53 protein-coding genes (2 of these 53 only partly in view) are annotated in these 55,970 nt (G+C 73.1%); 28 read left to right on the forward strand and 25 right to left on the reverse strand.

Annotation, left to right across the window (positions count from 1 at the left end; translation table 11 throughout):
- The 4 genes from DVR05_RS08565 to DVR05_RS08580 form a co-directional block, all read right to left on the reverse strand.
- On the reverse strand, positions 1 to 490 hold the 5' portion of the coding sequence (locus DVR05_RS08565; protein WP_116245276.1) for a hypothetical protein. The gene continues 125 nt to the left of window position 1, outside the view; only the first 490 of its 615 coding nucleotides appear in the window; its start codon is at positions 488 to 490; the stop codon falls past the left edge of the window.
- A gap of 121 nt (positions 491 to 611) precedes the next feature.
- The gene (locus tag DVR05_RS08570; RefSeq protein WP_116245277.1) at positions 612 to 1,397 is read right to left on the reverse strand and encodes an SDR family oxidoreductase; all 786 of its coding nucleotides are present in this window, start codon (positions 1,395 to 1,397) and stop codon (positions 612 to 614) included.
- Positions 1,398 to 1,473: 76 nt separating this feature from the next.
- Positions 1,474 to 2,376, reverse strand: a complete 903-nt coding sequence (locus DVR05_RS08575; protein ID WP_116245278.1) for a pyridoxamine 5'-phosphate oxidase family protein — start codon at positions 2,374 to 2,376, stop codon at positions 1,474 to 1,476.
- 68 nt (positions 2,377 to 2,444) lie between these two features.
- Positions 2,445 to 2,897 carry a VOC family protein gene (locus DVR05_RS08580; protein ID WP_198659091.1) on the reverse strand — a complete coding sequence of 151 codons (453 nt, stop codon included), beginning with the start codon at positions 2,895 to 2,897 and terminating at the stop codon, positions 2,445 to 2,447.
- 175 nt (positions 2,898 to 3,072) lie between these two features.
- Between DVR05_RS08580 and DVR05_RS08585 the strand changes: the two genes are divergently transcribed.
- Entirely contained in the window at positions 3,073 to 3,621 is a 549-nt protein-coding gene (locus DVR05_RS08585; protein ID WP_116245279.1) for a CGNR zinc finger domain-containing protein, read from the forward strand.
- Between the two features lie 16 nt (positions 3,622 to 3,637).
- Here DVR05_RS08585 and DVR05_RS08590 read toward each other — a convergent pair whose 3' ends face one another.
- Positions 3,638 to 3,904 (reverse strand): hypothetical protein, encoded by a 267-nt coding sequence (locus tag DVR05_RS08590; protein ID WP_116245280.1) that lies wholly within the window; start codon positions 3,902 to 3,904, stop codon positions 3,638 to 3,640.
- A gap of 88 nt (positions 3,905 to 3,992) precedes the next feature.
- On the reverse strand, positions 3,993 to 4,991 hold the full coding sequence (locus DVR05_RS08595) for an aldo/keto reductase (protein WP_116245281.1): 999 nt from the start codon (positions 4,989 to 4,991) through the stop codon (positions 3,993 to 3,995).
- A 228-nt stretch (positions 4,992 to 5,219) separates the two neighbouring features.
- Between DVR05_RS08595 and DVR05_RS26970 the strand changes: the two genes are divergently transcribed.
- Positions 5,220 to 5,384: a hypothetical protein gene (locus DVR05_RS26970; protein WP_198659092.1), complete on the forward strand. Its 165-nt coding sequence runs from the start codon at positions 5,220 to 5,222 to the stop codon at positions 5,382 to 5,384.
- Between the two features lie 25 nt (positions 5,385 to 5,409).
- Here the strand turns inward: DVR05_RS26970 and DVR05_RS08600 are convergent, their stop codons facing one another.
- The gene (locus tag DVR05_RS08600) at positions 5,410 to 6,360 is read right to left on the reverse strand and encodes an aldo/keto reductase (protein WP_116245282.1); all 951 of its coding nucleotides are present in this window, start codon (positions 6,358 to 6,360) and stop codon (positions 5,410 to 5,412) included.
- A 216-nt stretch (positions 6,361 to 6,576) separates the two neighbouring features.
- Between DVR05_RS08600 and DVR05_RS08605 the strand changes: the two genes are divergently transcribed.
- On the forward strand, positions 6,577 to 8,775 hold the full coding sequence (locus DVR05_RS08605; protein ID WP_116245283.1) for a tetratricopeptide repeat protein: 2,199 nt from the start codon (positions 6,577 to 6,579) through the stop codon (positions 8,773 to 8,775).
- Here DVR05_RS08605 and DVR05_RS26540 read toward each other — a convergent pair.
- Positions 8,772 to 10,505, reverse strand: a complete 1,734-nt coding sequence (locus DVR05_RS26540; protein ID WP_157982409.1) for a hypothetical protein — start codon at positions 10,503 to 10,505, stop codon at positions 8,772 to 8,774. The two genes, DVR05_RS08605 and DVR05_RS26540, sit on opposite strands and share 4 nt — an antisense overlap.
- Before the next feature lie 292 nt (positions 10,506 to 10,797).
- On the opposite strand from DVR05_RS26540, the gene DVR05_RS08615 reads away from it, so the two are divergent.
- From DVR05_RS08615 to DVR05_RS08630, 4 genes are all read left to right on the forward strand, one after another.
- Positions 10,798 to 11,679: a MetQ/NlpA family ABC transporter substrate-binding protein gene (locus tag DVR05_RS08615; RefSeq protein ID WP_116245284.1), complete on the forward strand. Its 882-nt coding sequence runs from the start codon at positions 10,798 to 10,800 to the stop codon at positions 11,677 to 11,679.
- A 412-nt stretch (positions 11,680 to 12,091) separates the two neighbouring features.
- Positions 12,092 to 13,141 carry an ABC transporter substrate-binding protein gene (locus tag DVR05_RS08620; protein WP_116245285.1) on the forward strand — a complete coding sequence of 350 codons (1,050 nt, stop codon included), beginning with the start codon at positions 12,092 to 12,094 and terminating at the stop codon, positions 13,139 to 13,141.
- Positions 13,142 to 13,149: 8 nt separating this feature from the next.
- On the forward strand, positions 13,150 to 13,920 hold the full coding sequence (locus DVR05_RS08625; protein ID WP_116245286.1) for an ABC transporter ATP-binding protein: 771 nt from the start codon (positions 13,150 to 13,152) through the stop codon (positions 13,918 to 13,920).
- Positions 13,913 to 14,782: an ABC transporter permease gene (locus DVR05_RS08630; RefSeq protein ID WP_116245287.1), complete on the forward strand. Its 870-nt coding sequence runs from the start codon at positions 13,913 to 13,915 to the stop codon at positions 14,780 to 14,782. Before DVR05_RS08625 ends, DVR05_RS08630 begins: the two co-directional genes overlap by 8 nt.
- 126 nt (positions 14,783 to 14,908) lie before the next feature.
- Here the strand turns inward: DVR05_RS08630 and DVR05_RS08635 are convergent, their stop codons facing one another.
- Both DVR05_RS08635 and DVR05_RS08640 read right to left on the reverse strand, forming a co-directional pair.
- A complete protein-coding gene (locus DVR05_RS08635) occupies positions 14,909 to 15,361 on the reverse strand; it encodes a heme-binding protein (RefSeq protein WP_116245288.1) in 453 nt (150 codons plus the stop codon).
- A gap of 269 nt (positions 15,362 to 15,630) precedes the next feature.
- Complete coding sequence (locus DVR05_RS08640; protein ID WP_232832036.1) at positions 15,631 to 16,047, reverse strand: helix-turn-helix domain-containing protein; 417 nt, start codon at positions 16,045 to 16,047, stop codon at positions 15,631 to 15,633.
- A gap of 66 nt (positions 16,048 to 16,113) precedes the next feature.
- On the opposite strand from DVR05_RS08640, the gene DVR05_RS08645 reads away from it, so the two are divergent.
- Positions 16,114 to 17,058: an NADP-dependent oxidoreductase gene (locus tag DVR05_RS08645; RefSeq protein ID WP_116245289.1), complete on the forward strand. Its 945-nt coding sequence runs from the start codon at positions 16,114 to 16,116 to the stop codon at positions 17,056 to 17,058.
- Positions 17,059 to 17,148: 90 nt separating this feature from the next.
- On the opposite strand, the gene DVR05_RS08650 is transcribed toward DVR05_RS08645, so the two are convergent.
- The 3 genes from DVR05_RS08650 to DVR05_RS08660 form a co-directional block, all read right to left on the reverse strand.
- Positions 17,149 to 17,742, reverse strand: a complete 594-nt coding sequence (locus tag DVR05_RS08650; RefSeq protein ID WP_116245290.1) for a Dps family protein — start codon at positions 17,740 to 17,742, stop codon at positions 17,149 to 17,151.
- Between the two features lie 134 nt (positions 17,743 to 17,876).
- Positions 17,877 to 19,088 carry a cytochrome P450 gene (locus DVR05_RS08655; RefSeq protein WP_116245291.1) on the reverse strand — a complete coding sequence of 404 codons (1,212 nt, stop codon included), beginning with the start codon at positions 19,086 to 19,088 and terminating at the stop codon, positions 17,877 to 17,879.
- A gap of 68 nt (positions 19,089 to 19,156) precedes the next feature.
- Positions 19,157 to 20,329, reverse strand: coding sequence for a CdaR family transcriptional regulator (locus DVR05_RS08660; protein ID WP_116245292.1), 1,173 nt, complete (start codon positions 20,327 to 20,329; stop codon positions 19,157 to 19,159).
- A gap of 152 nt (positions 20,330 to 20,481) precedes the next feature.
- Here DVR05_RS08660 and DVR05_RS08665 point away from each other — a divergent pair, with 152 nt between their 5' ends.
- Positions 20,482 to 21,309 (forward strand): aldo/keto reductase, encoded by an 828-nt coding sequence (locus DVR05_RS08665; protein WP_116245293.1) that lies wholly within the window; start codon positions 20,482 to 20,484, stop codon positions 21,307 to 21,309.
- Between the two features lie 31 nt (positions 21,310 to 21,340).
- Here DVR05_RS08665 and DVR05_RS26975 read toward each other — a convergent pair whose 3' ends face one another.
- Positions 21,341 to 21,505, reverse strand: coding sequence for a hypothetical protein (locus DVR05_RS26975; protein ID WP_198659093.1), 165 nt, complete (start codon positions 21,503 to 21,505; stop codon positions 21,341 to 21,343).
- A 101-nt stretch (positions 21,506 to 21,606) separates the two neighbouring features.
- Here DVR05_RS26975 and DVR05_RS08670 point away from each other — a divergent pair, with 101 nt between their 5' ends.
- Positions 21,607 to 22,119 carry a RidA family protein gene (locus DVR05_RS08670; RefSeq protein ID WP_116245294.1) on the forward strand — a complete coding sequence of 171 codons (513 nt, stop codon included), beginning with the start codon at positions 21,607 to 21,609 and terminating at the stop codon, positions 22,117 to 22,119.
- A 28-nt stretch (positions 22,120 to 22,147) separates the two neighbouring features.
- On the opposite strand, the gene DVR05_RS08675 is transcribed toward DVR05_RS08670, so the two are convergent.
- The gene (locus DVR05_RS08675; protein WP_116245295.1) at positions 22,148 to 23,083 is read right to left on the reverse strand and encodes a DMT family transporter; all 936 of its coding nucleotides are present in this window, start codon (positions 23,081 to 23,083) and stop codon (positions 22,148 to 22,150) included.
- 79 nt (positions 23,084 to 23,162) lie between these two features.
- Between DVR05_RS08675 and DVR05_RS08680 the strand changes: the two genes are divergently transcribed.
- Positions 23,163 to 23,777 (forward strand): TetR/AcrR family transcriptional regulator, encoded by a 615-nt coding sequence (locus DVR05_RS08680; RefSeq protein WP_116245296.1) that lies wholly within the window; start codon positions 23,163 to 23,165, stop codon positions 23,775 to 23,777.
- Here DVR05_RS08680 and DVR05_RS08685 read toward each other — a convergent pair.
- A complete protein-coding gene (locus DVR05_RS08685) occupies positions 23,768 to 24,652 on the reverse strand; it encodes a sulfotransferase (protein WP_116245297.1) in 885 nt (294 codons plus the stop codon). The two genes, DVR05_RS08680 and DVR05_RS08685, sit on opposite strands and share 10 nt — an antisense overlap.
- 165 nt (positions 24,653 to 24,817) lie before the next feature.
- Here DVR05_RS08685 and DVR05_RS08690 point away from each other — a divergent pair, with 165 nt between their 5' ends.
- A complete protein-coding gene (locus tag DVR05_RS08690) occupies positions 24,818 to 25,624 on the forward strand; it encodes a Sir2 family NAD-dependent protein deacetylase (RefSeq protein WP_116245298.1) in 807 nt (268 codons plus the stop codon).
- Here the strand turns inward: DVR05_RS08690 and DVR05_RS08695 are convergent.
- Both DVR05_RS08695 and DVR05_RS08700 read right to left on the reverse strand, forming a co-directional pair.
- On the reverse strand, positions 25,578 to 28,949 hold the full coding sequence (locus tag DVR05_RS08695; protein ID WP_116245299.1) for an NACHT domain-containing NTPase: 3,372 nt from the start codon (positions 28,947 to 28,949) through the stop codon (positions 25,578 to 25,580). The two genes, DVR05_RS08690 and DVR05_RS08695, sit on opposite strands and share 47 nt — an antisense overlap.
- Positions 28,950 to 29,076: 127 nt before the next feature.
- The gene (locus DVR05_RS08700; protein WP_116245300.1) at positions 29,077 to 29,751 is read right to left on the reverse strand and encodes a uracil-DNA glycosylase; all 675 of its coding nucleotides are present in this window, start codon (positions 29,749 to 29,751) and stop codon (positions 29,077 to 29,079) included.
- Positions 29,752 to 30,380: 629 nt separating this feature from the next.
- On the opposite strand from DVR05_RS08700, the gene DVR05_RS08705 reads away from it, so the two are divergent.
- Genes DVR05_RS08705 through DVR05_RS27325 form a run of 3 tightly spaced genes read left to right on the forward strand, consistent with a single transcriptional unit; the run spans position 30,381 to position 32,780 of the window.
- Positions 30,381 to 31,091 (forward strand): tRNA-dependent cyclodipeptide synthase, encoded by a 711-nt coding sequence (locus DVR05_RS08705; protein WP_116245301.1) that lies wholly within the window; start codon positions 30,381 to 30,383, stop codon positions 31,089 to 31,091.
- Positions 31,088 to 32,254, forward strand: a complete 1,167-nt coding sequence (locus DVR05_RS08710; protein WP_116245302.1) for a cytochrome P450 — start codon at positions 31,088 to 31,090, stop codon at positions 32,252 to 32,254. The genes DVR05_RS08705 and DVR05_RS08710 overlap by 4 nt, the downstream gene beginning before the upstream one ends.
- A gap of 7 nt (positions 32,255 to 32,261) precedes the next feature.
- Positions 32,262 to 32,780 carry an NPCBM/NEW2 domain-containing protein gene (locus DVR05_RS27325; protein WP_232832037.1) on the forward strand — a complete coding sequence of 173 codons (519 nt, stop codon included), beginning with the start codon at positions 32,262 to 32,264 and terminating at the stop codon, positions 32,778 to 32,780.
- A 52-nt stretch (positions 32,781 to 32,832) separates the two neighbouring features.
- Here the strand turns inward: DVR05_RS27325 and DVR05_RS08720 are convergent, their stop codons facing one another.
- Both DVR05_RS08720 and DVR05_RS08725 read right to left on the reverse strand, forming a co-directional pair.
- Positions 32,833 to 34,638 carry a glycoside hydrolase family 15 protein gene (locus tag DVR05_RS08720; RefSeq protein ID WP_232832038.1) on the reverse strand — a complete coding sequence of 602 codons (1,806 nt, stop codon included), beginning with the start codon at positions 34,636 to 34,638 and terminating at the stop codon, positions 32,833 to 32,835.
- A gap of 432 nt (positions 34,639 to 35,070) precedes the next feature.
- A complete protein-coding gene (locus DVR05_RS08725) occupies positions 35,071 to 35,760 on the reverse strand; it encodes a YitT family protein (RefSeq protein ID WP_116245303.1) in 690 nt (229 codons plus the stop codon).
- A gap of 154 nt (positions 35,761 to 35,914) precedes the next feature.
- On the opposite strand from DVR05_RS08725, the gene DVR05_RS08730 reads away from it, so the two are divergent.
- Positions 35,915 to 37,387 carry a PLP-dependent aminotransferase family protein gene (locus tag DVR05_RS08730; protein WP_116245304.1) on the forward strand — a complete coding sequence of 491 codons (1,473 nt, stop codon included), beginning with the start codon at positions 35,915 to 35,917 and terminating at the stop codon, positions 37,385 to 37,387.
- A gap of 46 nt (positions 37,388 to 37,433) precedes the next feature.
- Here DVR05_RS08730 and DVR05_RS08735 read toward each other — a convergent pair whose 3' ends face one another.
- Positions 37,434 to 38,267, reverse strand: a complete 834-nt coding sequence (locus DVR05_RS08735; RefSeq protein ID WP_116245305.1) for an alpha/beta hydrolase — start codon at positions 38,265 to 38,267, stop codon at positions 37,434 to 37,436.
- Positions 38,268 to 38,612: 345 nt separating this feature from the next.
- On the opposite strand from DVR05_RS08735, the gene moaA reads away from it, so the two are divergent.
- The 8 genes from moaA (at position 38,613) to DVR05_RS08775 (ending at position 48,608) form a co-directional block, all read left to right on the forward strand.
- Positions 38,613 to 39,620: a GTP 3',8-cyclase MoaA gene (moaA, locus tag DVR05_RS08740; protein WP_116245360.1), complete on the forward strand. Its 1,008-nt coding sequence runs from the start codon at positions 38,613 to 38,615 to the stop codon at positions 39,618 to 39,620.
- An 81-nt stretch (positions 39,621 to 39,701) separates the two neighbouring features.
- Positions 39,702 to 40,124 (forward strand): archease, encoded by a 423-nt coding sequence (locus DVR05_RS08745; protein ID WP_116245361.1) that lies wholly within the window; start codon positions 39,702 to 39,704, stop codon positions 40,122 to 40,124.
- Positions 40,125 to 40,187: 63 nt separating this feature from the next.
- On the forward strand, positions 40,188 to 41,606 hold the full coding sequence (locus DVR05_RS08750) for an RtcB family protein (protein WP_116245306.1): 1,419 nt from the start codon (positions 40,188 to 40,190) through the stop codon (positions 41,604 to 41,606).
- A 173-nt stretch (positions 41,607 to 41,779) separates the two neighbouring features.
- On the forward strand, positions 41,780 to 42,967 hold the full coding sequence (locus DVR05_RS08755) for an RtcB family protein (protein WP_116245307.1): 1,188 nt from the start codon (positions 41,780 to 41,782) through the stop codon (positions 42,965 to 42,967).
- 177 nt (positions 42,968 to 43,144) lie between these two features.
- Positions 43,145 to 43,753 carry a phosphatase PAP2 family protein gene (locus tag DVR05_RS08760; RefSeq protein ID WP_116245308.1) on the forward strand — a complete coding sequence of 203 codons (609 nt, stop codon included), beginning with the start codon at positions 43,145 to 43,147 and terminating at the stop codon, positions 43,751 to 43,753.
- A gap of 41 nt (positions 43,754 to 43,794) precedes the next feature.
- Positions 43,795 to 44,397 carry a molybdenum cofactor guanylyltransferase gene (locus DVR05_RS08765; RefSeq protein WP_255423018.1) on the forward strand — a complete coding sequence of 201 codons (603 nt, stop codon included), beginning with the start codon at positions 43,795 to 43,797 and terminating at the stop codon, positions 44,395 to 44,397.
- 265 nt (positions 44,398 to 44,662) lie between these two features.
- On the forward strand, positions 44,663 to 44,863 hold the full coding sequence (locus DVR05_RS08770; protein ID WP_116245310.1) for a hypothetical protein: 201 nt from the start codon (positions 44,663 to 44,665) through the stop codon (positions 44,861 to 44,863).
- A gap of 211 nt (positions 44,864 to 45,074) precedes the next feature.
- Entirely contained in the window at positions 45,075 to 48,608 is a 3,534-nt protein-coding gene (locus DVR05_RS08775) for a hypothetical protein (protein ID WP_116245311.1), read from the forward strand.
- A 51-nt stretch (positions 48,609 to 48,659) separates the two neighbouring features.
- Here the strand turns inward: DVR05_RS08775 and DVR05_RS08780 are convergent, their stop codons facing one another.
- On the reverse strand, positions 48,660 to 48,860 hold the full coding sequence (locus DVR05_RS08780; protein WP_232832039.1) for a hypothetical protein: 201 nt from the start codon (positions 48,858 to 48,860) through the stop codon (positions 48,660 to 48,662).
- A gap of 553 nt (positions 48,861 to 49,413) precedes the next feature.
- Between DVR05_RS08780 and DVR05_RS08785 the strand changes: the two genes are divergently transcribed.
- The gene (locus DVR05_RS08785; RefSeq protein ID WP_116245313.1) at positions 49,414 to 49,623 is read left to right on the forward strand and encodes a dodecin; all 210 of its coding nucleotides are present in this window, start codon (positions 49,414 to 49,416) and stop codon (positions 49,621 to 49,623) included.
- Between the two features lie 285 nt (positions 49,624 to 49,908).
- Here DVR05_RS08785 and DVR05_RS08790 read toward each other — a convergent pair whose 3' ends face one another.
- Together DVR05_RS08790 and DVR05_RS08795 are read right to left on the reverse strand one after the other, a co-directional pair.
- Positions 49,909 to 50,694, reverse strand: a complete 786-nt coding sequence (locus DVR05_RS08790; RefSeq protein WP_116245314.1) for a hypothetical protein — start codon at positions 50,692 to 50,694, stop codon at positions 49,909 to 49,911.
- 248 nt (positions 50,695 to 50,942) lie between these two features.
- Positions 50,943 to 52,466: an LCP family protein gene (locus DVR05_RS08795; RefSeq protein ID WP_116245315.1), complete on the reverse strand. Its 1,524-nt coding sequence runs from the start codon at positions 52,464 to 52,466 to the stop codon at positions 50,943 to 50,945.
- A gap of 493 nt (positions 52,467 to 52,959) precedes the next feature.
- Here DVR05_RS08795 and DVR05_RS08800 point away from each other — a divergent pair, with 493 nt between their 5' ends.
- Entirely contained in the window at positions 52,960 to 53,868 is a 909-nt protein-coding gene (locus DVR05_RS08800; RefSeq protein WP_116245362.1) for an Lrp/AsnC family transcriptional regulator, read from the forward strand.
- A 230-nt stretch (positions 53,869 to 54,098) separates the two neighbouring features.
- Complete coding sequence (locus tag DVR05_RS08805) at positions 54,099 to 54,866, forward strand: RraA family protein (RefSeq protein ID WP_116245316.1); 768 nt, start codon at positions 54,099 to 54,101, stop codon at positions 54,864 to 54,866.
- Between the two features lie 65 nt (positions 54,867 to 54,931).
- Here the strand turns inward: DVR05_RS08805 and DVR05_RS08810 are convergent, their stop codons facing one another.
- On the reverse strand, positions 54,932 to 55,633 hold the full coding sequence (locus DVR05_RS08810; protein ID WP_116245317.1) for a FadR/GntR family transcriptional regulator: 702 nt from the start codon (positions 55,631 to 55,633) through the stop codon (positions 54,932 to 54,934).
- A 166-nt stretch (positions 55,634 to 55,799) separates the two neighbouring features.
- Between DVR05_RS08810 and DVR05_RS08815 the strand changes: the two genes are divergently transcribed.
- On the forward strand, positions 55,800 to 55,970 hold the start of the coding sequence (locus tag DVR05_RS08815; protein ID WP_232832040.1) for an MFS transporter. It continues 1,152 nt past the right edge of the window; 171 of the gene's 1,323 nt are visible here — the first part of the coding sequence; its start codon is at positions 55,800 to 55,802; its stop codon lies beyond the right edge, outside the window.

The raw sequence follows: 55,970 nt of genomic DNA on the forward strand, positions 1-55,970 counted from the left end.
GGTAGAGGGCCGCGACCCCGTCCTCGTCGCCGCTCAGCGGACCGGTCAGCCCCGGTGCCCCCGCGTCGGCGGCGACGGGGCGCGGATCGCCCAGCCGGGCGTCCGGATCCTCGGTCCGGACGATCCTCCCCAGTCCGTGCCACAGCTCGGTGGCGCTGGGCGGTGTCTCCTCCACGGGGACGACGGAGCGCACGGTCAGCTCCACCGGTCCACGGCTGAACAGGTAGGACCGGTCGGCCGTGCTGGCGGCGGGGTGCAGCTCCCACCCGCCGCGCTCGAAGGTCAGCGCCGCGTCGTAGCCGCCCTCGGACCCGACCCGCAGCGCCTGACCGGAGCGCACCGGCTCGGTGTCGGGCAGGGCGGCGTTCAGCAGCGGCCAGACCGTCACCAGCAGCACGGTCACCGCCGTGGCCGCGCCCAGGGGGACCCAGGCGCCCGGGCCGTGGTCCGGTGGCCGCGGGCCTGGGTCCCGTCCGTCCGTGTCCGCCATCGCGCCCCTCCGTCTCCGTGGCCCGGTGCCGGTTCCAGAGAAACACCCGGATGTGCGGAGGAAGGGGATGAAAGCGCCACTTGGTGCATGTTTGCTGGGGATTTCACCTGACCGGGGGAGGTCAGAGCGTCGGGATCAGCCCTCCGTCGACGCGGACCGTCGATCCGGTGACGTAGGCGGCCTGCTCGCTGGCGAGGAAGGCGGCCACCGCGCCGTACTCCTCCGGGTCGCCGTACCGCCCCGCCGGGATGGCGGCGCGCGAGTCGGCCTCGACCTCGGCCAGGGGGCGGCCCTCGCGTTCGGCCCTCGCCCGGTCCAGGGCCTCGGTGCGCGACGTGGCCACCCGTCCGGGCACGATGACGTTGGCCGTCACCCCGAACGGCGCCAACTCGCGGGCCGCGGTCTTGGACCAGGCGTGCAGCGAGGAACGCAGGGTGTTGGAGATCCCGAGGTTCGGGATCGGTGCGACCGCGCCCGACGAGGTGCTCGTGATGATCCGTCCCCACCGGCGTTCGCGCATGCCGCCCACGACGGCGTCGGTGAGCGCGATGACCGGCAGGACCATCGCCGCGTACTGCTCCTGCCACAGTCCCGTGTCCTGTTCCAGGGCGGGGGTGGGCGGCGGCCCGCCGGTGTTGTTGACCAGGATGTCGACCGGGCCCAGCTCCTCGGCCACGCGCGCGGCGACCTCACCGGCCCGGTCGTGGTCGGACAGGTCCCAGACCGTCCCCGTGGCGCGGACACCGCGTTCGGCGCAGGCCGCGACGGTGGCGTCCAGTCGCTCCCGGTCGCGGCCGGTGACGGCCACGTCGACCCCCTCGGCCGCCAGGGCGACGGCCATGGCGCGACCGAGCCCGGAGCTGGCGGCGGTGACCAGGGCGACCCTTCCGGCGATTCCCAGATCCATGTGATCCTCCGATTCCTGCTCGTACTCACCGCATCCTGGCAGTCCCACCGCGCGGCGCGCGTGCCGGGGCCACCGGTCAGCCCGTGTCGGCCCCCACCGGCGGGTTGGCGCGGGAGTACTCGGGCGCGCCGGGGGAGAGCAGCCCGGCCCCGGGGCTGGCGACCACCTCCTGCACCGTGAACTCGACCGAGCGCCGGGCCCCGGGGGTGTCGTCCTCCCAGCGGACCCGTGCCGTCCCCGTGAGCTGGAGCAGGTCTCCGGTCTCCCAGTCGGGCACGAGGAGCCCGGCCCGGGGGTTGACCCAGAGGTTGCCCAGGGTCATGAACATGGCGTTTCCGACGTAGTCCGGCCAGCTGAGCAGCTCGGGCGAGTGCACGGCCAGGAAGCCGGGGGCGCCGCCCCGGTGGCTGGCGTCGGCCGCGCCCGAGTCGCTGGCGGTCGCGACGAAGAACGTGTCCGCCCGGCGCAGGACCTCCTGCTGCGCTCCGGTCAGCCGCTCGCCCCTCGTCGGCGGGGCGTCCGCCGGGACGGAGGGCACCGGGTCCCGCCGCTGGATGTACTTCGGGCAGTTGGCGTACACCTGGTCGGCCGTGATGCGCAGACCCTCGGGGCCGCGGGAGCGCGCCGTGCCGTTGACGCGCATGCGGCGTCTGGCCACCGGGTCGAGGGCGACCGCGCCGACCTGGACGGGGCCGTCGCTGAGGACCCCGGCCAGGGGGTCGCCGTCGCGGAGCGCGGCGGCGACGTCGACGGTGCGCTCGTCACGCGCCCGGAGGAACCCGGGAGCCCCGGTGAGGAGCGAGGACCACACGCGGCCGTCGCGGTCGGCCGCGCCCAGGACGAACACGCGTCGTGTGGCGAGGAACCGCGCGGCGACGTCGGGGATGGTGTCGCGGACGGACCGTCCCGCGTGGTCCGCCGGGGCCGTCAGGCCGCTGCGGGCCTGTACCGCCCGTTCTCCCGGATGGTAGGTGCCCATGCCGTCGTCTTTCCTTCGTGGCGGGGGCGGCGCCCCGTTTCCGGGGCACCGCGAAACGGGGGTTCCGGTCAGAAGAAACCGCAGGTGGGAGCGGAGGCGACGGGGGCCTGGGCCCCCTCGGCGCCCGTGGGCGCGTAGACCTCCAGCCGGATACCGTCCGGGTCGTGGAAGAACACGCCGCCGGAGGAGGCGCCCTCACCGTGCGGGACCACGCCGTCGTAGGCGAAGCGGACTCCCGAGGCGCGTAGCCGCGTCTCCACCTCGCGTACCTCCTCGACCGTCTCCACCTGGAAGGACAGGTGGTGCAGACCGGATGCGTCCTTCCGGAACGGCTCCGACGCCTGCCGCCACAGGGTCAGGGCGAGTTCGCCGTCCCTGCCGAGGAAGGCGAACGCGCGGCCCTCCTCCGTGCCCCGGCCCATCACCTCGAACTCCAGGGCCAGCGTGTAGAAGTCCACGGAGCGCTCGATGTCGGTGACGTTGAGACCCACGTGCCCGGTCTTCACCTTGGTCAGTGCCACAGCACACCTCTCTCAGGGTTCGCCGGATTGGTCTAACCGGCTAAATGGATATTAGAGGGTTAGATCGTGGTGTGCAACCGTTAAAACGAACTTGAGTGGTTAGATGGTGTCACTGGTACGATCCAGGCGGTCCCGCGCGGACGCGGGCCTGGGACGACGCACGAGGCGGGGAGCGATGGCTTCGACGGTCACGAGGCGGCGACCGCTGGTCGGCGAGCCGGTCGCCGTGGACCTGCTCAACACCCGGTGGGTCGAGGGAACGACTCGGCGCGACCTGCTCGACGGGGTCGACGGTCTGCGCCAGTGGCTGGGCGAGGCGGGCCTGGACACGCGGTTCGACGCCGACGTCCGGACGCTGGACCGGGTGCTGCTCGCCCGCGGCGCCCTGGCCGTGCTCGTGGACGCGCCCGAGGACGCCGAGGCGACCGCGCGGCTCAACGAGGTCCTCGACCACGGCTTCGTGCGCAGACGGCTGCGCGACGGGGCCCCGGCGGTCACCGTCGAGTTCGACGACCCCGCGTGGGGTCCGGCCTGGACCGCGGCCGCCGACTACCTCGACCTGCTCGACGCCCCGGACCGCATCCGCGGGTGCGCCAACCCCGCCTGTGTCCTCCACTTCTTCGACACGTCCAGGAACGGCACCCGACGCTGGTGCTCCATGTCCGGGTGCGGCAACCGGGCCAAGGCCGCGCGGCACCACGCGCGCGCCGCCGGCCGCCGGTAGACCTCCGGGGCGTGCGCTACCCCGAACCGGACGAGGGCCCGTCCGGTTCTCCGGGTTCCCCGTCCGACCCTTCGGTCGGGGATTCCCCCGGCTCGCCGGGCTCCTCCCACCCGGTCGGGTAGCGTCGCCCGTCCGGCTCCTCGTCCCAGTACTCCGGCGACGCGTTCCGCCGGGCGCGGGCCTGTTCGAGGGAGATGACGCCGATGACGATGAGGATCACCACGACCGGGACGGCCAGGGCCACCAGTACGCCGATCAGCCAACCGAGAGTCGGCCATTCCACGGTCCCTCACCACCCTCCCGGGAGACGGGTCCTTCCACTACCCGGCGCCCCGGCGGACAAACGCCGACCAGGGCGCCCGGACACCGGGTCAGTCCGCCCGGGCGTGCGGTTCGATCTCGGCGAGTTCGGCGCCGGTGAGGTCCAGCGCGCACACGGCGGCCACGTCCTCCTCCAACTGGGCGACACCGGTGGCGCCGACCACCGCCGAGGTGACGCGTTCGTCGCGCAGCACCCAGGCGAGCGCCATCTGCGCGAGGGTCCGCCCCCTCCGCTCGGCGACGCCCTCCAGGGCGCGGACCCGCTCCCACACGCTCTCGGTGATCGTCTCACCCGGGGGGAGGGGAGGCGCGTCCCCGCCGGGACGGGACCCCTCCGGCGCGCTCCGCAGATGGCGGTGGGAGAGCAGCCCCCGCGCCAGGGGCGCGTCGGCGACACATCCCGCACCGAGGTCGTCGAGCACGTCCAACAGGCCGTCCTCGGCCCGCCGGTCGAACATCGAGTAGGGCGTCTGGTGGACGAGCATCGGCGTGCCCAGGCGGCGGAGGACCCCGGCGGCCCGCCGGGTCAGCTCGGGGGAGTAGCCGGACACCCCGGCGTACAGGGCCTTGCCCTGGCGCACGGCCGCGTCCAACGCGCCCATGGTCTCCTCCAGCGGGGTGTCGGGATCCGGGCGCTCGTGGTGGAAGACGTCCACGTGGTCGAGCCCCAGCCGGGCCAGGCTCCGGTCGAGACCGGCCAGCAGCGTCTTGCGGGAGCCGCCCTCTCCGCACGGTCCGCGCCACGCGGAGCCCCCCGCCTTGGTCGTGACGACCACCTCGTCCCGGTAGGGGCGCAGTTCGCGGGTGAGCACACGGCCGAGGACCTCCTCCGCGGCCCCGGCGGGCGGTCCGTGGGTGCCCGACACGTCGAAGTGGGTCACGCCCAGGTCGAAGGCGCGCAGCAGGACCGCGCGCTGGGCCTCGAACCCGCGGTCCTCACCGAAGCCGTGCCTCAGACCGAGTGACAGCACCGGAAGGCACAGGCCGCTGCGGCCGCACCGGCGCCGCGGCATCGTGTCGTAGCGGGCGGGAGCGGCGACGTAGATCACGGAAGGACCCCCTGACGTCGGCGGACTCGGGTCGCGACCATCCTCGCACCGGCGGCGGCCCAGGACGGGGAGACCGGGCGGGGGCTGGCCCGGGCTTTACCCGCTTCCACGGGGCGCCGGGTGTGCGATGCTGGAGGTGAGGCGGTGCGGCCGACCACGGCCGACGGGCCGAGGAACGCATGGCCGCACCCGCATCCCCGGCCTGACGACCAGGGAGGAGGACGGACCATGCGCACCCGTATCCGCGACGCGGCCCCGCGCTACCCCGATCCGATGCCGCCGGACCCGTTCCCCCCGACACCCGTACCGCCGCCCCCGCCGGACCCGGAGCCCACGCCGCCCGGCCCCGTGCCCGAACCACCGGGACCCGAGCCCGAACCCGAACCGGCCTGAGCGCGCTGGGCGCATCCGGCACCGGTCAGGCGGAGGCCCGCGTGAGCCGGGCCGCCTGCTCCTCGGTCAGCTCCAGGGTGTGGACCGGGAGCAGGTCCGCCAGCTGGGCCGTGTCGCGCGCGCTCGCGATCGCCGACACCACGCCCGGACGGCCGGCCAGCCACGCCAGGGCCACGGCCGCCGGCGACACTCCGTGCTCGGCCGCGACCGAGTCCAGGGCCTCCAGCACGCGTGCGCCGCGCGGGTCGTCGAGGTAGGTGCGGGCGCTTCCGGCGCGCGGGCTGTCCACGTCCGGGCCGCCGGGTCGGTACTTGCCGGTGAGGAAGCCCCGGGCCAGACCGAAGTAGGGCAGCAGCGCCAGCCCGCGTTCCCGGGCGAGGGGGACCAGGTCGGTCTCGATGTCGCGTTCCATCAGGTTGTAGTGGGGCTGGACGCACACCGGCGCGTGCAGGCCGCGGTCCGCGCAGATGTCCAGCCACTCCCGGATCCGGTCCGGGCTGTGGTTGGACAGCCCGATGTACCGGATGACGCCCTCGTCCACCAGGGACGAGAAGACCTCGGCGCTCTCGGCCAGCGGCGTGTCGGGGTCGTCGAAGTGCGCGTAGTACAGGTCGATGGTCGCCACGCCCAGCCGTTTGAGGGAGGCGTGGGCGGCGGCCCGGACGTTGTCGCGGGACAGGCCGCGGAACTCCGGGTGCTGGCTCACCTTGGTCGCGATGACCAGGCCGTCGGGACGGCCGCGGGCGGCCAGCCACGCCCCGATGACGGTCTCCGACTCGCCGCCCCGGTGGCCCTCGGCCCACGCGGAGTAGGAGTCCGCGGTGTCGACGACGGTGCCTCCGGCCGCCGTGTAGGCGTCCAGGATCCGGAACGAGTCGGCCTCGTCCGCGGTCCAGCCGAAGACGTTGCCGCCCAGGCAGAGCGGGGAGACGTACAGGTCGGAGCGGCCGAGCCTGCGGAGTCTGGTGTCGTTCATGCTCACCGTGTTCGGGTAGGAGGTTCGGTGGTCGCGGTCAGGTTAGGGCAGTGGGGCCTCGGGCTCCACGCCTTTTCCCGGGGCTCCTCGTGTCCGGTGGACGGAACGGCCGGAAGCGGCCAACGCGGTCGCGCCGGCCGGTCGGTGCGCTGATACCGGGTGTCGCATGGGTACGCTGCCCATGCCCCCAGCCGCACAGCGTCCGTGAGGTTCCCCGTGAGTGACGACCAGTTCGACGGCCAGCGCCCCCGAGCCTCCCACGAGGTCAGCAACCGGGCGGGCGGGGTGTCGGGGAACGGCACACAGGTCCAGGCCGCGACGATCGGGGCGGTCCACTTCCACGGCGGCGGTTCCGAGGCGGCCGCCGCCGGTTTCGGGCCCTTCGCCCCGCCGCCGTTCGTCGACCGTGAGGGACCGCTCGCACGGTTCCGGAGCGTGGTGGAGGAGGGAGAGGAGTACGCGACCCTGCTGACCGTGGTCGCCGAACCGGGAGGGGGCGCGAGCGCGTTCGCCCTCAAGGGCCTCTTCGACGCCTACCGGCGCGACCGGGGCCGGTTCCCCGGAGGGTTCTTCTTCGTCAATCTGTTCAGGGAGAGCACTCCGGTGGCGGTGGGCGAGCTGCTGCGGGCGGCGGGGGTCGACGAGAGGGACGTTCCGGCCACCCAGGAGGCGCGGGTGCGCCGCCTGCGGCGAACCTACGCGAACCTGGTGCAGGAGGGGCGCCCCTTCGCGGTCCTGGTGGACAGCCCCGCCACGCCGTACGACCTCCTCCCCTTCGTCGCCACCGGTCCGGGCTGTCTCACCGTGGTCGCCACGTCGGGGGCGCTCGACCCGCGCACCCTGGACCCCGAGGGGCGGGCCCTGATCCGCCACACGCGCAAGCGGGGCATCACCCTGGACGGGCTCCCGCCCGCCGACGCCGAACGGATGTTCCTGGCGGAGGCGGGCGTCGACCCGGTCACCCCGCGCGAGCGGGCGATGGTCGCCGACTTCGTGGCCGGAGCGGACGGCAACCCCGGGCGGATCGCCGACCTCGCCCTGGACGTGGCCATGCGCGCCCTGGGCGGCGACCCCGACCCCCTGGCGTCGGCGCACCGGGAGCTGGTCGGTCCCGCGACCGTGCCCGGACTCGGCCCCCGGGACCGGGCGGACCTGGGCGGGCTGCCGGAGGAGCTGCGCGGTCTCGCCGTCGCCCTGGCCCGGCTCCCGGACACCGACCTCGGCGTCGGGATGGTCGCCGACGTGGTGGAACGGGGGGCGGACCCGGCCCGGGTACGCGAGCGGCTCGACGCTCTGGTGGCGTACCGGGTCCTGGGCCCCGCGAGCGAGGACACGCGCCGGTACCGCTTCGTCTCCGCGGCCCGGCGGCGCTCCCTGGCCGAGCACGGCGCGGGAGGGGCGGGTGTGCTCCGCGCCGCCCTCACCCACTACTTCGGGCTGGTGCGCGCCGCGCACGACGTGCTGCTGCCGCACCGGTGGCTCCAGACGGACATCGACGGGTCGAGCGCCTTCCCCGGCGCGGGGCTCCCAGCCGACACCGGGGGCGGCGGACGCGCGGCGGCCGCCGCCCGCGTACGGGGCCTGCTGGACCCCGAGCGCCGCGCGCTGCGCGCGGTGGTCCTGGCGGCGGTCGAACCCGACGAGCTGCGCGCCGCCGCCGAACTCTGCGAGGTCGCGTGGGCGTACTGGTTCACCGGCGGATACTTCACCGACGTGGTCGACACCCACTCGGCCCTGTTGGACCGCGCGCTGGGCACCCCGCACGTCGACCCCGCCCGCCTGGCCCGCCTGTGCGTGCAGTCGTCGATCGCCCACCGGCGCGACGGTGAGCTCGCGCGGGCGCGCGACCGCGCCGAACGCGCCGTGGAGCTGGCGGAGGGCACCCACCCCCTGGCGGAGTACACCGCCAGGGAGGCGCTCGCCGACGCCGTCTGGGCCGGGGGCGACTCCGCTGCCGCCGCCGACCGGTTCGCCGAGGCACTGCGGGCCGCCCTGGACATCGAGCCCCGCGACGACCGCGCACTGGGTATCGCCGAGCGCAAGCTGGCCCGGGCCCGGCTCGAACTGGGCCGCCTGGACGCGGCCGAGGAGCTGCTGATCGGAGCCCTCGGACGGTTCCGCGACGACGACCACCAGAACCTGGCCCGCGTGCGCACCGTCCTGGGCGAACTGCGCGCCCGCCAGGGGTGCCTGGCACAGGCCCTGGCGGAGTGGGAAAGGGCCGTCCACCACCACACCGTGCTGGGGGACCGGCGCCGTGTGGGGGACGTGTACGTCGTCCGGGCGAACGCGCGTGCCGGGTCGGACCCGTCGGCCGCGCGCGCCGACCTGGAGATCGCGCTGGAGTGCTACACGGACGCCGAGGCCGTGCGGGAGGCGGAGCGGGTGCGGGCCCGCCTGGCGGAGGGGGTCTAGAGGGGCTCGATCCGGACGGTGAGCGTCGCGTCGCCGCAGTGGACGGTGAGGTCGTCCCGCGGTGGCGTCCCGTCGGCGTGGAGGTGCCACAGGGCCGAGGCGAACACGGTCGGGTCGAACCCGCGGGGGCCGAGGACGTGGCGGAGGCGGTACCGCCCACCGTCGCGGGTGGCCGCGAGGCAGTCGTCGCCGTCGGCGAGCGCGGCGACGCGGGCGCGGGGGTGGTCGTCCAGGGCGGCGGAGATCCGCTCCCACATCGCGCCCTGGGCGGGCCCGCACACGATCACGGTGGCGGTGTCGCGCCAGCGCGCCTGCGGTTCGTCGGTGGCCGCGACCACGTGCGGGCGGTGCAGGGACAGGCGCCCCGTGGCGACCAGGTCGGCGGGGTGGCGGCGGACGCGGACGCCGTCGGCCGAGCCCTCGACGGTCGCCATCAGCGGTGTGTGGTCGGGGGCGTCGGGCCAGCCCCGGCGGTGGGGGACGGGTGGCTCGGGCGGTGCGGTGCGCACGTCGCGGGCGGGTTCGGGCAGGTCGAGCAGGGAGTAGAACGTCGACCGCAGGACCTTGCCCGACTCTCCAGGCAGGGAGGTCAGCAGCCGTGTGGTGGCCTCGAACCGGTCGGGCGTGTGGCGGGCGGCGTCCGCCCGCAGCTGCGGCAGGAGCGGCCGGTCGGCCCGTAGCCGCGCGGCGCTTCGTCCGAACTCCGCGATGGGCGACTCCGGGGCCATCTCGTGGTGGGGGAAGGCGCCGAGCATGGTGTGGGCGCCCAGGGCGGCCCCGTAGAACGTGACGGAGCCGTGGTCGCCGATGACGTGGTCGGCGGCCACCAGGGCGGCCTGCCAGCCCTGGCGGGGAGGCAGCACGCGCAGCCCGGCGCGTTCGCAGTCGGCCAGCCAGGCGCGCACCTGCCAGGGGCCGTGGCCGTGCCAGACGTTGGGGTGCAGGGCGAGCGCGATCCGGTACTCGTCGACCGGAAGTTCCTCCAGGAGCCGGTTCAGGACGCCCGGCCACGCGCCGAGCAGTGAGGTCGGTCCCCAGGTCGAGCTGACCAGGACGAGTGCGCGGCCGCCGACCTCCAGGCGGTCGCGGTAGCGGTCACGCCAGGGCAGTCCGGCCAGGATGCGGTCGTAGGTGGGGTCCCCGCCGACGACGGCCGAGTCCACCGCCTCGGGGCACGCGGCGTCCAGCCGGTCGAGCTGTTCGGAGTGGGAGAGGACGAGCGTCCCGGGGACCAGGCGGCCGTCCCGGACGAGGGTCTCCCGGGAGAGGCCGAAGACACCGTTCCCGGCGGAGTCGGATTCCGGGTTTCCCGTTTCCCGTTTCCCGTTTCCCGTTTCCCGTTTCCCGTTTCCCGTTTCCCGTTTCCCGAGTTTATTGTACCCGGCGCCGTGGGAGAGGACGACGAGCGGGGCCTTGAGGAGGTGCAGGTCGTCGCCGTAGCTCGCGGCGATGGCGAGGTCGAATTCCTCCTCCAGCGCCTGCTCCCAGGGCGCGACGACGGCGCCGATGTCCTGGAGGAATTCGGTGACCCCCTCGCGGAAGTTGGAGGTCCGCGCCCGGGTGAACACGACCTGGACGCGCGGGTCGGATTCCAGCAGGGGCAGGATGTCGAGCAGCCGGGTGAGCGCCGTGACCGTGTGCGCCACCACCAGGACCCGGCGGCTGTCGGGGGCGGTGGACCACGCGGGGGCCGCCCCGATCGGTACCCGTAGCCGCTCGTCGACCGACATGCGTCCTCCGTCCGTTGTGCCCCACCTGGCGACGGGACAGCGTACCGAAGCGGCGCGCGGGTCGGTCGCCGCGGCCGGGTCGTGTCCGCGCCGCCGATCCGCCGAGACATCCCATGTGTGGGGCATGCCACGCGCTGAGCTGGGCGGAACGTAATTTCCTACCAAAAGGGTGGGATAGTCTCTTGTGCGGACGGGTCCACCCACAGCCGGCCCCGGCCCACGGGTGTCCGGAGCCCCACCGGCCCCGGCCCCTCCCCTGATCCGCCACCCCACGATCACGAAGGAGCGCACCATGCGCACGACCCCGACCGTCATCGGCGCCGCAGCCGTCACCCTGGCGCTCGCCGCCTGCGGTGCTCCCAGCGAGCAGGCCGCCAGTGAGGCCGCCGAGGCCGGGGCGCTCCGGATCGGGGTGAGCCCCGTGCCGCACGGCGACATCCTCGCCTTCATCGACGAGAACCTCGCCGAGGAGGCCGGGCTGGACCTGCGGATCGAGGAGATCTCCGACTACAACACCCCCAACGCGGCCCTGGCCGAGGGGGAGCTGGACGCCAACTACTTCCAGCACCGCGCCTTCCTCGCCGAGTGGCAGGAGAACGGCCCCGACGCCGAGTTCGCCTACGTCACCGACGTGCACATCGAGCGCCTCGGCCTGTACTCCGAGAGCGTCGAGTCCCTGGAGGACCTGCCCGAGGGCGCCGAGATCGCGGTCCCCAACGACCCCGCCAACCTCAACCGCGCCCTGCGCGTCCTGGAGGCCGAGGGTCTGGTGGAGATCGACCCGGAGGCCGGGGAGACCGCCACCGAGAAGGACATCACCGACAACCCCGAGGACCTCGTGGTCACCCCGCTGGAGGCCGCCCAGCTGCCGCGCTCCATCGCCGACGTGGACGCCGCGATCGTCAACGGCAACTACGCCATCGAGGCCGGGCTGACCGAGGACGCCAACGTCCTGGCCTGGGAGCCGGAGGGTGAGGACTACGTCGAGACCTACGCCAACGGTCTGGTGACCCTGGCGGAGAACGCCGAGGACGAGCGCATCCTCCAGCTGGTCGAGCTCCTGCACGACGAGCGGGTCCTGGACTACATCGAGCGCACCTGGCAGGGCGTCGTCCTGCCCGTCGACGCCGACGGCGCGGTCGTCGAGACCGAGGGCGTCGTCGAGACCGAGTAACGACCGCGACGACCGCGCGCGCAGGCGCCCGGAACCGGCGCGGACCGCCGGACGCGCCGCGTCCGGCGGCGACCCAGCGAGGGTGGCGGAGCTCCCCGGCTCCGCCACCCTCGCGTCGTGTTCGGGGGCGGTCCCCGTGTTCCGGGCTGGGTGAGGCGGATCACTCTTTCGGCGGCGCGGGGTGCGCACGGGGCGGGAGAACGCGTTCGGTGGCCGGTGGTCGGGGTGTCGCTCTCGCCAGCTCGGCTGAACTGCGGTTTTCTTCGAGGGCGGGGTCACTTTGGGTGGCCACCCGGGGTCGTTCGGGCTGGTCGCGGTGTCCGGGGAGACTCCGCGCCCGGCTTCCACAAAACCTACTTATTAAGTAGAGTTTCATCTGACCTCGACAACGGCCGGAAAGGGGCCTCCTCTCATGCGACCGCCCTCGCGACCGACGGGAGTGCTCGCGGCCTGCCTGGCCCTGGCCCTGACCGTCACCGGATGCGGGGCGCTCACGGAGGACGACGGCCCCTCCCTGACGCTCGGCTACTTCCCCAACATCACCCACGCCCCGGCCATGGTCGGTGTGGAGCGGGGCACCCTGGCCGACGCCCTCGGTGACGGCGTCGTCTTCGACACCCGGGTGTTCAACGCGGGCCCGGACGCGATCAACGCCGTCTTCTCCGGGGAGGTCGACGTCGCGTTCGTCGGCCCCAACCCCGCCGTGAACGGCTGGGCCCAGTCCGAGGGGCGGGCGTTGCGCGTCATCGCCGGGGCGGCCTCCGGAGGAGCCGGCCTCGTCGTCCGCGACGACATCGAGAGCGTCGACGACCTGCGCGGCGGCACCGTCGCCAGCCCGCAGCTCGGCAACACCCAGGACGTGGCCCTGCGCTCGTTCGCCGACGCACGGGGGTGGGACGTGGACACGGCCGGAGGCGGCGACCTGTCCATCCTCCCGCAGTCGCCCGCCGAGATCGTGGACGCCTTCGAACTCGGCGAGATCGACGGCGCCTGGCTGCCCGAACCCCACCTGAGCCGACTGCTCACCCGCGGCGACGCCCACCTGCTCGTCGACGAGGCCGACACCTGGACCGAGACCGACGGCGCCTTCGTCACCGCCCACCTGGTGGTCGGCTCCGAGTTCCTCGCCCGCGAGCCCGAACTGGTCGAGGACCTGCTGCGCGGTCACCTGGAGACCGTCGACTGGATCAACGCCCACCCCGACCAGGCCCGACGGGTCACGGGCGACCACCTGGAGGAGATCACCGGATCCCGGTTGCCGGACGAGGTCGCCGCGGCCGCCTTCGACCGGATCACCTTCACCGTCGACCCCGTGGCCCCGTCGCTGTTCACCGGGGCAGAACGGGCCGAGGCCGTCGGCCTGCTCGACCCCGTCGACCTGACCGGAATCTACGCCCTGGACCCGCTCGACGGCCTCCTCATCGAGGACGGCCGCGATCCCGTCTCCGGACTGGAAGGCTGATGAGGCCCATGACCACCATCACCGACACCCCGACGCGCGTCAGCGCCGTGGAGGTCGACGCGATCTCCAAGGTCTTCGGCGAGGGCGCGGGTACCGTGACCGCCATCGACGGTATGTCCGTCTCCGTCGGCGAGCACGAGTTCCTGTCCATCGTGGGCGCCTCCGGATGCGGCAAGAGCACCCTGCTCTCCCTGGTGGCCGGGCTGGACCGGCCCACCACCGGCAGCGTGGACACGGCGGGCCACAAGGTGGCGATGATGTTCCAGGAGGCCGCGCTCTTCCCGTGGCTGACCGTGGGCGCCAACATCGAGGTCCCCATGAAGGTCAACGGCGTCCCCCGGGCTCGGCGGCGCGAACGCGTCGCCGAACTCCTGGAGCTGGTCCGGCTGACCGGCTTCGCGCGCAAGCGGCCCCACGAGCTCTCCGGCGGCATGCGCCAGCGCGTGGCCATGGCCCGCGCGCTGGCCCAGGACGCCGACGTCCTGCTCATGGACGAGCCCTTCGGCGCCCTGGACGCCATGACCCGCGACATCCTCCACGACGAACTGGAGCGGATCTGGCAGGAGCGACGGCTCACGGTCCTGTTCGTCACCCACAACGTCCGGGAGGCGGTGCGCCTGGGCGACCGGGTCGTCCTGCTCTCCAGCCGCCCCGGCCGCGTGATCGACGAGTTCCCGGTGGAGGGCGAGCGCCCCCGCCGGATCGACTCGGCGCTGATCGCCGGCCAGGCCGCGGTGATCACCGACCGACTCCGCCAGGAGGTCTCGCGCCATGCCTGACACCGACACCCGGGACCGCCAGGTCCAGGGCCTCGACGCGCTCGAACTCCAGCCCGAGCGCGGCAGACGCGGCGCGGGCGAGGTCGCGCGGCGCGTCTGGTCGGCGTCCTGGCCCAAGTTGGCCGCCGTGGCCGTGGTCCTGCTCGCCTGGCAGGCGGTCGTGTGGTCCGGATGGCGGTCGGAGTGGGTCTTCCCCGGACCGGACCGGGTGCTGCCCGTCCTGTTCCGGGAGGTCTCCACCGCGGAGTTCTGGGAGGCCGTGGGCGTCACCATGCGGCGCGCCCTGTCGGGCTTCGCCCTGGCGCTGGTGGTCGGCGTCCTCGTCGGCCTGGCGGTGGCCCAGGTGCGCCCGCTGCGGGTGGCGATCGGGTCGCTGATCACCGGTCTCCAGACGATGCCGTCCATCGTGTGGTTCCCGTTCGCGATGCTGCTGTACGGCATCAGCGAGTCGGCGATCATGTTCGTGATCATCCTGGGCGCCGCGCCGTCCATCGCGGGCGGGCTGGTCTCGGGGATCGACTACGTGGCGCCGTCACTGCTGCGCGCCGGGCAGGTGATGGGGCTCCGGGGGGTCCAGCGGTACCGGCTGCTCATCGTGCCCGCCGCGCTGCCGATGTTCGTCGGCGGCCTCAAACAGGGCTGGGCCTTCGCCTGGCGGTCGCTGATGGCCGGTGAGCTGCTGGTCATCATCAACCAGCAGAACTCGATCGGCTGGGCGCTGAGCCAGGCCCGCCAGCTCAACGACGCCGAGCGCCTGCTGAGCTACGTCATCATCGTGCTGATCGTCGGCATCCTCATCGACGTGTTCTTCACCTGGGCGGACCGCTCGCTGCGGCGCCGCTGGGGTCTGGCCGCGGCCTGAGCCCGTCCCTGCCCCCCGCCCTCTGACGAGACACGGCCGCCGCCGCGCGTGATCACGCGCGGCGGCGGCCGTCGTCGGTTCCCCATGCGCGGCGTGGCCTCCGGCATGGCTTCCGTCGGGACTCGGTCAGACTCCGACCTCGGCTCCGGTCTCGGCCCGCAGCCCGACGGACTCGATACCCGCCAGGAGCGCGAGTTCGTCGTTGGCGGACGTGTCTCCGGTGGCCCCGCAGGCGCCCAACAGGGTGCCCTGGGCGTCACGGACGAACACGCCGCCGGGGACGCTGAGGATCCGGCCCTGAGCCAGGGCCGCGACCGAGGTGAAGAACTCCGGCGAGGACTCCGCGCGGGCGGCGATCGCCCGGTTGTTCATCCCGAGCCCGAGCACGCCCCAGGCCTTGGCCACGGCGAGGTCCGGCCGGAGCAGACCCGAGCCGTCCTGACGGGCCAGGGCGACGAGGACGCCGCCCGGGTCCAGGACGGCGACGGTCAGTGGCTGGAGGTCGTTGGCGGCCGCGTACCTCACGGCTCCGTCGATCAGTCCCTGAGCCTGCTCCAGAGTGATGGCCACCAGGCGCATTCCCTTCGTTCGGGTCTCCCGTGGGAGACGTCGGCGTCGTGCCACCCACGGAGGCGCCGACCTCCGTGCCGTCCTCCGGGCACCGGGTGCTCGGCCCGGTACCCGGAGTATGTGATGGTCACCACACGAGGCTAATGCATGCTAAATCAGTAGTGAATGTGGGGATACGCCTGATCCGCCCACCGAGAGGCGGTCCGTCTTCGTGGGAAGCTCCAGGGTGGAGGGTGCACAGCTTTCCAACAGCCCCGACAGTCACACCGGTCCCGGTCTCAGCGGGCGTCGAGCGCCCGCACGGGCTCACCCGCGCGGGCGTCGTAACGCTCGCGCGCCTCGGTGATCTCGTCCATGTGCTCCTCGGCCCATACCCGACAGGCATCCATGAGCACTCCCAGGTCCCGGCCCAGCGGGGTCAGGGAGTACTCCACCTGGGGTGGGGTCGTGGGGAACACCCGGCGGTCCACCAGCCCGGCGCGCTCCAGGTCGCGCAGGGTCCGGGTGAGCATCTTCTGGGTGATGCCGTCCAGGCGGCGGCGCAGGGCACCAAAGCGCATCGGACTGTCCGAGAGCGCCCCCATGACGAGGCACACCCATTTACTGGACAGCAGGTCGAGGACGTCTCGGGAGGCGCAGTTGCGGAGATAGGCATTGGCTCCGCCATATTCTCTCAGTTCAGGGGTGGTATACACGGGGTACCTACCATACTTTCAAGTGCCTTCTATACAGCGGATACCTTATCCGGAAGGCTTGGGGACATGACAGAGCAGATGCGCATCGTTCAGCAGCGCGAACTTGGCGGTCCCGAGGTCCTGGAGATCGCGAAGGTGCCCGTTCCCGACCTGGGCGCCACCCGAATCCTGGTGCGCGTGCACGCCGCCGGGGTCAACCCCGTCGACTGGAAGCTCCGGCAGCACGGATACTGGCTCACGCCCCCCTTCGCCCAGGGGTTCGACGTCTCCGGCGTGGTTGTGGCCGTCTCCCAGGGATCGAGTCGGTTCTCGGTCGGTGACGAGGTCTACGGGATGCCGAACTACCCGGACAGGCCCGACGCCTACGCCGACTACGTGGCGGCCCCCGCCCGGCGCTTCGCACGCAAACCCGGGGGTCTCGACCACGTCCACGCCTCCGCCCTGCCGCTGGCCGCGCTCACCGCCTGGCAGGCACTGGTCGACACGGCCGGGGTGGAGGACGGCCAGCGCGTCCTGGTGCACGCCGCCGCGGGCGGGGTGGGCCACCTCGCCGTCCAGATCGCCAAGGCTCGGGGCGCCCACGTCATCGGCACGGCCAGCGCCGCCAAACACGGGATGCTGCGGGAGTTGGGCGCCGACGAGCTGGTCGACTACACCGCCGTCGACTTCGCCGAGGCCGTCCGCGACGTCGACGTGGTGCTCGACGCCATCGGCGGTGACTACCTGGAGCGGTCGCTGCGCGTTCTCCGACCGGGCGGGGTGTACGTCGGCGTGTCCAACCCGCTCGACGAGGAGATGATCGTGGAGCGGGCCACCGCGGTCGGCGTACGCGGCGCCACTGTCTGCGTCGAACCCGACCACACCCAGTTGGAGGAGATTACCGCCCTCGTGGAGTCCGGGAGGCTGCGGCCCGTCGTGAGCGAGACCTTCCCGTTGGAGGACGTCGCCAAGGCGCACGAGCACAGCCAGAGCGGACGCACCACGGGCAAGGTCGTCCTCACCCTCATCTGATCTCGGGGCCGCGCACGCGAACGCCCCGCGCGGACCCGCCGTGGGGGCGGGCGCGCGGGGCGTCGGCGTCCGGTCGGCGCCCCTCCGGGTTCAGGTGTGCACGAGCGGCGTGTCCACCAGGTGTTCGGCGAGGAACCACGCCTGGAGTTCGTTGGTGCGGATGACGTCGGAGACCAGCACGTCGTTGGTGCCGTCGTCCCCGTTGTCCTGGCACCGCGCCGCCGCGTCGTGGCAGTCCTCCAGGATGGTCTCGTGCGCCTCCAGCAGGCGGGACAGCATCGCCGGGACCTCCTCAGCCCCGTTGGGCGGGCGCGGGACGTTGGTGATCTCGGCGACGTGCCGCGGGTCCCCGACGGCCACACCGCCCAGGGTCTGCACGCGCTCGGCCACGGTGTCGATCAGCTCGGCCTGCTCGCCGGCGTGCTTGTCCATCAGAAGGTGCAGCTGGTAGAAGGTCTGCCCCCGCATCAACCAGTGGTGCTTCTTGTACAGCGCGTGCAGGATCTGCGTGTCCGCGAGCACCTGGTTGAGCCGCTGGCACGAGTACATGCGCGTGTTGTAGGACATCCCCACCGGGAGCTGGCGGACGGTGCCGTACTCCTGGATCTCCTCCCCCCTCTGGTGCAGCCACGGCTGGCTGCTCCGGGGCTTGGGCGTCGCGCTCGCACGCTCTTGGGTGGTCACGGCTGGTTCCCCCTCCGGTTCGGATCGCTCGGGGCGCGCATGGAGGCGCCCCGGGAGCCAGTCTCGGACACCGACCGTCGTCGGAGCAGAAAACACACACCATCCCCGGGCAAGACTTTGCCGCCCCGCCCCGGTCAGGGCGCGTCGAAGCGCACCGGCAGGGCGAACAGGCCGTGCATGATCATGCTCGGCCACCACCGCAGCTCCTCCTCGGGCACGGCGAGCCGCAGTCCCGGCAGCCGGTCCAGGACCGCCTCGACCGCCACCCGCGCCTCCATCCGGGCGAGCTGGGCGCCCACGCAGTAGTGCGCGCCGTGCCCGAAGCCCAGGTGCGACTCCCCGCGCCCGGGGTCGAAGACGTCCGGGTCGGCGTAGCGCTCCGGGTCCCGGCCCGCGGCCAGCAGCGACACCAGCACGGGTTCGCCCGCCTGGAGGGTGACGCCGCCGACGGTGGTGGCGGTCCGGGGGAAACGCCAGGTGGCGTTCTGCAGGGGGCTCTCCAGCCGCAGCGTCTCCTCGATGGCCGAACCCACCAGGGCGCGGTCCCGGCGCAGCCGCTCCAGGTGCTCCGGGTGCCGCAGCAGGGACAGCAACAGGTTGCCGATCAGCGCGACGGTCGTCTCATGCCCCGCCACCAGCAGCAGGAACGCCGTGGAGGTGACCTCGTCGCGGCTGAGGCGGCCCGAACGGTGCGCCTCCACCAGGTCGCCGAGCAGGTCGTCGGCGGGCTCGGCGAGGCGGGCGTCGACCAGACGGCCCAGGTAGTCGTCGAACCAGTCCGTGGTCTCCCCGATCGCCGCGATCTCCTCGGGCGCGGAGGCGTCGATCACGGCGGCGCGGCGGTGGAACTCGGCCCGGTCCTCGGGCGGGACGCCGAGGATGTCGCAGATGATCGCGATCGGCAGCGGGTAGGCCAGGTCGCGCACCAGGTCCGGTTCGGACGAGGCCGCGATCCGGTCGAGCAGGCCGGCCGTCACCCGTTCCGCGCTCTCCACCAGGGTCCGGACCCGCCGGGGGCTGAACGCGCCCCCCGCCACCTTCCGCAGCCGTGTGTGGTCGGCCCCGTCCACGTTGACCATGCTGCGCACGAGGCTGGGCCGGTGGTCGAAGGGCAGACCCATCCCGGCCTTGCGCCACACCTCGTTGCCCCGGGCCGGGTCCTTGAGCATGTCGGTGTCGGCCAGGACGGCGCGGGCGTCCCCGTAGCGGGTGACCAGCCACGCCCAGGCCCCTCCGGGCAACTCCACCCGGTGCACGGGGGAGTGTTCGCGCAGCCAGCGGTAGGCGGGGTGCGGGTCGGCGTCGAAGGCCGGACCGTGCAGGGGCGGGGGAGAGGGGACGGACATGTCCCACCTTTCGTGTCGGGAGGCGATCCTCCGAGTCCTACCCAGTGTCCGTGGCGGGTGAACCGGCCTCACCGCGCGATCGCGCAGGCGGTCTCCAGGACGAACCGGGGCCAGGGGCGGTGGGGGTCGTGCCCGGTCAGTTCGCGCACCCGGCGCAGCCGGTAGCGGAGGGTCTGGGGGTGGACGTGCAGGACGTCGGCGGCCGCGGTGGCCGCGCCCTCGCGGAAGTAGGCGCGCAGCGTGTCGAGCAGGTGTCCGTGCGAGTCCGACAGCAGTGGCCCCAGCACCGCGCGGCGGACGGCCCCCGGAGTGACCGGACCGCCGTTGAGCAGTGCCAGGACGCACGCGTCGGCCTCACCCAGCAGACCGTTGCCCCCGAACGCGTGCGGGGGCGCGGCCTCCACCGCGTCGTCGGCCAGACGGTAGGCCGCCGCCATGTCGGTGAGCGCGCGCGGGGCCAGCACACAGGCCCGCCAGGGGCGGTCCCCCAGGGGGCCGGTCACGCGGTCGGCGGTCCCGGGGGAGACCAGCAGCACCACCCGTCCGGACCGGGTGGTCGCCAGCGCGTCGGCGTGGCCGACCTCGTCGAGCAGGTCCATCCCGGCCCAGGCCGCACCGCCCCGCGGCGGGTGGCCCGCCTCGGCGCCCGGCTCGGCCACCACCAGCACACCCGGGTCGGGAGGAGAGATGCCCAGGGTGCGGGCCCGGTCGCGGATCGCGCCGAGGGAGGCGTGGCGGCCGGTGAGCAGGTCGTCGAGGAACACCCGGCGGGCCCGCTCGACGTCGGCGTCCAGGTGCCGGGCCGCCTCGGAGTGCCCCGCCACCAGATGCTCGGAGATCTGGTCGATCGAGGTCAGCCACAGTTCGCTCAGGGCGAACACGTCGGCGGCGGTCGCCCGGTCCCCGACCAGTTCCGAGAGCAGGCGCACCGCGGCGGCCGAACCCACCCGGTGCGCCCGGACCACCGCCCCGATCGAACGGCCGTCGGCCGCCCGCGCCCGGCCGATACCGCGCAACCGCTCCAGGTCCTCACCCGGCAGCCGCACCGCGCCCTCCACCCACAGCTCCAGCGAACGGGTCACCAGCCAGGCGACGATGGCACGGACCTCGGCGAGCTGCGAGCCGTGCAGCCCCCGGTAGGCGGGCACCTCCGCGCACACCGCGTCGACGATCCGCTCCACCAGCCACGCGCGGTCCCTGGACAGTTCGGCGCCGACGCTGGCGCGCTGCTCGCGGCCCATCGGCCCACCTCCGCTCCGGGACCGACCAGGGTAGCGGTCCGGTGCGGGGCCGACGGTAAAAAGCCCGTGGTCCAGCGGGGCGGCACCCGCGAAAGACCCGTGGCGGCGTGGCAGTATGCGGTCAGGGCAGGCCCGACGGGGGAAGGGGAGAGATGACGGTTCCCGACGTTACTCTGAGTAACGGTGTGCGTATGCCGCAGCTGGGCTTCGGTGTGTGGCAGGTGTCCGACGAAGCGGTGGTGGACGCCGTGGCGACCGCCCTGGAGACGGGGTACCGCAGCGTCGACACGGCCGCGGCGTACGGCAACGAACGGGGGGTCGGGGAGGCGCTGAGCCGGTCGGAGCTCGACCGCGACGACGTGTTCGTCACCTCCAAACTGGCCAACCCGGAGCAGGGTTACGACCGCACCCTGCGGGCCTTCGACGCCAGCCTGGAACGCCTGCGCCTGGAGACCCTGGACCTGTACCTCATCCACTGGCCGCTGCCCAGGAGGGACCTGTACGTGCCCACCTGGAAGGCGCTGGAGCGGCTGTACGCCGACGGGCGGGTCCGCGCCATCGGCGTGTGCAACTTCCAGGCGAGCCACCTGGAGCGGGTCATGGAGGAGGGCGGGATCACGCCCATGGTCAACCAGATCGAACTGCACCCGCTGCTCACCCAGCGGGCGATGCGCGAGTTCGACGCCAAGCACAACATCGTCACCGAGGCGTGGAGCCCCCTGGGCCAGGGCAAGCTCCTCGACCACCCGACGGTGACCGCGATCGCCCAGGAGCTGGACCGCACCCCGGCTCAGGTATTGCTGCGCTGGCACGTCCAGCTGGGTAACGTCGTCATCCCCAAGTCGGTGACCCCCGAGCGGATCCGGTCCAACTTCCAGATCTTCGACTTCGAGCTCTCCGAGGCGGACATGGACCGCATCAGCGGGCTCGACACGGGCAGCCGGTTCGGCCCCGACCCCGACGAATTCGACGGAGAGTAGGCGTCCGGTCCCGGGCCGGGTGTCCGGACCGTTACGCCCCGCCCAGATCGCGGCGCTTGCGCGCGTCGGCCAGGACGGCGTCGGTGCCCCTGCGCCGGACCCGGACGACGTAGACGGCACCCCCGACGAAGATCGCGGCGACCAGAGCCAGCACGGCCACGAGGGCGAGGGCGGACAGCAGGAAAGTGATCGACATGCGCTCATCGTAGCCGCACGTCCGGCGGTGTTCCCCTCGGGGCGTCGGCGGTCGTGTCGGACCGGTCGCGGTGGGCGGCACGTGAAGTTGAGGGGACGCCGATGGACCGGACACCGCACCAGATCGTCAATCCGCTGTCGCTGGCCGAACCGGTGGGCTTCTCCCACGCCCTCCTGGTCACTCCCGGCCGTACGGTCCACGTGGGCGGTCAGGTCGCGCGCCGCCCGGACGGGGGAGTGGTCGGCGACACGGTGGTGCAGCAGTTCGACCAGGCGCTGGCCAACATGGTCGAGGCCCTGCGCTCGGCCGGGGCCGAGCCCGTCCACGTGGTCAACATGTGCGTGTACACCACGGTCGTGTCCGCCTACCGGGTCAACCTGGCCACCCTGGGCTCGGTCTACCGCCGCCACATGGGCCGCTACTACCCGCCGATGGCCGTGGTGGGCGTGACCGGGCTGCTGGACGCCGACGCCCTCGTGGAGTTGGTGTGCACCGCGGTGATCCCCCGCGGCGAGGACACCGATCTGTTGGAGGCCGCCGAGGCGCAGGAGCTGGTCGAGGAGGTCGAGGGAAGCCTGGCGCCCAACCCCTTCGTCGTACCCGACCGGGCGTAGCGGGGAGAACGGGGCGGATGCGTCGTGCTCAGCCCGCGCGGACCCGCTCGGCCGACTCCGCCCCGGCGGCCCGCCCGCCGCCGAACACGAGCGCCACCGCGCCCGCGCACACGGCCATCCCGGCCAGGGCGCCGGCGCCCACGGCCTGCCCGAACATGACCCACGCCCACACGAGCGCGGTCGGCGGGGTGAGGTAGAGCAGCGCCGAGACCCGGGCCACGCCGAACCGCGCCAGACCGACCCAGTAGAGCCCGTATCCGCCCAGCGTCGACAGCACCACCACCCAGGCCACCGCCCCCCAGAACCCCGGCTCGGCGGGAGGCGCCAGCGTGCCCGTCGCGGCGGCCGAACCGGTGAAGAGCACGGCGCTCACCGCGCACTGCACCGCCAGCGCGGTCACCAGGGTCCCGCCGGGCCGGGCCCGCCGTTCCACCAGTGTGGCGGCGACCAGCGACAGCATCGCGCCGAACGGCAGCGCGTACGCCCACCGGGGGGCCGCGTCGGCGCCCAGCAGGTCCGTGCCCACCACGAGCGCGACACCGCCGATCCCCACCGCCGACCCCACCAGCCGCCGGGGGCGTACGCGCTCGCCCAGCAGGGGGACGGCGAGCGCCGTCGCCACCAGGGGCTGGAGCGCGGCGACCAACGCGCTCGTGCCCGCCGGGACCCCGGCCTCGGCGGCGGCGAACACGCCGTACAAGTAGCCGACCTGGGCCAGGGCGCCCAGCACGGCGTGCACCGCCAGGTCCCGGAGCGGCAGCCGTTCCCCGCGCCAGAGGCACCAGGCCGCCAGCGGGACGGCGACGATGACGAAGCGCCAGGCCAGCAGTGTGGTCGTGGGGGCGTGGCGGGTGCCCAGTTCGGCTCCGACGAAGCCGGAGCTCCACATCACGACGAGTCCGGCGGCGAGCAGGAACGGTATCGGCGAACGCGGCACGGCGGTCTCCTCCAGGGTCGCCCTCATGGGTACCCTGGTGAGGTAACCACACCGGTAGGTATACTCGCGATGGAGCAGACACCCCGAGAAAGGCAGGACACATCCGATGACCGCCGTCGCGACCAGGCCGCTCACCCCCGCGGCCCGCAGGATCCTCGCCGTCGCGAGTGAGCTGTTCTACACCCGTGGGATCAACACGGTCGGCATGGAACTGGTCGCGGAACGGGCCAGCGTGACCAAGAAGACCATCTACGACCGCTTCGGCTCCAAACAGGAGCTCGTCGTGGCCTACCTGCGTGTCCGCGACGAGCGGTGGCGCGACTACGTCACCGACCACCTGGCCGGGGCCCGCACACCGCGCGCCCGCGTCGTCGCCACGTTCGACGCCCTGCACACGTGGATGGAGGCGGAGAACCCGCGCGGCTGCGCGATGGTCAACGCCTACACCGAACTGTCCGACCCCGAGCACCCCGGCAGGGCCGTGGCCGAGGGGCAGAAGCGCTGGCTGCGCTCCCTGCTCACCGAGATCGTCGCGGACGCGGGCGTGGCCGACCCCGCCGCGCTCGCGGAGTCCCTCGCCATGCTGCACGAGGGCGCGGTGGTGGCGCGCAGCGTCCTCGGCGACACCCGGGCGGCCCTGACGGCGTGCGCCGCCGCGCGGACCCTCATGACCGCGCACGGGATCGCCGCCGACGCCTCCGAGGCGGCGGGTCAGAGGTAGCCAAGGCGGGACAGCTCGACGGCGGCGACCTCGTTGACGTCCCCGTACTCGTCGCGGGAGAGCCGGTCGCGCCACCGGCCCACGGCCCAGGCGCGCGCGTCCATCAGCTCCGTGGCCGACACGCGCGCGCCGGTGAACTCGCGCAGCCGCCGCGCGGTCGCCATCTCGCCGCCCCGGACGTCCTCGTAGCGCATCGTCATGAGCTGGTCCTCGCCGATCGCCTGGCGCAGCCGCGCGTGCATGCGCACGGCGCCCCGCCACCGCATCGCGCACTTGGCCGCCTCGGAACCGTTCCGGAACGCCTCCAGGTCCGACTCGTCCTCCAACCCGAAGAAGTCGTTGGGAAACTCGTGCTCGGCCGACAGCAGGCCGGGCCTGAGCCAGGCGAGGGCGCGCTCGTCGTCGAGCATGCCCGCCACGACGTCCCGGCCGTCCCTGATGACCTGGACGAACAGGGCGTCGGGGAAGGCCGTGTGCAGGGCGTTGGCGCAGAACAGCAGGTCGGGGCTGGCGTCGCCGTACCGTCGGGCGTCGGCGCTGTGCTCGCAGGGTTCGGCCGAGGCGTTGGCCGGGACGCGCGCGTACGGGCCGGGGCACCGGGGGCAGGTCAGGGGGGTGAGCTGCCACGCCTCGGCGTAGGCCTCGCGCAGCAGGCTCGCCGTCCCCGACACCCTCTCCTGGGCGAGGGAGGGGCGCCGGGCGACGGCGTGGACGGCGTTGAGCACCCCGGAGGACCCCGCTCCGACGTGGAACCCGGGGGCGCGGGCGAGGGCGCGGGCGATCTCGGGGACACCGGAGTGGGGCGCGCCCAGGACGAACACGGGGCGTCGCACCGTGGTCCGGTTGACCACGAGGATGTAGGACGGCTGCTTCATGGCTGTGTCGATTTTGGCACCCTTCGCCCGCCTCGTGTGCATCGGCGGGGTATTTCGCCCCGCGTCCCACACGTTCCCCGAGGTTACGGGGTCCCGGAGCCCATCGTGGCGCTGCGAGGGCAACGCCGGAGGAAAGAAGCCTCAACGTCGCTGCAACAATGGAGTATGGCCTCCACCACCACAGACACCGCACCGCTGGCCGACCCCGAGGGGTTCGAGCGGGCCGCCGACCTGCTGTCCGCCGCCTCGCGCGTCACCGTGCTCACGGGGGCGGGCGTGTCCACGGACTCGGGCATCCCCGACTACCGGGGCCCGAACGGCCTGTGGACCAGGGACCCGGCCGCGGAGGCCATGGCCGACATCGACAGCTACATGGGCGACGTCGACGTGCGCAGGCAGGTGTGGCTGCGGCGCCGGACGCACCGGGTCTGGGAGGCCGAGCCCAACGCCGCGCACCGTGCCCTCGCCGATCTGGAGGCCACCGGCCGACTCCGGGCGCTCGTCACACAGAACGTCGACGGTCTGCACCAGAGCGGTGGGATGCCCGCCGAACGGGTCATCGAGGTGCACGGGACCATGCTGTGGGTGGTGTGCATGAGCTGCGGGCTGCGCACCCCCAGCCCGGAGGTCCTGGCGCGGTTGGACGAGGAGTCCGACCCCCGGTGCCCTGAGTGCGGCGGCATCCAGAAGTCGGACACGATCTCCTTCGGGCAGCGGCTGAACCCGGAGGTCCTCGATGCGGCCGCCCGGGCCGCACGCGAGTGCGACGTGTTCCTGGCGGTGGGCACCTCCCTGACCGTGCACCCGGTGGCCGGGCTGTGCGACGTGGCGATGATGGCCAGGGCCAGCCTGGTCGTCGTCAACGCCGAGCCGACCCCCTACGACGACTTCGCCAGCGCCGTCCTGCGCGACCCCATCGGCACGGTCATCCCCGCTCTCGTGCGTCGTGTCGCGGAGGCCGCGCGGAGTTGACGCCGACCTCGCCCGCCGGGATCCGCTGAGGGGTGTTCTGCCCCGGGCCGCCGCTCCCACCGGGCGGCGGCTGTTCGGCGCGCCGGGCGGCCCGTTTCGACGTGCTGGCCCCGTGCTTGTTCTTGCCGGCCTTGTGTTCCTTCCTGGTGCGCTTCGGCTCCTGTGGGCTGGTCTCACGCTTCGGTGCGGTGGTGTCGGCTCCACCGCCCGCGCCGGGAGCGTCGGCGTCCCCGACCAACGCGCGGACTCCGTCGAGGACCTCGTCGGGCACATGGGGATCCAGCGCCCGAAGGACCGGCTCCACCGACTCCGCACGCAGACGGGGACCGGTCACGACGGACCGCACGCGGTCGAGGAAGTCGTGCAGGGCGCGCGGCAGGAGCGTGTGGAGGTCGGAGCCGCCGGGTGCGAGGGCCAGGTCCTCCACCGCCTGGGTGAGTACCAGCAGTTCGCGACGGCCCAGGGCCTCCGTGGACAGCAGCCGTCGGTAGGTGGTGAGGCGTTTGCCGGGGTCGACCGTCGCGGGTTCGAAGCGCAGCCGCATGACCTCGTGCATCTCGGACCAGGGACCCTCGTCGTCCGGTCCCTGGAACCAGGTGGCGAGGTCGGTCGAGACGTGGCGCAGGTAGGGCAGCAGCCCCAGCGTGAACCGCGCCGCCGTGCCGTTGACCCGCATCGCCATCGACCGCAGCAGACGTGATGTGATCGACTCGAAGGGCACGGTGATGCCGTAGGGGTCGACGACGTCGAAACGGAAGTCTCCGCCCACCCGCAGCTCGAACCCCACGCACTCGCCTACGTCCACGGGGGAGCCGTCCTCCAACCCGATCACCGTGCGCACCCCCTCCTCGCTCCAGCCGTCGAGGTGGCGCACCCGCAGGGTCGACAGGATGCTGAACCACTCCGCGCCGGGCAGGGTCCGCCACAGGGTGGTGCTGTGTTGCAGGGCCTGGTCGGGTTCCGCGGCCTCGGGGAACAGCTCTCGGGCGTCCACGGGGTCCTCGCGTACGAGGCACAGCAGGATGACCAGGTTGCTGGTGTAGTTGGCCTCGCGCTGGGTCTGCGGCAGCCGCACGGGCTCGTACTCGGTGTGGGAGCGGTTGGGAGCCGGGAAGGGGGCCTCCTGGAACAGTTCGACGAGGAGTTCCCCGTACTCGGCGCGCAGCCGCGGGTCCTCGGCCAGGCGGTGTCCGACCAGTTCCCGGAGGAAGTCCACGACCCGGTCGCGTCCCCCGTAGCCGGCGAAGGAGGACAGGGCGTACAGTTCGCCGTCGTCGGGGCGCACGCCCCGACCCCGGCGGCGGGAGGAGCGCGCCCGTGACTCCGCCGCCTCCTCCAACGCGGCGACCACCGCCCGGGCCACCAGGTACTCGCCGAAGGTGGAGTGCAGGAACTCGAACACGCTCGCCCGACCGTCCGCGGCCTTGGCCCGGGACTCGTGGACGAAGAAGAACCGCCCCAGCACCTGGGCGGCCGGGGCGATCGCGCCGTGCAGGTCGGTGTCGGAGGGGCGAACGGCCGCGTCCGGCATGAGCACGGCCAGGTCCCGGTCCAGCTCGGCGGCGCTCACGCTCTGCCTGCGGCGGGTGAACATCGCCAGGGCGGCGACCTCCAGCCGCCGGAGTTCGTCCTCCACGGCCTCCTCGAAGTCCTCCGGGCTCAGCCCGGACCGGTGTTTGTTCACCTCGCGCCGGGCGAACATCCGCAGCAGGCGTTCGTACAGCTCCGTGTTGGACAGGGCCTTGGCGGCGTGCTGGAGCGCGTTGCCGTCGGCGTCGTAGATGAGCAGCATCAGCAGCAGCAACGGCTGCTCGGCCAACTCGCGGTACCGGGTCAGGGTCTTCGGGGTGAGCGGTTCCAGCCCGGACTCGGTGAGGGAACGGGCGTTGCTGTGGTTCCACACCTGCAGCATCCGGGCGATCCGCGCGTCGTCGAACGGTTCCAGACGTATCACCACGGTGCCGTTGGGGAAGCGGGCGCGGTCGGCCACCACGGTGCGGCTGGTGACGATCACCGCCACCGGCTGACCCATCGCCTCCTGCTGGTGCTGGAACTCCTGGACCCGCTCCAGGTAGTCGGAGCGGTCCACCCCGGTGGCCTGGAGGAGCTCGTCGAAGCCGTCGAGGATCACGACCGGCAGGGCGCCGTCGGCGGAGTCGGCCAGCTCCCGCCAGGAGACCCGGGTGTGCAGCGCGGCGGCCAGGCCGTCCTCGATCTGGACGTGGATGGGGGCGTTCGGCTCGACCGCGCGCAGCTCCACCCGCACGGCGAGGAAGTCGGCGGCGGGCAGCTGGGCCGCGAGCATCTCGGTGAACTTGGACTTGCCCGAGCCGGGGTGGCCGAGGACGACCGTGGGGAACTCGGTCGCGAACGGGTGGACGAGGTGCGCGGCGATGACCGACTGGAGGTCGTCGATGACGGGGAGCCGCTCCCACCACTCCTCGCCGGAGGGGTTGCCGTCGTGCACCGCGCGAGCCGCACGGCCCCGAGGGGCGATGTAGGCGTCCTCCAACGTGGGGAGGACGAGACCGGGAGGGGCGTCATCCGAGCGCAGCACGGGCTGGCGCAGCACCGCCCGGTACCCGGCGGCCAACTCCCGGCGCCGCGTGTCCACGTCCCGGTGGGAGCCGATCTCCTCCAGCCGCCGTCGCAGGTCGCTCAGTCCCGCCCCGAGGACCGCGCGGGTGCGGTCGTGTTCGTGCAGGTGAACCCACATGCCGAACTCGGGGACCTCGGCGGACAGGCGGCGGTGGGACTCCGCGTACCGCTGGGCGGCGCGTTCGGGGACGAGCCGCCGCAGCTGTTCCGACACAGGGCCGCCCTCGGCGAGGGCCTCGTGTCCACCGGCCGGGGCGGTCGCGGCCAACACCCCGCAGAAGTCCCTGACCAGCAGGTCCGAGGAGACGAAGGGCACCAGGTCCGTGCCGAGGGACAGCGACGGAACGGCCGCCGCGCGGTCGAGGACGCGGTTCACCACCTCGGCCTGCTCGGCCTTGGTGATCCTCAGGTCGGCCAGGGTGAAGGGCGCCTCCAGTTCCTCCAGCGACTCCTCCACCGCCTCGAAGAACGCCACGGTCACCAGGATCTGGTGCGCGGCCTGGATACGCTCGGTCCGCGACATCCGACTCCGCCCCCGGAGCTTGTCGCCGATGCCCTCGATGGCCTGGCGGCCCTTGCCCACCAACATGCCGCGCACACCGAACAGGTCGGGTACCCCCACCAGCGCCAGACCGCCGTCGGTGAGCTTCTCCGCGAAGTCCAGGACCTGTGAGTCGTTCTCGCCGAGCACCTTCAGGGCGTCGGCGTAGGTGAGCTGTCTGGCCAAGGGGGGTACCGCCTCTCTCGCTGCGGGAGGACACGACCGGACCCGGCGCCGGGGCCGGCGCCGGGTCCGCAGGTCGGTGGGGGGTCGGGGGTTCGGGGCGTTCTCGTTCCCGGGATCGTGTGACGTCCTAGGGCAGCTGCCAGTTCACCGGCTCGGCGCCCTGCTCCCGGAGCAGTTCGTTGGTGCGGCTGAACGGCTTGGAGCCGAAGAAGCCGTTGCGGGCCGACAGCGGGCTCGGGTGCGCGGACTCCACACACGGCACACCCGGCATCATCGGCCGCAGGTTGCGCGCGTCCCGCCCCCACAGGATCGCCACCAGCGGCTTGCCGCGCTCGGCCAGCGCCCGGATGGCCTGTTCGGTCACGGCCTCCCAGCCCTTGCCGCGGTGCGACCCGGCCTTGCCCGGCGCGACCGTGAGCACCCTGTTGAGCAGCAGCACGCCCTGCTCGGTCCACGGCGTGAGGTCGCCGTTGGAGGGCATGGGCACCCCGAGGTCCTCCTGCATCTCCTTGTAGATGTTGCGCAGGCTCGCGGGCAGCCGCACGTCCGGCGCCACGGAGAAGCTCAACCCCACCGGGTTGCCCGGCGTGGGGTAGGGGTCCTGGCCGACGATGAGCACACGCACGTCGTCGAACGGTTGTTGGAAGGCGCGCAGGACGTGCTCTCCGGCGGGGAGGTAGGTCCGGCCCTCCGCGACCTCCTGGCGCAGGAAGTCGCCCATCGCGGCGATCTGCGGGGCGACCGGCTCCAGGGCCTTCGCCCAACCGCTGTCCATGATTTCGTTCAGATCCCTACTCGGCATGGCCAGAACACTAGCGGCAGACGGCGACAACCATGACCGCTTCGGGCGATCCGGAGCCCGTCCCGGGGCCGGTCCCCGCCAGGTGGTCAAGAGGGGCGGGGCAGTTGACCACATCCGGCCACGGGGTGCTCACACAGCGGCACTGGCGATAACTTGGGGTCGCTGTCGCCACACCGGGAGCACAGGGCTCCACAGGGACTAGCGACACCACGAGGTGAATCACACGTGCGCGTCCGCCGCCTGGGGCTGCACGTCCCCGAACCCGCGGATCCACAGCCGTTCCGGCAGCACCCGCCCTCTCCGCGCGGCGTGCCCCCCTCCGTCTAGGAACCCGACACCGGACACGCGTCGCCGTCCGTGACGCCGTCTCCGGTGCCCGCTTCCGAATCCACCGCGCATCCTCCCTCCGCGCCGCCGAGGCACTCCGGCCACCACCCCTCGCGCGGTGACGCGCGGCCACGGGAACCCCGTGTCCGTGTGCGCGGTGCCCCCGGCACGGCCCGTCCGCCATCGCGGACCGGCCGTCGCGCCCGACCACGTCGCCCCGCGCCCACGTCCGCGTCCGCGGCGCCGTCCCCCTCGCCGTTGTGACCACTGGCCGAAAGCGCGCGAAAGCAGGAGGCTCCACCATGGGAACTTCCGTCCCCACGATCACCATGGCCGAGTTCGAGGCCATTCCCTTCACCGTCAACTGCTCCGTCGTCTACGACCGGGGAGAACACCTCCTCGTCGGGGCGAGCCCGGGAAACGGGTACTTCACCCGCGAGCGTGTCTCCGCGCTCCTGGCGTGGGCACGGCCCCGATTCGACTCGGTCGACGTCGTCTACGCCGACCGGGAGGTCGACACGATGCTCGTCGCCCTCGGGTACGACCCCGACCGGGCGCGCCGACGCGCCACCAAGGACGTCCGCGCTCTGCGGAGGAGGATCCTCCAGGGCATCGAGATCTCCGGATCCGACGCGCGCTGCACGGCGCTCTCGGCGTTCGAGGACGATCCCGCCTACCTGTCCCTGCGCGCCGACGTGGAGAAGGCCATGCTGGACGACCCGGAGTTCAGGGGCGTCTGCGAACGCACGATCCGCCGCTTCCTCCTCCCTCGGCGGGGTGAGGCGGAACCCACCGCCGAACAGTGGGACGCGGGGATGCGTTATCTGGCCCGCGAGCTCCCGTTCTTCCTCGACACCCCGGCCATCCTCGGCGTCGGTTCCTCCGTGAGCTGCTACCACGTCGAGATGCCGCCGACCGAACTCCTCTTCACCCGGGAGCGCGGCCTGCGCGCCGCCGCGTCCCAGGCCTACGCCACCATCCGACCGCTGCCCCGCGAGGGAGTCCGCCGATGACCATCGATCTCACCTTCCCCCTGTCCCGGGACGGCAGGACCGTGCCCGTGGAGTGCTCGTGGCTGCGCGAGCACCGGCCCGTCGCCCGCGTCCGCACGATGACCGGGGACCCCGCCTGGCTGGTGAGCACCCACGCGCTGGCCACCACCGTGCTGGAGGACGAGCGGTTCAGCCTCAAGGAGACCTCGCGACCCGGGGCGCCCCGGCAGTACGCGCTGACCATCCCGCCCGAGGTGGTCAACAACATGGGCAACATCAACAGCGCCGGGCTCAGGAGCGCGGTGATGAAGTCGCTGCGGCCCACCGGAACGCTGGCCGGGTGGATGCTCGCCGAGGCGCACGCGCTCATCAACGCACTCGTCGGCCAGGGGCCGCCCGCGGACCTGCGCGACGGATTCACCGAACCCTTCTCCGCGGCCCTGCACTGCAAGATCATCGGCGTTCCCGTCGGGGATTGGCGGCGGCTGATGCAGGGTGTCGACGTCGCGTTCCTGACCAGCCCGTCCCCGTTCGAGGGCGCTGGGGCCAACTGGAACAAGGACCACGGCTACATGCTCGACCAGCTGCGCTCCGGTCCCCGGTCCGGACTGCTCGGCAGGTTCGCCGACCTGCGCGCCACCGAGGGCCTCGACGACGAGCTGCTGGCCACGGTCGCCGTCTCGCTGTTCGGCGCGGGCGCGGTGAGCACCTCGGCCTTCCTCCTCCACGCGATCCTCGCCCTCGCCGAACGCCCCGAACTGGTCAGGCGCCTGCACGAGAACCCCGGGGACGTGCCGCGGGCCGTGGACGAACTCATGCGCTACAACCTGTCCATCGGTGACGCCCTGCCCCGGATCGCCACCGAGGACGTGTGGCTCGACGACACCCTGGTCCGCGCGGGCGAACTCGTGCTCGTCCTGGTGGAGGGCGCCAACCACGACCCCGCGGTGTTCGACCGTCCGGAGGTGATCGACATCGACCGGGAGAAGAACCCGCACCTGGCCTTCGGCGGCGGGCGGCACTACTGTCCGGCGTCCGCGCTGGGCCGCGCCCACGCCGAGGCGGCGCTGACGGCGCTGGTCGCCCGGCTGCCGGAGCTGCGGTTGGCGGTGCCCGCCGAGCAGCTGGCGTGGCGGCCGGGGTTCATCAAACGGCTGCCCGAACGGCTGCCGGTCCTGTGGTGAGGCCGCGGTGCTGAGGCCACCGGCACCGGAAGCGGGTGCCGGTGGCACCGGACTCGGTCGGGCGCGGGGCGCCGCCCCCTCCGCCCCGGAGCCGGACGCCCCCGACGACGCGGACCCGGGGACCACCCTGCCCACCCGGCTCGGACAGGTCGACCGGGACGGCCGGTGGACGCACGACGCGGGTCGCGCCGAGATGAACGCCCAGGTGTACAGCCGCGCGCTCGTCTCCCCGGACGTGTGCGGGGACGACTACGCCGACTGCGACGGATGGGTGGACCACACCCTCAGCCGCGCCCACACGTCGTTCACCGCCACGGTCGGCGTGGACGACACCTCCAGCGCCTCCGAGACCGTGACCTTCACCGTCTACGCCGACGACGAGTCGCTCATCACCGAGACCGTCCGGCTGGGGGAGACGATCGACCTCGACGTGGACGTCACCGACGTGCTGCGCCTCCGGTTGGAGGTCGAGCCCGGTGACGACAGCGTCTACCCGGTCTGGGCGGAACCCACCCTGACCGGCTGACCGCGTGCGCCGTCTCCGGGCGGGGACGGCGCACGCGGCCGTCGGCTCGGGTCTACTCCGCGCGCCAGCCGCCCTGGCGGTCGGCGAGGTTGAGCGCGGTGGTCACCAGCGGCACGTGGCTGAACGCCTGCGGGAAGTTGCCGACCTGGCGACCGGCGTGCGGGTCCCACTCCTCGGCGAGCAGCCCCAGGTCGTTGCGGAGCGACAGCAACCGCTCGAACAGCTCCCTGGCCTCCTCCTGGCGGCCGATGGACAGCAGGGCGTTGGCCATCCAGAAGCTGCACGCCAGGAAGGCGCCCTCGTCCCCGGGCAGCTTGTCGGCGGAGGTCTCCAGGTCGGTGCGGTACCGCAGCACGAAACCGTCGACCATGAGGTCCTTGCGGATCGCCTCGATGGTGCCGATCACGCGCGGGTCGTCGTAGGGCAGGAAGCCCACCTCGGGGATGAGCAGCAGCGCCGCGTCCAGTTCCTTGCTGCCGTAGTACTGGGTGAAGGTGTTGCGGTGCGGGTCGTAGCCGTACTCGCACACCTCGGCGTGGATGGTGTCGCGCAGGGCCCGCCACCGTTCGATGGGGCCCTCCTTGCCGAACTCCTCGATGCTGCGCACCGCCCGGTCGGCCGCCACCCAGGCCATCACCTTGGAGTGCACGAAGTGCTGGCGCGGGCCGCGCACCTCCCACAGGCCCTCGTCGGGTTCGTCCCAGCACCACTCCAGGTAGTTCACCAGTGAGCGCTGGAGCCCCCACAGGTAGTCGCCGCCGCGAATGTTGGACCGGCGGGCCAGGTGCAGCACGTCCATGACCTCGCCGTACACGTCGAGCTGGTACTGGCCGACCGCCGCGTTGCCGATCCGTACCGGCCGCGACGCCTCGTACCCGGGCAGCCAGTCGGCCTCCCACTCGGTCAGCCTCCGCTCCCCGCGGATGCCGTACATGATCTGCATGAGCTGCGGCTCACCGGCCACCGCCCGGACCAGCCACTCACGCCAGGCGAAGGCCTCCTCCTTGTACCCGGAGCGGATCAGCGCCTCCAGGGTGATGGTCGCGTCCCGCAGCCAGCAGTACCGGTAGTCCCAGTTGCGCACCCCGCCGATCTCCTCGGGCAGCGAGGTGGTGGGGGCGGCCACGATCCCGCCGGTGGGCCGGTAGGTGAGGGCCTTGAGCACGATGAGGGAGCGCACGACCGCCTCGCGGTAGGGGCCGTCGTAGGTGCACTGGTCGACCCACTTCTCCCAGAACCGCTCGGTCCGCGACAGCGCCTTCTCCGCGTCCAGGTGGTCGGACTCCTCCACCTGCGAGGGGTGCCAGGTCATCACGAACGGCACGCGCTGACCCGCGGTGACGGTGAAGGAGGCGTCGTGGGTGAAGTTGTGGCCCTGGAGGGCGACGGGCGCGCTCAGCCAGATGGCGTCGGGCCCGGCGATGGCGACCAGTTCGGTTCCGGCGCGGTGCATCCACGGCACCACGTGGCCGTAGTCGAACCGGATCCGCATGGTGGTCTCCATCCGGACCGATCCGCTGATCCCCTCGACGATGCGCACGATGTGCGGTGCTCCGCCGCGCGGCGGCATGAAGTCGATGACCCGCACGCTCCCGGTGTCGGTGTCCCACTCCGACTCCAGGATCAGCGTCTCCCCCCGGTACCGACGCCGGGTGGCGTCAGGTCGGCCGTCAGCGGGCCGGAGCGACCAGCTGCCGTTCTGGTCGTCGCCCAGGAGGGCGGCGAAACAGGCGGAGGAGTCGAAGTCCGGCAGACACGCCCAGTCGATGGAGCCGTCCCGCCCGACCAAAGCGGCGGTTTGCATGTCGCCGATCAGTGCGTAGTCCTCGATCCAGCCGGGCACGCGGCTCACCCCCAACGCGTCGTCATGGTCTGTGCGGTCGGCGCGAGAACCCGTGTGGGGACGGGGTCGCGCCGCGCCTTCACGGTCGCACCGCGCACGCCCGTGTACGCGCCCCGTCGGGGGTCTCCGGCCCGTCCCGGCGCCGGACGTGGTCCAGGGCCGGGAAGGGGCGCCGTCCGGGTCATCGGCTCACCTCCCCCGCCCTCGCTTGCCTCCCGTATACCCGGTTATGTGCCCAGGTGGGGGCAGGCTAAAGAGGCGGACCGAAGGGAGTGGCCGAACCCGTCTTCCTGTCGTTCACCGCGGTCCCCATCTTCCCTTCTTCCCGGGGTGTGCGCTACCCGCAATTGCACGTGCATGTGAACACGCAGGGTGTTATGTAACGAATTGCGGGGTTTGTGGTTCCAGAAGTTATGACGCGGTGATCAACTGCGAATGGCGGCCCGGTCAGCGGTGAGACGGAGCCCGGGCCCACGGCGCTCGGTCGGGTACGCGCATCATCGGCAGGAACATCTGGGCGAGCGGGCCGATCGCCAGGGCGTACACGATCGTCCCCACCCCCAGCGTCCCGCCGAGCAGGGCACCGGTGACCACGACGGCCACCTCGATCACCGTGCGGGCCACCCGCACCGACCACCCGCGCTCGGCGAGTCCGGTCATCAGGCCGTCGCGCGGGCCCGGACCGAGGTTGGCGCCGATGTAGCACCCGGTGGCCGCACCGCACACCAGCACGCCCAGCGACAGCGCGCCCACCCGCAGGAGCAGGGGCTCGGGTGAGGGGAGGAGCCACAGGAACAGGTCCACCGTCGTGCCGACGACGACCACGTTGCTCAGCGTCCCCAGACCGGGACGCTGCCGCAGCGGGATCCACAGCAGCATCAGCGCCGCCCCGACGACCACGCTCCACGTGCCGATCGACAGTCCCGTGCGCCGCGCCAACCCCTGGTGCAGCACGTCCCAGGGCATCGCGCCCAGTTCGGCCCGGACCAGCAGGGCGCCGCTGAGCCCGTACAGCACCAGCCCCAGGTACAGCTGCACGAGGCGCCGCGCCCGCGGCCGGGGCACGATCCGGGCGAGTCGGCGCCACGCCGCGGCGGGGGCTGGCCCCTGGTCGAGGGGCTGGGGGTGATCGGCCACGCGGTTCTCCTGGTCCTCGGGTGATGACGGGCATGGTGGACCGTTCGATGGGGCCATGAACGGTGCCACATCGGTATGGTGGCCAAGGTGGTGCTCGAAATGAAGCGCCAATCAGAGCAAGTGGCCCGAAACTCGGACACGGGGGAGTGTCGGCATGGCGCGGCAGAGCGGTCACCGCGGGACGGAGCGGACCCCCACGGGGGGCGGCAGTCGGCGGATCAACGGCCGCCTGCTGGCCCGCCTCATCGGGGAGGCCCCCGTCGAACGCCCCTACTACCTGGCCATCGCCCGGTCCGTCAGCGGACTGATCCTGGACGGCCGGGTCCCCACCAACACCCGTCTGCCCGCCGAGCGCGACCTGGCCAACGCCCTCGGCGTCAGCCGCAACACCGTCACCTCCGCCTACGCCTGGCTGCGCGACAACCGTTTCCTGGACAGCCGTCAGGGCGCGGGCAGTTGGACGGTCCTGCCCGACACCGGCACCAGCGAGCTGTCACCGTTCACCCCCGTCGCCGAGCACATCGACCTCGGGGTGGCCGCGCCGCCCGCCGTGGAGGGCCTGCGCGCCGCCTCGTTCCAGGCCGCCGAACAACTCGCCGCGCACGTGGGCGGACTCGGCTACTACCCCTACGGCCTTCCGGAGCTGCGGCACGCGATCGCCCGCCGCTACGTCGAACGCGGGCTGCCCACCACCCCCGAGCAGATCTTCGTCACCAACGGAGCCCAGCAGGGGATCGCGCTGGCCCTGGACCTGCTGCTGCAACCCGGAGACGAGGTCCTGGTCGAGTCGCCCACCTACCCGCACGCGGTGGACGCGGCCCGCAGGGCGGGCGCCCGGATCCGGACCGTCGGCGTCACCCCCCAGGGGTGGGACATGGAGTACCTGTCCGACGCCTTCCGTCAGTGGAAGCCGGGACTGGCCTACCTCATCCCCGACTTCCAGAACCCCACCGGCGCGCTGATGGACGACGAGGAGCGCCGGGCCCTGGTCCGTGAGGCCCGCCGGGCGGACACCCACCTGATCATCGACGAGTCCGTCGCCGAACTGGCCATCGACTCCGGCGACCTGCCCGCCCCGGTGGCCGCCCACGACACCGACGGCCGGGTGCTGACCGTCGGTTCGGTGGCCAAGCTGCTGTGGGGCGGGCTGCGCGTGGGCTGGATCCGCGCCACGCCGCCTATGGTGGCGCGACTGATGTCCGCCCGCCAGCGCTTCGACCTGGCCGGGGCGGTGCTCGACCAGCTCACCGTCACGCACCTGCTCGCCGACGTGATGCGGATCCGCGCCGAACGCAGCCGCCAGCTGCGGCGCAACCGCGACGCCCTGGTGTACGCGCTGCGCGAGCGGCTGCCGGACTGGCGGCCCAGTGTGCCCGGGGGCGGCCTGGTGCTGTGGACCACGCTGCCCCACCCGGTCGCCGGCGCCCTGGCGGTGGCGTCGAACCGGCACGGCGTGCACCCGGCGGCGGGTCCGGTGTTCGGTGTCGACGGGACCCTGGAACGGTACGTGCGCCTGGCCTACACCCAGCCGCCGGACGTGCTGTCCGACGCGGTGGACCGGTTGGCCGCCGCCTACGCCGACACCCTCGCGCACCCGGTCCAACCGCGCGGTCAGCTCTTCGTCTGAGGGGCGGACCGCGGCGCCTCCGACCCGACCCGGCGGGCTTTCGGGGTCAGCCCCGGCGGTCGCCGGCGAACCGGTGGGCGAAACGGACCACCTCGGCCAGCGCCTCGTCCCGGTTGGTCTCGTTGAACAGTTCGTGCCTGGCCCCGGGGAAGATCCGGACGGTCACGTCCGAGCCCGCCAGGCCGTCGACGCCCGCCCTGCTCCCGGAGAGCGGCACTAGGGCGTCGTCGGAGCCGTGCAGCCACAGCAGCGGCAGGTCTCCCACGGTGCCCGCCGCCTTGACGCGGTCCAGTTCGGTGAGCATCGCCTCGATCGTGGGCCGTTTGAAGGGACCGTGCCAGACGAGTTCGTCGGCGGTGTAGGCGGCGCCGACGTCGGGGTCCCGGGAGAGCGTGGCGGGGTCGATGGGCACGTCCGGGATCTGCTCCAGGGAGCGCAGCGTCTCCAGCGCCTCCCAGCGTCCCAGGACCGGGGAGGCCACGACCAGCGCCCGGACCTCCTCGGGGTGGGTCTGGGCGTAGCGGGCGGCGATCAGACCGCCCATCGAGTGCCCGATGAGGACCAGCGGGAGCGAGCGGTAGGCGGTCCGCGCCTGGGTGATGACGCGGTGGAGGTCCTCGACCACACCGGCGAAGTCGTCGATGAGCACGCGCTCACCCGAGGAGCGTCCGTGTCCGCGGTGGTCGGCGCCGTAGACCACCGCGCCCGACGCCACCAGGTCCGCCGCCACCCGTTCGTAGCGTCCGAGGTGTTCGCCGTAGCCGTGGACCAGCACCGCCAACCACGTCGGTTCGCTCTCCGTGGACGCCCACGCCCGTGCCGCCAGCCTCCCCGAACCGTCGGGTCCGCCCGCCAGGGCCCACTCGCGTGTGGTGATCACGGCGCTCCGCCTCCTCGTCTGCGACGATCTGTGGGAACACCCTACGGCGGCACGGTCCGGGCACGTGCACCGGCTGGGACAGCCGTCAACCACGGTGACACGAGTGAGACCGGGGGGATCGGCCGTGCCGCGGGCATCAAGCGTATAACGATCGGCGCGTCCGTTCGTAGCCGCGCCCCAGGCGGGCGGTCCTCCGTTCGTAGAGGGGAACGAAATACTCCATAAGGTGCGATGTTATCTACTCCACATAAAAGGTGATCTTCTACGCTAACCAGTGGGTATCCCTCGGACGGGTCTATCCGAGTCCGACCCGTCCGGTAACTCAGACTGGAGAGGGTGACGCTCGTGCTGGCCGACTCCTACGGGCGAGTGGCGACTGACCTGCGGGTGTCGCTCACCGACCGCTGCAACCTCAGGTGCACCTACTGCATGCCGCCCGAGGGCCTGGAATGGCTGCCCAAACCGGAACTGCTCACCGACGACGAGATCCTGAGCCTGATCCGTGTCGGCGTCACCCGCCTCGGCATCACCGAGGTCCGCTTCACCGGCGGAGAGCCCCTCCTCCGCCGCGGCCTGCCCGGCCTCGTCGCCGGGACCACCGCCCTCACCCCCCGCCCGCAGACCGCCCTCACCACCAACGGCATCGGCCTGGCCCGCATGGCCCCGGCCCTGGCCGAGGCGGGGTTGGACCGCGTCAACGTCTCCCTCGACACCCTGCGCCACGACCGCTTCGAGCGGCTGGCCCGCAGACGCCGCCTCCAGGACGTCCTCGACGGGATGGCCGGTGCGGCCGAGGCCGGACTGACCCCCGTCAAGGTCAACGCGGTGCTCATGCGCGGAGTCAACGACGACGAGGCCGCCGACCTCCTGAGCTACTGCGTCGAGCACGGCTACGAACTGCGCTTCATCGAGCAGATGCCGCTGGACGCCCAGCACGGTTGGCGCCGCGACACCATGGTCACCGCCGACGAGATCCTCGCCCGCCTGGAGGCCGACTTCACCCTGGAGGCCGCCGACGCCGACACCCGCGGCAGCGCCCCCGCCGAACTCTTCCACGTGCGCGGCGTCCGCTTCCCGGGCGGCGACCAGGCCACCGTCGGCGTGATCGGCTCCGTGACCCGGCCGTTCTGCGGAGCGTGCGACCGGGTGCGCCTCACCGCCGACGGTCAGATCCGCAACTGCCTGTTCGCCCGGCAGGAGTCCGACCTGCGCGCCCTGCTGCGCGGCGGCGCGACCGACGAGGAGATCGCCGACAGCTGGCGGGCGGCCGTGGCCACCAAGCTCCCCGGCCACGGCATCAACGACCCCGCCTTCCTCCAACCGGCCCGGCCGATGTCGGCGATCGGCGGCTGATCACCCGGTAGCCATCCGGTCCGAGCGGGCACGACAGGGGAAGGGGAGGACCACGACACAGCGGACCAGGAAGCCGTGACCATGCCGAGAACGGACGCCGGTCACCGGGCCACCGCCCACACGGCGGACCTGCGGGTGGAGGCGTGGGCCCCGACCCGGGAGGAGTGCGTCGCGCACGCCGTGGCCGCGGTGGTGGAGAGCGTCGTCGGCGCCGACCCGCCGCCCGCCACGACGACCGTCGAACGCGACCTGGCGGGCGAGACCGACGCCGACCTGCTCGCCGCGGCGATCGACGAGGTCGTCTACCTCCTGGAGACCAGGGGGCTGCTCCCGTCCGCGACCGAGGTGCGGGCCACGCCCACCGGGCTCCGGGCCCGGTTCGCGATGGTCGACGCCGACGCGCTCGAACCCGTCGGCGCGATCCCCAAGGCCGTCTCCCTGCACCGGCTGCGCTGCGAACGCGGCCCGGAGGGATGGTGGTGCACCGTGACGGTCGACGTCTGAGACCGGGTCCGTGAGCGGCCCGGCCACGAGCAGTGGTCCCTTCGACGCATCCGGGGGCGTGCCATGCGCATCACCGAAGAGACTCCGTACCGGTTCCGTGTCGAACGCGAGGGAGGGATGCGGGTACCGGGCATCGTGTTCGCGTCGCGACGGCTGCTGCCCGACCCGGCCGCGGACGAGTCACTGCACCAGGTGGCCAACGTGGCGACCCTGCCGGGCATCGTCGTGGCCTCCTACGCGATGCCGGACATGCACTGGGGCTACGGGTTCCCCATCGGCGGCGTCGCCGCCACCGACCTGGACGAGGCCGGGGTGGTCTCGCCCGGCGGGGTGGGGTTCGACATCTCCTGCGGCGTCCGGCTCCTCGCCGCCGACCTGGACCGGGACGCGTTCGAGCCGCGACTGGGCGCGGTCATGGACGCGCTCGACCACAGCGTCCCGCGCGGCATGAAGCGCGGCAGCGTGTGGCGGATGTCCGACGCGGCCAAGCTCCGTGACGTCCTGGAGGGCGGGGCGTGCCACGCGGTGGAGACCGGACACGGCGTGAAACGTGACCTGCTGCGGTGTGAGGACGGCGGGCGGATGGCGGACGCCGACCCGGGCGGGATCAGTCCCCGGGCGGTGGAACGCGGACTCGGGCAGGTCGGCAGTCTCGGCTCGGGCAACCACTTCCTGGAGGTCCAGGCGGTCGAGGAGGTCTACGACGCGCGGGCGGCGCAGGTGTTCGGACTGCGGCCGCGCCAGGTCTGCGTGATGATCCACACCGGCTCGCGCGGCCTCGGGCACCAGGTCTGCTCCGACCAGGTGCGCGTGATGGAGAAGGCGATGCGGCGCCACGGGATCTCGGTCCCGGACCGGCAGCTCGCCTGCGTCCCGGTCGAGTCGGAGGAGGGGCACGCCTACCTCGGGGCGATGGCGGCGGCGACCAACTTCGCGCGGGTCAACCGGCAGCTGCTCGGCGAGGCCGCCCGGCGGGCCTTCGACTCCGGCGCGGGCTGCGGCCTCGACCTCGTCTACGACGTGTCCCACAACCTCGCCATGGTGGAGACCCACGAGGTCGACGGACGGCGGCGCCGGCTGTGCGTGCACCGCAAGGGCGCCACCCGGGCGTGGCCGCCGGGCCACCCCGACCTCCCCGCGGAACTGGCCGATGTCGGCCAGCCCACGCTCATCCCCGGCACGATGGGGACCGCCTCCTACGTGCTGACCGGCGTCCGGGGCGGACAGGCGTTCCACTCCACCTGCCACGGCGCGGGCCGGGTGATGAGCCGCCACGAGGCCGTGCGCAGGGTGCGGGGCAGAGCGCTGCGGGACGACCTGGAGGCGCACGGTGTCGCGGTGCGCGGAACGTCGTGGAAGGGACTGGCGGAGGAGGCGCCGTCCGCCTACAAGGACGTCACCGACGTGGTGGACGCCAGCGTCGGAGCGGGACTGTGCCGCAAGGTGGCCCGGCTCGTGCCGCTGGGCGTCGTGAAGGGGTGACGCCCGCCGTCTCCGCGGAAAATCCGGTTGCCACCTCCCGCTGACTCTGACTGGATGTACCCCGGCCGTGGTTCTGCGGGGCCTGCGCCCCGCCTCGGCCGAACCAACCCCGGGGGGCGAGGCGTCCCAGGGGGAGCGCACCAAGCCAGATCAGGAAAGGGAGGTGGCCTGTCATGTCCTACACCGAGGTCGCCGGTGAACGGGTTCCGATCCGCATGTGGGCCGACCCGGACCAGGTCGAGGCCCAGGCGATGGACCAGCTGCGCAACGTCACCCGGATGCCCTGGATCCACGGGCTGGCCGTGATGCCGGACGTGCACTACGGCAAGGGCGCCACGGTCGGCTCCGTCATCGCCATGCGCGACGCCGTCAGCCCCGCCGCCGTCGGCGTGGACATCGGCTGCGGGATGACCGCTGTGCGCACGGACCTGACCGCCGAACGGCTCCCCGACGACCTGGGCCGCCTGCGCTCGGCCCTGGAGGCGGCGATCCCCGTCGGCTTCAAGGCCCACGACGAGCCGGTCGACCCCGCGACCGTGCCCGGCCTGCGCAGCACGGACTGGGACCGGTTCTGGGGCGGCTTCGACGACCTCGCCGAGGCCGTGCACCCGCGGCTGACCAAGGCCCGCCGCCAGATGGGCACCCTCGGCGGCGGCAACCACTTCCTGGAGGTGTGCCTGGACGACGACGGCGTGGTCTGGCTCGTCCTGCACTCCGGATCGCGCAACATCGGCAAGGAGCTGGCCGACCACCACATCGGCAGGGCCCGGTCGCTGCCGCACAACCAGGGCCTGGTCGACCGCGACCTGGCGGTGTTCCTCGCCGACACCCCCGAGATGACCGACTACCGCCGCGACCTGTTCTGGGCCCAGGACTACGCGCGCCGCAACCGCGACGTCATGATGGGCCTGGCGTGCCGGACCCTGGCCGACCAGATCCCCGGCACGCGGTTCGAGCAGTGGATCTCCTGCCACCACAACTACGTCGCGGAGGAGACCTACGACGGCGTGGACGTGCTCGTCACCCGCAAGGGCGCCATCCACGCGGGGAAGGGCGCTTTCGGGATCATCCCCGGTTCCATGGCCACGGGCACCTACATCGTGCGCGGGCTGGGCAACCCGGACTCGTTCAACTCCGCCTCGCACGGGGCGGGCCGCCGGATGAGCCGGAACAAGGCCCGCAGGACGTTCACCAAGGCGGACCTGGAGGAGCAGACCAGGGGTGTGGAGTGCCGCAAGGACCTCGGCGTGGTGGACGAGATCCCCGGCGCGTACAAGGACCTGGAGTCGGTGATCGAGGCCCAGACCGACCTGGTCGAGGTGGTCCACCACCTGCGCCAGGTGGTGTGCGTCAAGGGCTGACCGGTACCGGGGCGCCCGACCGGGGCGCCCCGAGCAGGGAGATCAAGGGAACACGGCCCCGGGCCGGTCCACGGCGCCGACGGGTGAGCGCCCGCGGGCATACTGGGACTCGCCCGTGCCGTGAACGGGCCGCGCCCCCGCCCCCGTCCAGCCCGAACCCCAGGAGCCCGTCCAGCCATGACGACCACGACTCCGCCCCGCGGCATCGCCGACCGGGCGGCCCGGATCATCACCGAGGTCTGCGCGCCGGGGATCCTGGTCGTGGCCGTCCTCCTGGCCATCGGCTGGTACGCCGCACCCGGACCGGCCGGTCTGGGCTGGGGTGTCCTGGCCGCCCTGTTCTGCGGCGTCGTCCCCTACGGTCTCCTCATCGTCGGCGCCCGGCTGGGGTGGTGGACCGACCACCACGTGCGCGACCGCGGGCAGCGGCTCGTCCCGCTGCTGATCATCATCGGCTGTGTCGTCTCCGGTGTCGCGACCCTGCTCGCCCTCGACGCGCCCACGGCGATGCTGGCTCTGGTCGTCGCGATGCTGGCCACGTTGTTCGTCACCCTCGCCGTCACGGTCGCCGCCCGGTGGAAGATCTCGGTGCACACGGCGGTGGCCGGGGGCTCGGCCGTCCTCCTGGCGCTGACCTACGGTTCCCTCCCGGTGGTCACGGTCCCGGTGGTGGCGTTGGTGGGGTGGTCGCGCGTGCGTCTTGGCGACCACACGCCCGCCCAGACCCTCGCGGGGGCGGCGCTGGGGGCGACCGTGGCCGGGTGCGTCTTCCAGTGGGTGGGCTGACCCGGGAGCCGGCCCGGTCCCAGGTGGTCCATCCTGGGAGGGTGAGCAGCACACCGCCAGGGGGCCTGGACGCGGTCGTCCTCGCCGGAGGCGCCGCCCGGCGGATGGGCGGAGCCGACAAACCCGGCCTGACCGTCGCGGGGCGCACGATGCTGGAGCGGGTCGCCGACGCGGTCCGCGCCCACGCCCCCGACGCCCGCGTCATCGTCGTCGGCCCGCCCCGGGAGAGCCCACCCGCGCGCTACGTCCGGGAGGACCCGCCCGGGGCCGGACCCGTGCCCGCTCTGCGCGCCGGGCTGGCGCACGTGCGCGCGCCCCGGTTCGCGCTGCTGGCCGCCGACCTGCCGCGCCTGACCGCGGCTCACCTGGCCGAACTCTCCGCCGCCCGCACGGCGACCGACCCCGGGGCGGTGTACGTGGACGCGGACGGGCGTGAGCAGTGGCTGACCGGGGTGTGGCGCACCGACGCCGTCCGCGCGGCGCTCTCCGACTACCGGGGCCGATCCCTGTACGGTCTCCTCGGCCCGCTGGAGCCGCGCCGGGTCACCTTGGCCGACGACGGCGCCGAGTTCGACTGCGACACCCCCGAGGACCTCGCCCGGGTGCGCGGGGACCTGGAGCGGGACACCCCGGACGCCCCCTGAAGCGCCTGGACCGGCCCCGGTCCCCCATGACCGTGTCCCTCCCCCCCCGGCTGCGCCGCGCCTGCCCGGAGCGGCGTCCCACCGCGGCCCCCCGGCCGCGAGGGGGCGGCCGGGGCAGAGGCGGGGTCAAGGTTAGGAGGCACCGCACTTTCTGCACGTGAGGTCGCCGCCTTCGTCCCCGACGTGGACGTGGTTGCCTCCGCGGGGGCGCCCGTCCGGACCGAGGACGGGTATCAGGGGTCGGCAGCGGATTAGTCTGACCCCCATGGATTCCGAACTGCACGACCTCTCCTCCCGGTTCCCCCACGTGCTGTTCACCCGGCTCGCCCCGGGGGAGCACGGAAACGGGGCGGTGTGGCGGATCGAACCGCGTTCGGCGTCGAGTGTCCGCGCCCTGTACGCCCACACCTTCGAGGAGGCGGCGCGGTTGGCGTCGATTCGGGCGCTCTCGTCCGACCAGCGCTGATCATCTGTCGTCCCGAACCCACTGCCGGTGCGCCACGACCGGTGCCCGGTCAGCGGCCGAGCGGCACATCCCGTACCGGTGGACGGGCATCCGGTGGCAGAGGTGCCAGGATCCGTCCCACCCCCTCCCACCACCGCACTTGCGGAGCACCGGCCCCGTGGTCCAAGATGTCGGCCATGACGATCAGGAAGGGCGGTCTCCGCCCGGGCCGTTGAGCCCCACCCAGCCGACGCACGCGTCGGCCGTCCCGCTCCTCCAGTCCCTCGACCACACCGCCCCCGCCGCCCGAATGCGGCGCCTGGCGCTCTACGCCCGCGACCACGCGGGCACACCCCACCTCTCCGGGATCCTCCGGCGGCTCGAATCCGACGGTCACGCGCGTATCGCCCTGCACATGGCCATCGCCGCCCGCGACACCGACACCGTCGCCCGCCACCTGGCCGGTCCCGACCACGAACTGCGCCGCGCCGCCCTGCGCGCGGTCCGCGTCATCCCCGTGCCCGACGAGGCGGTCCCTCCCGCGCTGGCGGACGCCCCCACGGGCCTGCGTCGGGCGCTGTACCGCACCCTCTACGACGGACGCCGCGCCGCGCTGGCCGAGCGGCTCCTCGACCGGGTCGGACACGAGTACGGTGACGCCGAGGCCGCCGCCCTGCTCCCGGCCTGTTCGACGGCGGTGGTGGCGCGCCGCCTGCCCGACCTCGCCCACGCCGTGCGCTCCTGGCGGCGGCTGGCCCGACGCCACCCGGACGCCCTCCTGGGCATGCTGTCCGACGTCACCCCCCGTGAGTCGCTGACCCGCGACTGGCGACGGGCCCTGCGCGCCCTCGACCCGATCCGACCCGAGGCCGTCGCGGAACTGGTGGGGCCGTCCGACCCCCGCCGCTTCGGGTTCGCGCACGCGACCCGGGTGATCCACGCCGAAGGGGACCGTTGGCACTATCCGGCCCCCTACCCGGTGCTTCCCGACGGGAGCCGCAACATCCGGTCCCTCCGCAGGCTCATGACGTACGCCCCGGACACTGCTGGGCGCGTCCTGCGGGCGATGCCCTGGTCCGTGCGGCGCGAGTACCTGGAGCGCGCCGTGCGGCCCCGGCCCGCGAGGTTCGGCGCGGGAGCCGCGTTCTACCTCGACCTGCTTCCTCCGGAGCTGGTGGAGACCGAGGCCCGTGACCTGCTGGAGCGGGTCAGGCGGCTCCAGGCCGAAGCTCCCAAGGGCACCGACCCTCACGCGGACCTGGACGTGCTCGCGTTCCTTCCCCACGACGAGGTGGTCGACGAGCTGTCCCTGGCGGCCTCCTCCGGTGACGCCGGGCGGCGGGCCAGGGGATTGGCCGCGCTCGTGGCGGCCACGGCGAGGACGGGCGAGGCCGACCTGCTGCGCGGCGTGCTCACCGAACGCGTCGCGCGGCTGCGCGCCGAACGCGACCCCGTGCGGCGGGACCTGTTGCGGGCGCTGTGCCGGGTGCGTCCCGTGCCGCTGACCCGGGCGGCTGGGCTCCTGGACGCGGACACCTCGGTCCGTGCCGGGGCGGGACCCGGAGGATCCGCGCACGGGGAGCCCCGGCACGGCGGTGCGGGAACCCCCACCACGGACGTCCTCGACCAGCTCCTCGACCACACCGTGACGGCCCGTGACACCTCCGCGGACACCCGGCGGGCGCTGCGCGACCTGGCCGCGCGGCTGCTGCGGCATCCGGACACCTCCGCCGAGGGCGCGGTCCGGCGCTGGGGCGTGGAGGTGTACGCACGGCTGGCAGAGGCGTTCGGCCCTGACGGGTTCGGCGACCCCGACCGGCTGCGGCACGGGACGCCCTGGTGGTCACGCCGTTACCGCGGCGCCCCCCGTGCTCAGCTGGAGCTCCACCTCGACCAGGTTCTGCCACCGGGCTGTGAACACGACCTGTACCGGCGGCTCCTCCCATACCTGGACGCGGCACGCGATCGCGGCGATCACGCGGTCCTGGCCCGGTTGGTGGAGGAACTGGGCGGCAGGGCGGTTCACCTGGGCGATGCGTTCCGGCGCCGTCTGGCCGGTGTGTTCCTGCACGACCCCGCCTCGCGGGACGCGGACCGGGCCGCGCGGCTGTACCTGGCCGGACCCGAACGCGGCTCCCGCGCCTTCGAGCTCTTCGCCTACCGCCCCGAGTCCGCGGCGGTTCCCGCGGTGTGGCGAACCCTGGTCCGCTCGGCGGACCCCGCGTCGCTGGTCCGTCGTCTGACCCGGGTGGGGCTGCCCCGCCCGGACGGCGGGCGGGCGTGGGTTCCGGAGGTCATCGGTGCCCTCGCCCGGAACTGGCCGGAGCGGGCGCGTGAGTGGATCGGCGAGCACCTGGCGGCGGTCGCCGCCGACACCGGGGGCGTTCCCGACGACCGGGAGGCCGCTATCCGCCAGCTCGGCCGCCTCCCGGGGGCCGTCGACCGGCTCGCTCCCTTCCTGGATGGCGACGACATCGTGCTGCGCGAGGCCGCCCTGGGCGCGCTCGGCGGCTGCGACGAGCCCGAACGCGCGTTGGGGACGATCCTGGCCCACAGCGGCGGCCCCCAGTCCAGGGCGGCCGGACCCGCGCTGTCGCGGTGCGCCGTGCGCGTGGCACCCTCCCGCCTGGGACCGATCCTCATCGGCGCGCTGGACGGACCGGCCAAGGTGGCCGTGCGCAAGATCGCTGCCCGCCTGCTCGAACACCACCGACCGCCGGGCGCGGTCGAGGCGCTGGCGCGGGTGCTCGCCGCCGGGGCCCTGCACCGGGACGTCCGCGCGGCGGTCGCGGGCGCCCTCATGCGTGCCTGCGACCACCCGGCCGCACCGGCCGCCCTGGCCGAGCACGCCCCCGGCTTCACCGACGAGGAGGCGCAGGCCGCCGTGCTCGGCGCCGACCCCCTCACGTGCCCCCGGGACCAGCGGGCCCGGATGGCGGCGGTGGTCGCCTCCCTTCCCCCGTTGGAGCGGCAGAGCCCGCGGGTACTCCGGAGGGCGAACCGGTGGGCGCCCTGGTGGGAGGACGCGCTCGACGGGATTGTCGAGCGCGCGTGCGATCCGGGCTTTCCCTGGCACCGCACGGTGGGCGCGTTGACCGAGACGGTGCTGCGGGGGCGGGGCCGGGACCGCCTCGGCGAGGTCATCACCCGGCTGCTCGCGGCGGTTCCCGGCCCGGAGCACGGTGTCGCGACGGTCACCCGGCCCCCGTCGGATACCGCCTACCACCGGCTGGCCGAGGCGGTGGCACTCCTGGCCCGGCTCCGCCGCACCTCCCCCGAGGACGACACGGTGCTCCGCGACCAGGCGAACCTCGTGTTCGCCAGGCTGGCGGAGCGTCCCGAGTGCGCCCACCTGGCCGTCGAGCTCGTGGAGGCCGTGCTCCAGCGCGGTGTCCGCCGCTCGGACGGATCTCCCTCCGCGCCGTGGTTGGCCGGACGGCTGACGCTCGCCGCCCGGCTGTTGGCCGCCGCGCCCTCGTGGCGGGAAGCGGACCTGCACCGGCTGGTCACGTCCGTGGTCGGGTACGGCGGCGACCCGGCCGTCACCCCGGAGGTGCTGGAGGCCGTGCTGCGGAAGGTGCGCGCGGCGGCCGTCAGTGCCGACGGACGTGACCGGACGGCGATCGGTCTGCTCTACGTGGAGCTGGTCAGAAGGGTCGGCGGTGTCTCGGCGTGGCCCGCGCCCTGGCCGGATCTGCTCACCCTCGCCGGGGAGATCGGAGACGACGCGGTGCGGCACGAGGCCTGGCGGATCGCCGTCGGATGAGCTCCGGGTGGGGGTGTGGACGGCGCCCCCACCCGGGACCGGACCGGGAGGTCAGCGGCTCCGGTACTCGTCCAGGGGGACGACCTCGCGCAGGAACCCCCGGATGTCGAGGAAGTTCGACAGGTACTCGCGGTGCTCCTCGCAGGCGGTCCACACCTTGCGGCGGTCGGGTGTGTGCAGCTTCGGGTTGTTCCACACCAGCGCCCAGACGGCGTCCGCCTGGCAGCCACGGCGGGAGCAGCGCGGTTCCACGGCCGGATTACCCAATTCTGACCCCCAGCGGGATACGCGGCCCGAATGGTCAAGCCTCGGTCACGATCGGTTGTCGTCGCCGAAGTCGGCGGAGAAAAGGGCGACGCCGGGTGGCTACGGGGGCAAACCACCCGGCGTCGCTCACGATGTTCCGACGGGGGCTCGAAACATCGCCGCGCGCTCCGACGGGGGACCGAAGCGCTAGACCCCAATGTACACCGAGGCCCCCCGGGGTACGTCAAGAGTGAGTTACGACGTTGTCTCGGGAGAGTCCCACCAATCGAAGGTCTTAAGTCCCAGGTCAGGACCAATCTGACACTTCGCCCATGATGTGGTGCCCGCGTGCTCGGAACGGCGCCGCGACGGGGTCAACGCCGCGCCAAACAGGGGTGGGGACCGCCTCAGGGAACGGCAAAGCCGCACGACCGGGGCCGCCGGACACGGTCGATGGCGCGTGGGTGCGGTCGGTGTGATGGGAGGGGAACACGGGGAGGCAGTGACACGGGGGGTCGCGTTCGCGCGACCGGGCAACGGACAACGCAGGGGGTCGCTCATGTCCCACCACACGTACCGCGTCACGGAGATCGTCGGAACCTCACCGCAGGGGGTCGACCAGGCCATCCGCAACGGCATCGACCGGGCCTCGGACACGCTGCGGGGCCTGGACTGGTTCGAGGTCACCGAGATCCGCGGGCACATCGAGGACGGTGTGATCGCGCACTACCAGGTCGGGATGAAGGTCGGGTTCCGCCTGGAGGACTGAGCGGGGGCCCGCCAGGACCGGGTCCAGCGCACGCGCCGCCACCGGTTCCGTCTGGCGGACCGAGCCGAAGGCCCCGCCGGGGGTCCCGGGCACCGTGCCCGGAACCCCGGTGTCCGGGGAGCCTCCGGTTCGGTGATCCCGAGCCTTCCGCGCTCTCCGGGCGCCGCGCCGGGCGGTCTGTGCGCCCTCGCGCGCCGGTCGCCTCGCGCCCGCGTGCCACCGAGCCCCGGAGCACCGAGGCCGTGAGCCCCCGGAGCGCTCCGCCGCGGACGCCGAACCGCCGGGTCAGCCCGCGTCGGAGGGGTCGGCGCCGCGCTGGACGTCGACGTGCACGTGGTCCAGGTGGCGCAGGATCTCGTTGTCGGGGTCGGCCTCGTAGACGCGCCAGCCCAGCGACGGGTAGAAGGTGCTCCAGATCCGGTCGTCGAAGATGATCACGGCCACGTCGTAGTCGGGCGCGTGCGCGATCAGCCAGTGCGCCATGACCCATCCGGCGCGCCGGTTGTCCTCGCTGACCGGCCGGTAGAAGATGTCGATCGCCCGGCCCTCGTAGTGCGCCGAGTCGTCGCCGTGCCCGGTGTCGTAGCCGCCCGGGAGGAATCCGCCCAGGCTCAGGTCGGCGAAGACCCCCTCCATCCCGTCCCTGAGGTTCTCCGCGCGCGCCGTGAGCCCCGAGGGCTCCAGTTCCTCCTGGACCTCCAGTCCCTGGTCGTTGGTGGACCGGCAGGTGAGCGACGGCCCCGGTTCGTCCGGCGACCCCTCCGCCAACACGGTCAGCACCTGCGGGGGGATGTCGCCGGTGTCGGGCGCCTCGACGGGGGCGTCCTCCCCTTGGACGGCGACCGCGGCGGCGGTGGTCGCGCGCCGTGCCTGGTCCCGGTCGAGGGAGAAGCGCTCCTCACCCACCCACGCCGAGCACTCCGGCCCCCAGGGCGCCGAGACCCCCTGGCCTCCGGTGTGCTCGACCACCCAGCGCGCGGCCAGGACGATGACGACCGTGAGCGCCACCAGGATCGCCGCGGAGAGGACCAGTCCGTTCCAGCGGCCGGACCGGCGCGATGCGTCCGCCATCTCCCCACCTTCCGCACTCGTGCGCCGGGCCCGCGCGCGGACCCGGCGAGGGACACTGGTAGAACCTCAACCACGCAGGGGGCCCGCGCATTTCCGCCGTTGCCGACTCATTCCGTGAACCGTGCGTTGTGCTGGAGTCGGCCGGACGGGACCGTGAACCGTGCTTGGTGCGGCCGGTGCCCGCGGCCGTGCCCGCGCGACCGTGCCGCCGCCGATCGCGGACGGGCGCGGTCAGTCGCGGACGGGAGTCACGGGCACAGGGCGTCCAGGTCGCTGGGGTCGGTGCCGACCTGGCGTCCGGGGTCGGCGGGGGAGGGCTCGTCCAGCCCGGTGTACTCCTGCCACTCGGTCCGGTCCTCCTCGGGCTCGGTCTCCCCCTGGACGGGGTCCTCGATCGACGGGGAGGCGGAGGGGGACGGGTCGGCGGGGAGCCCGTCGTCCTCCGCCTGTCCGCCGATGGCGCTCGCGACCAGGCCGCGCACGGCCTCCCAGTCCGGGTGGGCCGTGTTCACCTGGGGCGGGGAGAGCTGGAGGGTGCTCATCGAGCCGGTGTCGGTGACGGTGTCGGCGAGCTCGATGAACGCGGGGACCTTGGTCTGGGGGATGTCCGTGCTCAGCGTGCGCTCGGTCGCGCCCGCCAACCGCCGGTAGCTGGTCAGGACGGTCGCCGGGTCGACCTGTTCGGCCACGTACTTGATCATGCAGCCCTGGCGGCCCATCCGGCCGTAGTCGTCGGACAGCACCCGGGAACGCCCGTACCAGAGCGCCTCGTGGCCGTTCAGGCGCTGGAGGCCGGGCTCCAGCACCCCGCCGTGCACGCCGTAGGGGATCGGCTCCTCGATGAGGACCTCGATCCCCCCGACCGCGTCGATCAGGTCGCGGAACCCCATCATGTCGACCATGGCGTAGTACTTGACCTCGAGGCCGATGTTGTAGCCGATGACGGTCTTGAGGGTGTCGGCGGACGGGTCGGCCACGGCCGGGTTGATCGCCAGCGTCTCCGGCTCCTCGGCGACCGTCTGGTAGACCTCGTTGAGCAGGTCGTCGAAGCCGTAGGGGGCGGGGTAGCGCTCGGCCAGGGCGGTGCCCGGCGGGAACTGCGCGTTCTCCAGGTTGCGGGGGAGGCCGATGAGCACCGTGTCGCCGGTCTCGGTGTCCACACTGGCGACCATCATCGAGTCGGTTCGCGCGCCGTAGCGGTTGTCCGCGGAGTCGGCGCCGATGAGCAGCACGTTGATCCGCTCGGCGCCGTTCCAGGGGTCGGCGGCGTTGTGCGGCTCGTCGTCGGGCTGGGGCGCGCCGAAGACCGTGGACAGGGTGCGCTGCGTCGTGTACCCGCCGTGCAGCGCCAGGGCCGCGGGCAGGGCGACCGTCAGGCACAGGGCGGTGACGACGACCCCGCTGAGCAGCCGCCGGCCGAGCGGGGCCTCCTCGGGCCGGGTGATCGCCCAGGAGTGCACGATGATCGACAGCCACAGCACCGCCACCACGAACACCGTGATCATGGCCGCCGTGAGCCACCTGTTCTGAACGGCCATACCGGCGAGGATGGCCGCGGTGCTGGTGTCGTTGGCCGAGAGCCACACCCCCCAGACCACGAGCGCGACGACGCCGAGCAGATACGTGCCCAGGATCGTCAGTCCCGCCCGCCGGAATCCCATGCGCAGGTGGGCCACGCCCGGCAGGGGGAGTGACGCGGCGGTCCACAGCAGGGCCCGCCCCGTGCCCGGTCGCGCGGGCGCCTCTTCCCGCTGGTCTTCTTCGGCTGCCACCGGCGATTCCTCTCCAGCCGTGGGGCGGAGGTCTCCGCCCCATGTGGTCGCGTCCGCCGCGGTCGCTGGGCGGAGGACGCGCTCGCGACGCCCGGGGTCGGCCCGAACGCCTCCGTCACGTACACGTACGAGGGCGCGGCCCCGTTCCCCCGGGGGCGGTTCGCGCCTTCGGACAGGTCACACGGCGCCTCGCACGCGCGCGGGAAGCGGTCCCCCGTGCGGGCGTGCGACGCGCCCGTGAGTTCAGTGTGGCGCTTTGCCGGACTTGTGCGCACGGAGGCCGCCTCATTAGGGATGTTCTATACAAGTCTGTTATGTCGTCGAGAGGTCGTCGGTGGGGGGTTGGGTGGTGCTTTCGGGTCGATCAAAGGGGTGAAACCGTCGATTTCTTTGGCGATCAGTAGTGAACCGGCGCGACAACTGCGATGATCTGGCCGCAGGAGGGGGCGTCGTCCGGGGGAAGGGCGACGTCATGGGAATGAAAGGCACCATCGTGCTCGATGCGGTTGACGTGGCGCTGATGCGCGCGTTGCAGGGGGACGGCAGAGCGACGTTCCAGGCGCTGGCCGACGGGGTCGGCCTGTCCCGGACGGCCGTGCGCGCCAGAGTGCGCCAGCTGGTGCACTCAGGCGCGATCAGGATCGTGGGCGTCCTCCACGCCGGGGTCGTCGGCATGGAGGTCCTCGGCCACGTCTCCTTCCGGGTGAACGGGCCCGTGGGGCCGTTGATGGAGGCCCTGGACGAGCGTGAGGCCGTGACCTTCGCCGCGCACTCGGCCGGGCGCTTTCCGGCCGTCGCGCAGGTGAGGGTGGCCGACGACGGGGCACTCACCAAGGAGCTGGCGGAGCTGCGCGCGCTGCCGGGCGTGGAGGGGGCGGAGGTCTTCCGGGCCAACGCCGTGTTCAAGGACGCCCACAGCAGCGTGCGGGAACTGCGGGACGTGGAGCTGGACGCCCTGGACTGGCGCCTGGTGCGCCAACTGCTCAGGGACGGCCGCGCCTCGTACGCGGACCTGGCACGCCAGGTGGGGCTGTCGCAGGCGGCGGCCCGCTCCCGGGTGGTGCGGCTGCTCAACTCGGGGGTGGTGCACGTCACCGCGATCGTGGACCCGTCGGCCGTGGGGGCCAACGAACAGCTCGGCTTCGGACTGCGGTGCCGGGGGGACGCCGAGGCCGTGGGAGCGGCCCTGGCCAACATGCCCCGGATGTCCTTCCTGGCCAGCGGGTTCGGGCGCTACGACGTGGTGGGGACGCTCACCGCGCCCGACCGCCACCAGTTGGTGGAGGCCCTGGAGGGGGTCCGGGTCGCCCCGGGAGTGGCCCACGTGGAGACGTGGGACCACCTGTCGGTACGCAAGGAGCGCCGTGGAGGCGAGCGTCCGTCCGGGTGGGTTCCCGTCTGACCCCCGTGCCGAGGTCCGGCGCGCACGTTCTCGGACCTCCCGTCCGGGGTGTGCGCGCCCGACACGGCTCGAATGTAACCGCCGGTAACATTTTTACGTGTTTCCGGGGCGTATGTCTTGCGTCACGCTTAAGTTACCCGTGAGTATGGATACGGGTCGGCGTGAGCCGACCGCACCAGGCGCGGGTGTAGTGGGAGGCTGACGTGGCGCTTGCGAGGACGTTGACGGCGGTGGGCACGGCGGCACTGGCCAGGAACGGAGGCCGCCCGTTCGGGACGCACCTGTTCTCGGTCTGGCCGGGGGCGGCGTTCGCCGCGACCGCCTTCCCGGTCCGCTGCGTCCCCGGGGACAATCTGGCCATCCACGTGGCCATCGCCCAGGCGCCGACCGGCTCCGCGCTGGTTGTGGACGTGGCGGGCGAACCCGAGTACGGGTACGTGGACGAGATCATCGCCGTGGCCGCGCGCGCACGCGGCGTCGTGGGCATCGTGCTCGACGGCTGTGTGCGCGACATCGCCGCCATCGCCCACAGCGAGCTGCCGGTCTTCAGCGCCGGGGTCGCCGTGCGCGAGGCCGGGCACGAGGCCGGAGGGGCGATCGGACAGCAGATCAGCATGTCGACCGCCGGTGGGCCGGGGCCCCTGCCCGTCCGCCGGGGCGACTGGGTCGTCGCCGACGACGACGGCGTGGTGTGCCTGCCGCGCGGCCAGGTCAGCGCGATCATCGCCGACACCGTGAGCGGCATCACCCGTGACCGCGCCCTCGTCGACGCCGTGCACGCGGGGGAGAGCACGCTGGACCTGCTCGGCCTGGACCCCTCACGGGTCTCGGGGTGGGAGGGCTCGGCCGACCGCGACGCCGTGCGGGGCGGCGGGCGCACGCGCTCCCGCGCCACCCGTCTCGACCAGGCCGCGCGCGGCGCCGACGGCCGTTCGGCCCTCCGGCCCGGCGTCGCGACCTCCCGGCGGGTCGCGGGCGACGTCTACGGCGGCGACTGACGGCCGCGGAGCGCACACGCGGCCCCGGGCACGGTCCGGGGCCCGCCGGGTGGGCGGACCCCGTCTCAGTCCTCGGCCAGGGAGATCAGCTCGTCGATGTAGCAGGTCGCCTCACGGGCCGCCGCCGTCGGGTCGGCCGCCCGGACCGCCTCGACCAGTTTGGAGTGGTCGATCCCCTCGGAGGCCGTGGAGGGCTGCCCCGCGGCCTCCTCGTTCTGCTCGTAGGCGGTGTGCGCGATGCTCGCGTAGACCACCTGCGCGATGTCGTCGTACAGGTCGATGAGCAGGGTGTTGTGCGTGGCGTTGACCACCGCCCGGTGCAGGGTGAAGTCCGCCTCCACGAACGCGCTCATGTCGCGGGCCCGCCAGGCCTCCTCGCGCAGGTCCATGGCGCGGTCGATGTCGGCCATGTCCTCGTCGCTGTGGCGCAGCGCGGCCAGGCGCGCGGCCTCGACCTCCAGCGCGCGGCGGACCTCCAGGTTCTCGCGCAGCCGCGAGCGCTCCAGGCGGCGGCGCAGCGCTCCGCCCAGTTCGCTGGAGGCGCGGACGAAGGTCCCGGCGCCCTGGCGGATCTCCAGCAGACCCGCGTGGGCGAGGGCGCGGACGGCCTCACGGACGGTGTTGCGGCCGACCTCGAGCTGTTCGGAGAGTTCGGACTCGGTGGGGATGCGGTCGCCGACGCCCCATTCCCCCGAGTCGATCTGGGCTCGTAACTGACTGATGACCTGGTCCACGAGACCGGTCCGGCGTGTCGAGGCGAGGGGCACGCTTTTCCTCCTAGGGGCGGGTCGCCGGATGACAGGGCGAGTGCGCGTGTTCGGATCGGTTAGGCGGGAGCTTAGACCAGTCGGGGCGCGGAATCGTCGGTGAACGGCAATGCGTTATCCTCATGAAGCACATTGGGTCATCCTATGAATTTGTGAGGCACTTCGCATGGGCGCCGCGCCAGCTCCACTGAAGACGCCGACGAGCGGTCACCCGGAACGGGAGACCGCTCCTTCGCGTTCCCGGTGGGCGGTTCCCCTGCTGGTCGCGGCCGGTATCGGGCTGGCCGCCCTCAACCTGCGCACCGCGATCACCAGCGTGGGCCCCGTGCTCGACGAG

Origin of the sequence: Nocardiopsis sp. FIRDI 009, assembly GCF_003386285.1 — a bacterium.
Classification (GTDB): domain Bacteria; phylum Actinomycetota; class Actinomycetes; order Streptosporangiales; family Streptosporangiaceae; genus Nocardiopsis.

What these genes read in the sequence shown, in the direction of transcription:
- DVR05_RS08790 (WP_116245314.1), bottom strand. Translation starts at nt 50,694, where the DNA reads ATGGCGGACGCATCGCGCCGGTCCGGCCGCTGGAACGGACTGGTCCTC.
- DVR05_RS08670 (WP_116245294.1), top strand. Translation starts at nt 21,607, where the DNA reads ATGGACCGGACACCGCACCAGATCGTCAATCCGCTGTCGCTGGCCGAA.
- DVR05_RS08690 (WP_116245298.1), top strand. Translation starts at nt 24,818, where the DNA reads ATGGCCTCCACCACCACAGACACCGCACCGCTGGCCGACCCCGAGGGG.
- DVR05_RS08665 (WP_116245293.1), top strand. Translation starts at nt 20,482, where the DNA reads ATGACGGTTCCCGACGTTACTCTGAGTAACGGTGTGCGTATGCCGCAG.
- DVR05_RS08710 (WP_116245302.1), top strand. Translation starts at nt 31,088, where the DNA reads ATGACCATCGATCTCACCTTCCCCCTGTCCCGGGACGGCAGGACCGTG.
- DVR05_RS08630 (WP_116245287.1), top strand. Translation starts at nt 13,913, where the DNA reads ATGCCTGACACCGACACCCGGGACCGCCAGGTCCAGGGCCTCGACGCG.
- DVR05_RS08785 (WP_116245313.1), top strand. Translation starts at nt 49,414, where the DNA reads ATGTCCCACCACACGTACCGCGTCACGGAGATCGTCGGAACCTCACCG.
- DVR05_RS08575 (WP_116245278.1), bottom strand. Translation starts at nt 2,376, where the DNA reads ATGGGCACCTACCATCCGGGAGAACGGGCGGTACAGGCCCGCAGCGGC.
- DVR05_RS08700 (WP_116245300.1), bottom strand. Translation starts at nt 29,751, where the DNA reads ATGCCGAGTAGGGATCTGAACGAAATCATGGACAGCGGTTGGGCGAAG.
- DVR05_RS08760 (WP_116245308.1), top strand. Translation starts at nt 43,145, where the DNA reads ATGACGACCACGACTCCGCCCCGCGGCATCGCCGACCGGGCGGCCCGG.
- DVR05_RS08675 (WP_116245295.1), bottom strand. Translation starts at nt 23,083, where the DNA reads ATGAGGGCGACCCTGGAGGAGACCGCCGTGCCGCGTTCGCCGATACCG.
- DVR05_RS08770 (WP_116245310.1), top strand. Translation starts at nt 44,663, where the DNA reads ATGGATTCCGAACTGCACGACCTCTCCTCCCGGTTCCCCCACGTGCTG.
- DVR05_RS08745 (WP_116245361.1), top strand. Translation starts at nt 39,702, where the DNA reads ATGCCGAGAACGGACGCCGGTCACCGGGCCACCGCCCACACGGCGGAC.
- DVR05_RS08570 (WP_116245277.1), bottom strand. Translation starts at nt 1,397, where the DNA reads ATGGATCTGGGAATCGCCGGAAGGGTCGCCCTGGTCACCGCCGCCAGC.
- DVR05_RS08635 (WP_116245288.1), bottom strand. Translation starts at nt 15,361, where the DNA reads ATGCGCCTGGTGGCCATCACTCTGGAGCAGGCTCAGGGACTGATCGAC.
- DVR05_RS08645 (WP_116245289.1), top strand. Translation starts at nt 16,114, where the DNA reads ATGACAGAGCAGATGCGCATCGTTCAGCAGCGCGAACTTGGCGGTCCC.
- DVR05_RS08585 (WP_116245279.1), top strand. Translation starts at nt 3,073, where the DNA reads ATGGCTTCGACGGTCACGAGGCGGCGACCGCTGGTCGGCGAGCCGGTC.
- DVR05_RS08680 (WP_116245296.1), top strand. Translation starts at nt 23,163, where the DNA reads ATGACCGCCGTCGCGACCAGGCCGCTCACCCCCGCGGCCCGCAGGATC.
- DVR05_RS26970 (WP_198659092.1), top strand. Translation starts at nt 5,220, where the DNA reads ATGCGCACCCGTATCCGCGACGCGGCCCCGCGCTACCCCGATCCGATG.
- DVR05_RS08705 (WP_116245301.1), top strand. Translation starts at nt 30,381, where the DNA reads ATGGGAACTTCCGTCCCCACGATCACCATGGCCGAGTTCGAGGCCATT.
- DVR05_RS26975 (WP_198659093.1), bottom strand. Translation starts at nt 21,505, where the DNA reads ATGTCGATCACTTTCCTGCTGTCCGCCCTCGCCCTCGTGGCCGTGCTG.
- DVR05_RS08655 (WP_116245291.1), bottom strand. Translation starts at nt 19,088, where the DNA reads ATGTCCGTCCCCTCTCCCCCGCCCCTGCACGGTCCGGCCTTCGACGCC.
- DVR05_RS08625 (WP_116245286.1), top strand. Translation starts at nt 13,150, where the DNA reads ATGACCACCATCACCGACACCCCGACGCGCGTCAGCGCCGTGGAGGTC.
- DVR05_RS08730 (WP_116245304.1), top strand. Translation starts at nt 35,915, where the DNA reads ATGGCGCGGCAGAGCGGTCACCGCGGGACGGAGCGGACCCCCACGGGG.
- DVR05_RS08600 (WP_116245282.1), bottom strand. Translation starts at nt 6,360, where the DNA reads ATGAACGACACCAGACTCCGCAGGCTCGGCCGCTCCGACCTGTACGTC.
- DVR05_RS08685 (WP_116245297.1), bottom strand. Translation starts at nt 24,652, where the DNA reads ATGAAGCAGCCGTCCTACATCCTCGTGGTCAACCGGACCACGGTGCGA.
- DVR05_RS08755 (WP_116245307.1), top strand. Translation starts at nt 41,780, where the DNA reads ATGTCCTACACCGAGGTCGCCGGTGAACGGGTTCCGATCCGCATGTGG.
- DVR05_RS08620 (WP_116245285.1), top strand. Translation starts at nt 12,092, where the DNA reads ATGCGACCGCCCTCGCGACCGACGGGAGTGCTCGCGGCCTGCCTGGCC.
- DVR05_RS26540 (WP_157982409.1), bottom strand. Translation starts at nt 10,505, where the DNA reads ATGTCGGTCGACGAGCGGCTACGGGTACCGATCGGGGCGGCCCCCGCG.
- DVR05_RS08615 (WP_116245284.1), top strand. Translation starts at nt 10,798, where the DNA reads ATGCGCACGACCCCGACCGTCATCGGCGCCGCAGCCGTCACCCTGGCG.
- DVR05_RS08660 (WP_116245292.1), bottom strand. Translation starts at nt 20,329, where the DNA reads ATGGGCCGCGAGCAGCGCGCCAGCGTCGGCGCCGAACTGTCCAGGGAC.
- DVR05_RS08750 (WP_116245306.1), top strand. Translation starts at nt 40,188, where the DNA reads ATGCGCATCACCGAAGAGACTCCGTACCGGTTCCGTGTCGAACGCGAG.